The sequence below is a fragment of the Pseudomonas cavernicola genome (assembly GCF_003596405.1).
Classification (GTDB): domain Bacteria; phylum Pseudomonadota; class Gammaproteobacteria; order Pseudomonadales; family Pseudomonadaceae; genus Aquipseudomonas; species Aquipseudomonas cavernicola.
In genome coordinates, this window is record NZ_QYUR01000002.1 from 1990864 (window position 1) to 2048534 (window position 57671).

Annotated in this window: 46 protein-coding genes and 1 pseudogene (2 of these 47 only partly in view); 23 read left to right on the forward strand and 24 right to left on the reverse strand. The window is 61.7% G+C overall.

The window, feature by feature from the left end:
- The 6 genes from D3879_RS27460 to D3879_RS09635 all read right to left on the reverse strand — a co-directional run.
- Window positions 1-2039, reverse strand: the 5' portion of a protein-coding gene (locus D3879_RS27460) for a calcium-binding protein (RefSeq protein WP_218567816.1). Its footprint begins 397 nt before the window's first position; only the first 2039 of its 2436 coding nucleotides appear in the window; it begins with the start codon at window positions 2037-2039; its stop codon lies off the left edge, out of view.
- Window positions 1991-5152: a calcium-binding protein gene (locus D3879_RS09615; protein WP_218567817.1), complete on the reverse strand. Its 3162-nt coding sequence runs from the start codon at window positions 5150-5152 to the stop codon at window positions 1991-1993. Before D3879_RS09615 ends, D3879_RS27460 begins: the two co-directional genes overlap by 49 nt.
- Before the next feature lie 22 nt (window positions 5153-5174).
- The gene (locus tag D3879_RS09620; protein WP_119954008.1) at window positions 5175-5567 is read right to left on the reverse strand and encodes a hypothetical protein; all 393 of its coding nucleotides are present in this window, start codon (window positions 5565-5567) and stop codon (window positions 5175-5177) included.
- 176 nt (window positions 5568-5743) lie between these two features.
- A complete protein-coding gene (locus D3879_RS09625; RefSeq protein WP_119954011.1) occupies window positions 5744-6241 on the reverse strand; it encodes a hypothetical protein in 498 nt (165 codons plus the stop codon).
- 122 nt (window positions 6242-6363) lie between these two features.
- Entirely contained in the window at window positions 6364-7779 is a 1416-nt protein-coding gene (locus D3879_RS09630; protein WP_119954013.1) for an HlyD family type I secretion periplasmic adaptor subunit, read from the reverse strand.
- Between the two features lie 223 nt (window positions 7780-8002).
- Window positions 8003-10153: a type I secretion system permease/ATPase gene (locus D3879_RS09635; RefSeq protein WP_119954016.1), complete on the reverse strand. Its 2151-nt coding sequence runs from the start codon at window positions 10151-10153 to the stop codon at window positions 8003-8005.
- Window positions 10154-10721: 568 nt separating this feature from the next.
- Between D3879_RS09635 and D3879_RS09640 the strand changes: the two genes are divergently transcribed.
- Window positions 10722-11093 (forward strand): glutathione S-transferase N-terminal domain-containing protein, encoded by a 372-nt coding sequence (locus D3879_RS09640; protein WP_119954019.1) that lies wholly within the window; start codon window positions 10722-10724, stop codon window positions 11091-11093.
- 250 nt (window positions 11094-11343) lie between these two features.
- On the opposite strand, the gene D3879_RS09645 is transcribed toward D3879_RS09640, so the two are convergent.
- The 3 genes from D3879_RS09645 to D3879_RS09655 form a co-directional block, all read right to left on the reverse strand.
- On the reverse strand, window positions 11344-11688 hold the full coding sequence (locus D3879_RS09645) for a GFA family protein (protein WP_119954021.1): 345 nt from the start codon (window positions 11686-11688) through the stop codon (window positions 11344-11346).
- A 286-nt stretch (window positions 11689-11974) separates the two neighbouring features.
- Window positions 11975-12577, reverse strand: a complete 603-nt coding sequence (locus D3879_RS09650; protein WP_119954024.1) for a glutathione S-transferase family protein — start codon at window positions 12575-12577, stop codon at window positions 11975-11977.
- Between the two features lie 12 nt (window positions 12578-12589).
- Window positions 12590-13756 (reverse strand): aminotransferase-like domain-containing protein, encoded by a 1167-nt coding sequence (locus D3879_RS09655; RefSeq protein WP_119954026.1) that lies wholly within the window; start codon window positions 13754-13756, stop codon window positions 12590-12592.
- An 82-nt stretch (window positions 13757-13838) separates the two neighbouring features.
- On the opposite strand from D3879_RS09655, the gene D3879_RS09660 reads away from it, so the two are divergent.
- The 3 genes from D3879_RS09660 (at window position 13839) to D3879_RS09670 (ending at window position 16371) form a co-directional block, all read left to right on the forward strand.
- Window positions 13839-14294, forward strand: coding sequence for a MarR family winged helix-turn-helix transcriptional regulator (locus tag D3879_RS09660; RefSeq protein WP_119954028.1), 456 nt, complete (start codon window positions 13839-13841; stop codon window positions 14292-14294).
- A 241-nt stretch (window positions 14295-14535) separates the two neighbouring features.
- Window positions 14536-15138, forward strand: coding sequence for a LysE family translocator (locus tag D3879_RS09665; RefSeq protein WP_119954031.1), 603 nt, complete (start codon window positions 14536-14538; stop codon window positions 15136-15138).
- A gap of 27 nt (window positions 15139-15165) precedes the next feature.
- On the forward strand, window positions 15166-16371 hold the full coding sequence (locus D3879_RS09670; RefSeq protein WP_119954034.1) for a benzoate/H(+) symporter BenE family transporter: 1206 nt from the start codon (window positions 15166-15168) through the stop codon (window positions 16369-16371).
- A gap of 116 nt (window positions 16372-16487) precedes the next feature.
- Here D3879_RS09670 and D3879_RS27815 read toward each other — a convergent pair whose 3' ends face one another.
- From D3879_RS27815 to D3879_RS09685, 4 genes and pseudogenes are all read right to left on the reverse strand, one after another.
- Complete coding sequence (locus D3879_RS27815; protein ID WP_420800923.1) at window positions 16488-17369, reverse strand: methyl-accepting chemotaxis protein; 882 nt, start codon at window positions 17367-17369, stop codon at window positions 16488-16490.
- 24 nt (window positions 17370-17393) lie between these two features.
- Window positions 17394-18458, reverse strand: a pseudogene (locus tag D3879_RS27820) (methyl-accepting chemotaxis protein); the annotation flags it as partial.
- A 267-nt stretch (window positions 18459-18725) separates the two neighbouring features.
- Window positions 18726-19610, reverse strand: coding sequence for a bile acid:sodium symporter family protein (locus D3879_RS09680; protein ID WP_119954038.1), 885 nt, complete (start codon window positions 19608-19610; stop codon window positions 18726-18728).
- 172 nt (window positions 19611-19782) lie between these two features.
- Complete coding sequence (locus tag D3879_RS09685) at window positions 19783-20544, reverse strand: SDR family oxidoreductase (protein WP_119954041.1); 762 nt, start codon at window positions 20542-20544, stop codon at window positions 19783-19785.
- A gap of 231 nt (window positions 20545-20775) precedes the next feature.
- Between D3879_RS09685 and D3879_RS09690 the strand changes: the two genes are divergently transcribed.
- The gene (locus D3879_RS09690; RefSeq protein WP_119954043.1) at window positions 20776-21783 is read left to right on the forward strand and encodes an NADP-dependent oxidoreductase; all 1008 of its coding nucleotides are present in this window, start codon (window positions 20776-20778) and stop codon (window positions 21781-21783) included.
- 74 nt (window positions 21784-21857) lie between these two features.
- Here D3879_RS09690 and D3879_RS09695 read toward each other — a convergent pair whose 3' ends face one another.
- A complete protein-coding gene (locus D3879_RS09695) occupies window positions 21858-22445 on the reverse strand; it encodes a hypothetical protein (protein WP_119954046.1) in 588 nt (195 codons plus the stop codon).
- Window positions 22446-22571: 126 nt separating this feature from the next.
- On the reverse strand, window positions 22572-23270 hold the full coding sequence (gene pyrF / locus D3879_RS09700; RefSeq protein ID WP_177412392.1) for an orotidine-5'-phosphate decarboxylase: 699 nt from the start codon (window positions 23268-23270) through the stop codon (window positions 22572-22574).
- A 372-nt stretch (window positions 23271-23642) separates the two neighbouring features.
- Between pyrF and D3879_RS09705 the strand changes: the two genes are divergently transcribed.
- The gene (locus tag D3879_RS09705; RefSeq protein ID WP_119954048.1) at window positions 23643-25178 is read left to right on the forward strand and encodes a sigma-54-dependent transcriptional regulator; all 1536 of its coding nucleotides are present in this window, start codon (window positions 23643-23645) and stop codon (window positions 25176-25178) included.
- A gap of 348 nt (window positions 25179-25526) precedes the next feature.
- Here the strand turns inward: D3879_RS09705 and betA are convergent, their stop codons facing one another.
- From betA to speB, 5 genes are all read right to left on the reverse strand, one after another.
- Window positions 25527-27212, reverse strand: coding sequence for a choline dehydrogenase (gene betA, locus D3879_RS09710; RefSeq protein ID WP_119954049.1), 1686 nt, complete (start codon window positions 27210-27212; stop codon window positions 25527-25529).
- On the reverse strand, window positions 27205-28686 hold the full coding sequence (locus tag D3879_RS09715; RefSeq protein WP_119954050.1) for a purine-cytosine permease family protein: 1482 nt from the start codon (window positions 28684-28686) through the stop codon (window positions 27205-27207). The genes betA and D3879_RS09715 overlap by 8 nt, the downstream gene beginning before the upstream one ends.
- 3 nt (window positions 28687-28689) lie before the next feature.
- Complete coding sequence (locus D3879_RS26675; protein ID WP_177412393.1) at window positions 28690-28863, reverse strand: hypothetical protein; 174 nt, start codon at window positions 28861-28863, stop codon at window positions 28690-28692.
- A 97-nt stretch (window positions 28864-28960) separates the two neighbouring features.
- Complete coding sequence (locus tag D3879_RS09720; protein WP_119954051.1) at window positions 28961-30469, reverse strand: aldehyde dehydrogenase family protein; 1509 nt, start codon at window positions 30467-30469, stop codon at window positions 28961-28963.
- A 97-nt stretch (window positions 30470-30566) separates the two neighbouring features.
- Window positions 30567-31538 (reverse strand): agmatinase, encoded by a 972-nt coding sequence (speB, locus tag D3879_RS09725; protein WP_119954052.1) that lies wholly within the window; start codon window positions 31536-31538, stop codon window positions 30567-30569.
- 155 nt (window positions 31539-31693) lie between these two features.
- Here speB and D3879_RS09730 point away from each other — a divergent pair, with 155 nt between their 5' ends.
- The 7 genes from D3879_RS09730 to gcvT all read left to right on the forward strand — a co-directional run bounded on the left by D3879_RS09730 (window position 31694) and on the right by gcvT (window position 41930).
- Complete coding sequence (locus D3879_RS09730; protein WP_119954053.1) at window positions 31694-32608, forward strand: LysR family transcriptional regulator; 915 nt, start codon at window positions 31694-31696, stop codon at window positions 32606-32608.
- Window positions 32609-32700: 92 nt separating this feature from the next.
- The gene (locus D3879_RS09735; RefSeq protein WP_119954054.1) at window positions 32701-34221 is read left to right on the forward strand and encodes a sigma-54-dependent transcriptional regulator; all 1521 of its coding nucleotides are present in this window, start codon (window positions 32701-32703) and stop codon (window positions 34219-34221) included.
- A 382-nt stretch (window positions 34222-34603) separates the two neighbouring features.
- Window positions 34604-34981: a glycine cleavage system protein GcvH gene (gcvH, locus tag D3879_RS09740; protein ID WP_119954055.1), complete on the forward strand. Its 378-nt coding sequence runs from the start codon at window positions 34604-34606 to the stop codon at window positions 34979-34981.
- Between the two features lie 9 nt (window positions 34982-34990).
- A complete protein-coding gene (gene gcvP / locus D3879_RS09745; RefSeq protein WP_119954056.1) occupies window positions 34991-37855 on the forward strand; it encodes an aminomethyl-transferring glycine dehydrogenase in 2865 nt (954 codons plus the stop codon).
- A gap of 69 nt (window positions 37856-37924) precedes the next feature.
- Window positions 37925-39181 carry a serine hydroxymethyltransferase gene (gene glyA / locus D3879_RS09750; RefSeq protein WP_119954057.1) on the forward strand — a complete coding sequence of 419 codons (1257 nt, stop codon included), beginning with the start codon at window positions 37925-37927 and terminating at the stop codon, window positions 39179-39181.
- Window positions 39182-39279: 98 nt separating this feature from the next.
- Window positions 39280-40656, forward strand: a complete 1377-nt coding sequence (locus tag D3879_RS09755) for an L-serine ammonia-lyase (RefSeq protein ID WP_119954058.1) — start codon at window positions 39280-39282, stop codon at window positions 40654-40656.
- Window positions 40657-40811: 155 nt separating this feature from the next.
- On the forward strand, window positions 40812-41930 hold the full coding sequence (gcvT, locus tag D3879_RS09760; RefSeq protein WP_119954059.1) for a glycine cleavage system aminomethyltransferase GcvT: 1119 nt from the start codon (window positions 40812-40814) through the stop codon (window positions 41928-41930).
- A gap of 114 nt (window positions 41931-42044) precedes the next feature.
- On the opposite strand, the gene D3879_RS09765 is transcribed toward gcvT, so the two are convergent.
- Together D3879_RS09765 and D3879_RS09770 are read right to left on the reverse strand one after the other, a co-directional pair.
- The gene (locus D3879_RS09765) at window positions 42045-42959 is read right to left on the reverse strand and encodes a response regulator (RefSeq protein ID WP_119954060.1); all 915 of its coding nucleotides are present in this window, start codon (window positions 42957-42959) and stop codon (window positions 42045-42047) included.
- A gap of 1 nt (window position 42960) precedes the next feature.
- A complete protein-coding gene (locus D3879_RS09770) occupies window positions 42961-44265 on the reverse strand; it encodes an ATP-binding protein (protein ID WP_119954061.1) in 1305 nt (434 codons plus the stop codon).
- A gap of 385 nt (window positions 44266-44650) precedes the next feature.
- On the opposite strand from D3879_RS09770, the gene D3879_RS09775 reads away from it, so the two are divergent.
- The 3 genes from D3879_RS09775 to D3879_RS09785 all read left to right on the forward strand — a co-directional run bounded on the left by D3879_RS09775 (window position 44651) and on the right by D3879_RS09785 (window position 47048).
- On the forward strand, window positions 44651-44818 hold the full coding sequence (locus D3879_RS09775; protein WP_119954062.1) for a DUF2897 family protein: 168 nt from the start codon (window positions 44651-44653) through the stop codon (window positions 44816-44818).
- Window positions 44772-46190, forward strand: a complete 1419-nt coding sequence (locus D3879_RS09780; protein WP_147411120.1) for a hypothetical protein — start codon at window positions 44772-44774, stop codon at window positions 46188-46190. Before D3879_RS09775 ends, D3879_RS09780 begins: the two co-directional genes overlap by 47 nt.
- Window positions 46191-46289: 99 nt before the next feature.
- Window positions 46290-47048: a CPBP family intramembrane glutamic endopeptidase gene (locus D3879_RS09785; RefSeq protein ID WP_119954064.1), complete on the forward strand. Its 759-nt coding sequence runs from the start codon at window positions 46290-46292 to the stop codon at window positions 47046-47048.
- On the opposite strand, the gene D3879_RS09790 is transcribed toward D3879_RS09785, so the two are convergent.
- Together D3879_RS09790 and D3879_RS09795 are read right to left on the reverse strand one after the other, a co-directional pair.
- On the reverse strand, window positions 46999-47820 hold the full coding sequence (locus D3879_RS09790) for a substrate-binding periplasmic protein (RefSeq protein ID WP_238474242.1): 822 nt from the start codon (window positions 47818-47820) through the stop codon (window positions 46999-47001). The two genes, D3879_RS09785 and D3879_RS09790, sit on opposite strands and share 50 nt — an antisense overlap.
- A 73-nt stretch (window positions 47821-47893) precedes the next feature.
- Complete coding sequence (locus tag D3879_RS09795; protein WP_119954066.1) at window positions 47894-48517, reverse strand: TetR/AcrR family transcriptional regulator; 624 nt, start codon at window positions 48515-48517, stop codon at window positions 47894-47896.
- Window positions 48518-48756: 239 nt separating this feature from the next.
- On the opposite strand from D3879_RS09795, the gene D3879_RS09800 reads away from it, so the two are divergent.
- The 7 genes from D3879_RS09800 to D3879_RS09830 all read left to right on the forward strand — a co-directional run.
- Window positions 48757-50559, forward strand: coding sequence for an acyclic terpene utilization AtuA family protein (locus D3879_RS09800; protein WP_119954067.1), 1803 nt, complete (start codon window positions 48757-48759; stop codon window positions 50557-50559).
- A 157-nt stretch (window positions 50560-50716) separates the two neighbouring features.
- Window positions 50717-51586 carry an SDR family oxidoreductase gene (locus tag D3879_RS09805; RefSeq protein WP_119954068.1) on the forward strand — a complete coding sequence of 290 codons (870 nt, stop codon included), beginning with the start codon at window positions 50717-50719 and terminating at the stop codon, window positions 51584-51586.
- Window positions 51587-51590: 4 nt separating this feature from the next.
- Window positions 51591-53207: a geranyl-CoA carboxylase subunit beta gene (gene atuC / locus D3879_RS09810; RefSeq protein ID WP_119954069.1), complete on the forward strand. Its 1617-nt coding sequence runs from the start codon at window positions 51591-51593 to the stop codon at window positions 53205-53207.
- Between the two features lie 71 nt (window positions 53208-53278).
- The gene (gene atuD, locus D3879_RS09815; RefSeq protein ID WP_119954070.1) at window positions 53279-54439 is read left to right on the forward strand and encodes a citronellyl-CoA dehydrogenase; all 1161 of its coding nucleotides are present in this window, start codon (window positions 53279-53281) and stop codon (window positions 54437-54439) included.
- A 10-nt stretch (window positions 54440-54449) separates the two neighbouring features.
- On the forward strand, window positions 54450-55259 hold the full coding sequence (locus D3879_RS09820) for an enoyl-CoA hydratase/isomerase family protein (RefSeq protein WP_119954071.1): 810 nt from the start codon (window positions 54450-54452) through the stop codon (window positions 55257-55259).
- Window positions 55260-55323: 64 nt separating this feature from the next.
- Complete coding sequence (gene atuF / locus D3879_RS09825; protein ID WP_119954072.1) at window positions 55324-57312, forward strand: geranyl-CoA carboxylase subunit apha; 1989 nt, start codon at window positions 55324-55326, stop codon at window positions 57310-57312.
- 186 nt (window positions 57313-57498) lie between these two features.
- On the forward strand, window positions 57499-57671 hold the 5' portion of the coding sequence (locus D3879_RS09830; RefSeq protein ID WP_119954073.1) for an SDR family oxidoreductase. The gene runs 673 nt beyond the window's last position; 173 of the gene's 846 nt are visible here — the first part of the coding sequence; the start codon lies at window positions 57499-57501; its stop codon lies beyond the right edge, outside the window.

The following is a 57671-nucleotide window of genomic DNA, read 5'->3' on the forward strand; positions in this document are numbered from 1 at the left end:
ACCAGAGCATCAGTGCCACCCTGACCATCCAAGGTATCGTCACCCGAACCACCAACGATCGTGTTGGCGAGCGCGTTACCGGTGCCCGAGAAGTTGCCGCTAGCGCCGTAATACAGGCCTTCGACGTTGGCACCCAGCGTATAGCTCGCGAGCGAGGTCCAGACTGAATCCGTGCCTGCGGCGGCGAGCTCAATCACAACGTCCCCGAGCTCGGTGACTTCATAGACATCGTCGCCGGTACCGCCGACCATCGTGTCGGCACCTCCGCCACCGATGATGACATCGTTACCAGCGTCACCGTTGAGTGTGTCATTGCCGCCCAATCCCTTCAGCACATCGTTGGTGTCCCCTCCCATGAGGGTGTCGTTACTGTCGCTGCCTGTAACTTCCCATACCGCCCAGGCTGAAAGCTGATCACGGCTCCACTGGGTGCCATCGGCAAACTCTACGCGGCTCAACCGGTGGTAGTTGGTGTAGCCATAAGAGGCGGTGAACCAGTTGCCGATACTGATCTGATCCTGGCCGTTGCGGTGTTGAAGCACCAGGCTGCTGCCATCTCGGCGGACCTCGATGTCGGCAGCCGAAATACCTGCCCCGAACTTCAGGACATCGGTGTTCCACATGGCTTCGACATCGACAATGGTGTCTCGCCCGTCGCCCAGATTGAACAAGTAAATATCGCTGCCGGTGTGACCATAGAGGGTGTCGATGCCTGCCCCTCCGGTGATGGTGTCATTGCCCAGTCCACCATCGAGGATGTCGTTGCCCTGCCCGCCATCCAGACCATCATCGCCCGCTCCACCCGATAGATTGTCATCGCCATTGCCACCGAAGAGGGTGTCGTTGCCAGCCAGACCGTTGAGGCTGTCGTTGCCGCCCAACCCCTTCAGCACATCATTGGTGTCACCCCCGACGAGGGTGTCGTTGCCATTACTGGCTGAAAGATGATCGCGGCTCCACTGGGTGCCATCGGCAAACTCTACGCGGCTCAACCGGTGGTAGTTGGTGTAGCCATAAGAGGCGGTGAACCAGTTGCCGATACTGATCTGATCCTGGCCGTTGCGATGTTGAAGCACCAGGCTGCTGCCATCTCGGCTGACCTGGATGTCGGCAGCCGAAATACCTGCCCCGAACTTCAGGACATCGGTGTTCCACATGGCTTCGACATCGACAATGGTGTCTCGCCCGTCGCCCAGATTGAACAAGTAAGTATCGCTGCCGGTGTGACCGTATAGGGTGTCATTACCTGCCCCACCGATGAGGGTGTCGTTCCCGTCGGCGCCGCTGAGCACGTTATCGCCCCGATTACCGATGAGCACATTGTCGAGGCCGTTACCCTGACCGTTGATGTCCTCGCCCCACAGCTTCAATGGCTCGATCGTATAGATCGCATAGCCACTGGCGACGTTGGCTACTTGGCGGAACTTGTCGAGGCTCACGTAGCGGGTCATGTCGCTGACCTTCTGCCGCCCCGAGTCGGCAATATAGAAGCCCATCAGCTCACCGACAGCCTCACTGTAGGCCGCCCCCGTTACTGTGACGACATGGTTCACGGCGCCGCCGCCCACGTAGGCCGGGTCGTCCCACAGCGTCCCTGCATTGACCGCGAGGATGACGCCGCGCCCGCTGCGAATCAGGTTAGCCACACCTTGCTCGTTGTAACCGGACAGCAATTCGTTGCGAATTCCATAGCTGTCCAGGATCGCCCGTTGCTGGACGAAGTTCGAGCCGCCTCGCTCATACGCCGGCTTGTCCGGGCTCGTCACGGCCCAATTGTTGTCGATTGCCACCTGCACCACCTCTGCTTCGGTGGTAGGTCGGTCAGCCTGGGTGAGCAGGTTGGCAATCGCCGTCAACGCGCAGGTGCCTTGGAACTCTGGAATGGCATCGCCCTGCATGTAGTCCAGTTCGTTCATCTTCGGATAGCCGTAGACGAGGATGGCCTCCCCATCCACCAAGCCTCTTTCGGCTTTGGAAAAGTCCAGCAGTATTAGATTTTCCACGTTGTCGGCAAGCGTATGGCTGATGCTGCTTTGCACTGTGTCGACCCCTTCGCCAGTCCGCTCGATGGTCTGGTCGCCCAGGTTGTCAACATAATAAGTGTCGTCACCAGCCCCCCGATCATGGTGTCCTTGCCGGTCACGCCGTCGAGGATATTGTTGCGGCTGTTGCCAATCAGCTTGTTATCCTGGGCATTGCCGGTGGCATGGATATCAAGCCCTTCGACCAAGCGAAGCTCTTCAATATTGGCATTCAGAAGATAGTTGGAGCTACTGACAACGGTGTCGTAGCCAGCGCCAGTGTGCTCAAGAATGCTGTCATTCACGCTGTTGACGATGTAAATATCGTCCCCAGTGCCGCCCTCCATAAGATCTGCACCCGCGCCACCGTCAAGATAGTCATTCCCGACGCCCCCCAGCAGGGTGTCGTTGCCCGCCCCACCATACAACCAGTCGTTGTCGCTTTCGCCGACAGCGAGACTTTGCTTGCTCTCGTTGGTGGCGGTGAACCCCACCAGAATGTCATTGCCTTCGCCGCCGTAGAGTACGTCGTCGCCGACCTGCCCAAAGAGCTTGTCGTCGCCTTCCCCGCCAAACAACAGGTCGGCGCCCGAGCCACCTTGCAATTCATCGGCACCCGTTTCCCCAAATACAGTGTCGTCGCCCAGCCCACCCAGCAACAGGTCATTCCCCACACCGCCGTACAAGCTGTCGTTGTCGCTTTCTCCGTAGGCGAGGCTTTGCTTGGCCTCATTTTCTGCGGTGAATCCTACTAGGATATCGTCACCGCCTCCCCCCCACAGGGTGTCGTTGCCAGTCTGGCCGAACAGCCGATCGTTGCCACTTTCGCCTAGCAGCAGGTCGTTGCCGTCGTTACCCTGAATCTCGTCGTTTCCAGCGCCGCCGAACAGTGTGTCGCTGCCTTCGTTACCGACGAGCACGTCATTGTCATCGCCGCCGTCGAGTAAGTCGTCACCAAGACCACCGTACAGGTTGTCGTTACCGGCACCTGCGAAAAGCCTGTCATTGTCGCTTTCACCGGCGAAGAGGGTTTGCTTGGCCTCGTTGGAAGCGGTGAATCCCATCAACTGGTCATTGCCGGCACCGCCCCATAAGATGTCGTTGCCGGTTTGGCCGAAGAGCTTGTCGTCGCCCGCCTCGCCCAAGAGCACATCGTTGCCATCACCACCTTGGAGTTCGTCGACTCCATTGCCGCCGAAGAGCGTATCGTTACCGGCCTCACCCAGCAGCAAATCACCGTCGTCGCCACCATCCAGGTAATCGTTGCCCACCCCGCCAACGATAGTGTCGGCGCCACTGCCACCGCAAAGGCTGTCATCGTCACCCTGGCCGCTGAGCGCATCGGCACCATCCGCGCCGTTGATCACGTCGCTGCCTGCCCCACCGAACAGCCTATCGTTGCCCACGCCGCCATCTAGATAGTCGGCACCGTCATGCCCTTGTAGTTCGTCGTCGCCTTCTTCGCCGTAGAGCTTGTCGTTACCGGCATACCCCAATAGCAGGTCGTTGCCGGTGCCACCCCAGATACGGTCGTCGCGCACGCTGCCACCGACCGTATCGTCGCCACCCCCACCAAGGAAGTTGACCAGCAGAGAGCTGTTGAAATAGTTGTAACTGGCGTAGTAGTTGGAATCGAAGGCGTCGTTCCCGTCAGTACCGGTTAGGTAGGTTTGGTTCTTGTAGTTGATCTTGACCTGCGTAGGTGCCCAAGGAATGACACCGCCATTGACAAGCTCAAAAAATATGTCGGTATCGCGCAGGGTTCGATAGTTGCTGGCCGGGACGGCTTCAGTCCGGTCAGTGCGAACCGGCTGGCCGGTGCTTTCGCCTGGCTTGACGGGAGCGGTCACCGGGGTAGCGGCAACTCGGCTGTTACCGCGGGTATAAAAGTCGTAGTCAGTGGAATTGATTTGCGTGAGGCCTGCTTGAGCAAGGCCCTGGAGTTCACCGGCATCCATGAGGCCGTTTTCGTTGAGATCAGCCCAAGCGCTGATGTTACCCAGTTCGCTGCCACTCAGTTTGCCGTCATGGTCGGCATCGAGCCCGCCCAAAGCCGGCGTCGTCAAGCTGTGCTGAGCGCCGTCGAGCAGGACGAGGGTTTTGCTGGCGATGGACAAGGCGGCATCGGCCGCCGGGGTGCGGGTTTCGTAGAAAGCGCCAATGGGAGTGTAGCGCAGGCCTTCAACGTTAAGACCGAAGTTGAAAGAACTGGAGCCGGACGTTTGGGAGTTATTAAAGTTGTTAAGCAGCGTGCCGGAAGCCCACTTGGTGAAATCGTTGTATAAGCCCTGGCCTATCCGGCCTTGGCTGTAGAGATCTCTGATTTGATGATCGCCGCTCAGGATGCTTTGCAAGGTTGAATCGTAGCTCAGCTTAAAAAAGTCCCTTGCCCCATCTGGACTAGGACTTACAATACCAAGTATTTGTTTTATTTTAATTACATTATCCAAGTAAACCAGCCCACCACTATCACCGCCACCTGACCCAGGAAAATACTGGGGGAAACCCTCTAAAAATGTATCAATTTTTTCAGCCGAGTTCGCACGACCATTATTGTAATAGGTAATAAGAATCGCATCTTTTGTGTCTTGGCCGTAAGTACTCCAGGCCAGCGCTGTTTTATCCCTATAAAATTCGCTCCCCTCCTTCAGCATTAGCCCAGAAAATTTCAACGACACGTCGCTGTTTTTATTAGCGAGATCCCTGACCAATCTTCCGTAGTCGGAAGCATAGCTTTTTAATTGTAATGGATCACCCACAAAATCATTAACGTAACTACTCAGCAGCTTAATCGCGGTGTGGATCTTGATATTTCCAGGGCCAACGTCGTTTAACACGACATTTTGCGCCTTTATAACTAGCTTCCCTATCAATGACGCCGAAACAACATCCTTAAGTATCTGCGGATTTGCCTCAACCTCATTAAAGTTTTCGAGTATTGTTACGTGATCAAGTAGTGAGATAATGTCCCCTTGAAGCTCATCAGCGGGGCCGGTTGCCTCATATTCCTCTCCTATTGCTCCGAGAATGCCTTGCGCAGTTACATCACGCAGACCAAGAGCATTGGCAACTGCAACTGCCTTATCAGATATTGAGCCTAAATAATTGAACGTCTCTTTACTGAAAGCCATGTCAATCTCCTTACTTATAGATTCACTTTCCCGACCATCCAAAAACTATCAACAGCATGAACAACACATGTAAGGTCAGCGAAGCTACCGATATCCAAAATCCGACTGACCTCAAATACGTACCAGGCCAGAGCTTCCCAGCAAGGTCACAGGCGCAACCAACCCACCCTAATTGCGCCAAAGCAGAAAGAGCAATCACCACGACCATTAGATTGATCGACCCCGATACAGCTCCACCGGCCATAAGCAATACAAAACAAAGCAACGCAATCGGAAGATTCAGACACCAAATAACAATCGTTTTCCAAGCTAACAGCCTAAGACTCACATTCATGGTCAAGGCAACTAAGAACAGAGCCAATATTGGTAAATAAGCATATTCGCCATACTCCAGAATTGCTTTATATAGACTCATTTCAACCCCATTAGAACTTCCATTGCTCATCATCAAAGATAGTTCACAGGGCGGGTGAAACCCGCCAAATAAAAACAACACAACAGTCTCAGCCAGCCATTAGTTTTTTACCGCCCATACCCAAACTAGAAACTTACCCCCACCCACATCAACAACTTAACAACCGAATAAGCAACCTAAAGAAAGACTTCACTCCCTACCTGCTCAATCGTATATTTCTTCACATACCCCATAGCTTCATATGCGCCATTCAGACTAAATCTGACGACCTTGAACAAACCTGAATCCATTGGCATTGCAAAACCGACAAGCCCTTCTTGCTTCAACACTTCATGAATTTTGCTTTGATCATCTAGCACTAGCTCATGACTTCCCGCACTATTTCTACATGATGTCTGAATAGTGATAGCAGACACACTAGAACCAACCAACATCGGATAGCTCATGCCGACCTCACACGTAAAATCTACCGACAATACATGCACGCACTTCCGTTCCCCGACAAAACAACGAAGACCGATATAATTTCCGTCATTATTACGAGTTAACGCGACAAGATCAGAACCCTCTGCTGCGCGTATCACAGCCCAATCTCCAAAAACCTTGATCGGCTCCACTGCAAACGCCAGTGAAGAAAACGCTAAAAATACAACAGCAGCAATCAACCTATTCATGACTCGATCCTTAGACACTAAAACAAAACAACCTCATCACTCAAACAACCAACTTCAAAATCATTAATTATTACAAAATCCCACCACCCAAAATGGTCTCTATTTTTTCTAATAAATATTAATCAACGCTCTCTAATGCTCTCACTTGTATATGTCTTAAGCGGGCTCAAGAAGTAATCAATGACCTTGCGCTTATCGGTCTTCACTTCCGCCCTTACCGCCATCCCCGGCGACAGTGCGATTTGTTTGTCGCCCACGCGAATAGTGTTTTCCTTTAGCTGGATGCGAGTGCTGTACAGCAATCCGCGCTTTTCGTCCTCGATGGCGTCGTTGGAGATGCTGATGACCGTGCCATCTACCACGCCGTATTTGGTGAAGGTGAAGGTCTCGACCTTGATCTCGACTGCCTGGCCGGAGCGAACGAAGCCGATGTCCTTGTTCTCCAGCATGGCTTCCACTTCCACCGGCTGATCGGTGGGCACTATGACCATCAGGGGCTGAGCTTCGGTGACCACGCCGCCGTCGGTGTGAATGGCCAGTTGCTGCACGGTGCCGTCCACCGGGGTGGTGAGGCGCGTCAGGCGGTTGCGCTGTTCGGCCTTCTTCAGCTCCTGTACCAGAGCGGCGGCACGCTGATCGGACTCATGCTGTAGATCGAGCATGGCGCGGCGGGCCTGGGCGAGGATGCTGTTTTGCCGGCGCTCGGCTTCTTTTTTCGCGGCCAGCAGCTCCAGCACGCGGGCTTGCTGCACCAGCAGTTCGCGCTCTTGGTTCATGCGCGCCTGTTCCTTTTCCAGCCAGGAATGCTTGCCGACGATGGCCTTGTCTAGCAGCCGCTTGTAGTCAGCCGATAACTGCCGGGCGATAGGCAGACTGTCTTTCAGCGAGGCCACCGTGGCTCTGGCGGCCTGAATCTCTGCGGCCTGCTGTTCGATCTCGGCATCGACCTGATCCAGGCTGCTGCGCAGTTCCAGGTATTGGCCCTGCACCCAGCGCTGCGCGGCGTGCTGCTGCTCGGGGCTGGCTTGCGGGATCGAGCTGGCGAGTGAGGCCGGTTCGCCGCTGTTCTGGATCGCCTCGAGCAAGGCGTTGGCCCGGGCGCTATCGACCTGCGCCGCCAGCAGGTCGCTGTTCAGACGCTCGACATCGGCGCCGGTGATCTGCGCATCCAGCTCCACCAACAGCTCGCCGGCTTTGACCTGTTGCCCGTCATAGACGTGGATGGCCTTGACCACCGCCACTTCGCTGGGCTGGATGATCTTGGTCTTGCCACTGGGGACGATCTTGCCACTGGCGGTGGCGACCACATCGATCTCGCCGACGCCGGCCCAGAGCAGCGCCAGGGCCGAGAAGGCCATGATGGTCCAGAGGATGTAGCGCGGCGCCGGGTGCACCGGCTGCTCTTGCAGCGCCAAGGCCGCGGGGAGGAATTGCACCTCATGAACCAAGCGCGGTGGCGGATCCATCGCTTTACGTTGCGACCAGGAATTGCGCCAGGCGCTGCGGTAGCGGGTAAGCAGGTCGCGCTTGGCGCTCATGTCGGGCTACCTGGTGAAATTTGCGCTGCCCCGGAGCCCCCTCTCCCGGAGGGAGAGGGGGCGGAATTGTTTTGGCTGATCACTCGGTGTTGGCCTGGTCGATCGTTGTTCGCGAGCAAGCTCGCTCTTACGGGACGGGGGAGGCCGGGCAGATGGAGCTTCGTTTCCCTCACCCCGGCCCTCTCTCGGAGGGAGAGGGCGTTGTTTTGCGTTGTTAGCTGGCTCATGCGGCACCCCCTTGTTGCAGGCGGTGCAGCCGCGAGTAGTGCCCGGCTTGGTGGGCGAGCAGTTCGGCATGGGTGCCTTGCTCGACGATCTGCCCGCGGTCCATCACCACGATGCGGTTGGCATCGCGCACAGCGGACAGGCGGTGGGCAATGATGATCACGGTGCGGCCTTGGCAGATGGTCTGCATGTTGTGCTGGATGATCCGTTCGGACTCGTAGTCCAGCGCACTGGTGGCTTCGTCGAAGATCAGGATGCGCGGGTTGCCGATCAGCGCGCGGGCGATGGCCACCCGCTGGCGTTGCCCGCCCGACAACGAGGCGCCGTGCTCACCAACCAGGGTGTCGTAGCCTTCTGGCAATTCGAGGATGAACTCATGGGCGCCGGCCATCTTGGCCGCCTGGATCACCGCCTCGATCGGCGCGCCCGGATCGGTCAGTGCGATGTTTTCCCGGATGCTGCGGTGGAACAGCATGTTGTCCTGCAGCACCACGCCGATCTGCCGGCGCAACGAAGACACATCGGCCAGGGCCAGGTCCATGCCGTCCACCAGCACCCGGCCCCGCTCGGGGGTATAGAGGCGTTGCAGCAGGCGGGTCAGGGTGCTTTTGCCGGAGCCGGAACGACCAACAATGCCAATCACTTCACCGGCCTGAATGGTCAGGCTGATCGCGCGTAGCACCTCGGAGCCATCCGGGCCGTAGCGAAACTGCACCTGATCGAACTCGATCTGGCCCTTGAGCGGCGGCAAGGCGCTGCGAGTGGCTTGCGACAGCTCGGTACGGGTGTTGAGGATGTCGCCCAGGCGCTGCACCGATACGCCGGTTTGCTGGAAGTTGCTCCACAGCTGGGCCAACCGCATGATCGGCTGCGACACCCGGCCGGCGAGCATGTTGAAGGCGATCAACTGGCCGACCGACAGTTGCCCGTCCATCACCAGCCGCGCCCCCAGCCAGAGGGTGGCCACCGTGACCAGCTTGCCGACCAGCGAGACCGCTTCGTTGGTGATGGAAGACAGGTTCTGCGTCTTGAAACCGGCGGCGACGTAGCCGGCCAGTTGGTTGTCCCACTTGCGGGTGATCTGCGGTTCCACCGCCATGGCCTTGAGGGTGTCGATGCCGTTGACCGTTTCGACCAGGAAGGCCTGGTTCTCCGCGCCACGGCTGAAGCTTTCATTCAGGCGCGCACGCAGCGCCGGGGTGACCAGCAGCGAGATGAGGAAATATAGCGGTAGGGATAAAACCACCACCAGCGTCAGCCAGCCGCTGTAGACGAACATCACGACAATGAACACCACCGAGAACAGCACATCCAACAACAGGGTGATGGCGTTGCCGGTGAGGAAGCTGCGGATGTGTTCCAGCTCGCGCACCCGCGCCACCGAGTCACCGACCCGGCGTGCCTGGAAGTAGGCCAGCGGCAAGGTCACCAGATGGCGGAACAAGCGTGAGCCCAGTTCCACATCGATGCGGCTGGCGGTGTGGGCAAACACATAGGTGCGCAGGCCACTGAGGGCACTTTCAAACAGCATGATGCCGAGCAGGCCGACGGCGATCACGTCCAGGGTGGTGAGGCCGCGATGGACCAGCACCTTGTCCATCACCACCTGGAAGAACAGTGGCGTCAGCAGCGCAAAGATCTGCAGCACGAAGGACACCAGCAACACTTCGCCAAGTAGCTTGCGGTATTTGACGATGGCCGGGATGAACCAGGTGAAGTCGAATCGGCTCAGTTCACCAGCGAGGCTGGCTTCGGAGCGGATCAGGATCAGCTCACCGGCCCAGCGCGCTTGCAGCTCGTCGAAGCTTAATATCTCTGGTCGCTGGGCCAGTGGGTCGTGGATCAGGGCTTTGCCATCATCCAGGCGGGCGATGATGAAGAAGCTCCCGTCTGGGCTGGCCGCGATGGCTGGCAATGGGGTGTCGATCAGGCGCTCAACCTTGCTGCGCACGAACTTGGCTTTTAACCCGAGCTGCTTCGACGCGAGCAGCAACTCGGCTTTGGCAAACTGCCGACCGTCTGCGACATATTCGTGCGCGAGCTGCTCAGGCGAGGCGGCCACATTGTGAAAGCGCGCAAGCATGACCAAACAGGCAAGGCCGGTGTCGACCTCAGCTTGAACAGCCGGTCCTTGGTGTTCGTCTGACATCTGCATTCCTTGGCAGAGACTCAACCCACGCTGGGAGGGCTCCCGCTTAAACCGCGCGGCAACGGATAACGCTCATTCAAGATCGCAAAACTAGGCGATGGGTAGGCAAATCATGCCTCGCCCATCGAGGCCACTCGATTCTGGACGCAAAGCTAGAGACTTTTTCGGGATGGCGGCAAAATCGGATGTTTCCTACAAAAGCTTGCCGCTAGCCTCGAATGATCGATGTATCACATAGCAAGCAAAGTAGGCGGTCAGATCGAATGCAATTGACTGGTCAAGTTGAATGCAAGCGGGTGGTCAGGTGCAGGACAAAAGAGTAGTCAAACCGACTAAATTGCGGAATCAATTATTATTCAGGCTGAAAGTTCACTGAGAATGGCAGCGCTTTCCCGGAGTTCGCCGAGCATCGCCAAAGTAACCATCAAAGTGTTTTCTGCTTCTCCATGCCGCGTTTCATGCCGGTGACCTGCTGAATGGCTTCAGCGGTTCGTCCCATGGTTCGGGCTAGCCTCGACACATTCAGGTAAGCTGCCACCCTCAAATCGTCACCGAAGGGCACGCTGCAGTGTTTATCAAGGCATTAAGAGTTGGCTTGGGCCAGCTGATCGTTTTCATCGACTTCATCACCCGTCCACGTAAGATGCGCCGCCCCGCCGAAGTACAGGCCCAGGTTAATAAGGCCGCCGCGGGTCTATCGCTCTATCAATTTCACGCTTGCCCCTTTTGTGTGCGTACCCGTCGCACCATTCATCGCCTGAACCTGCCAATCGCTATGCGCGATGCGAAGAACAGCCCACGAGATCGGCAAACCCTGCTGGCCGAGGGCGGTGCGATCAAGGTGCCGTGCCTGCGCATCGAAGAAAACGGCCAGACCACGTGGATGTACGAATCCAAAGTCATCATGCAATACCTGCAAGATCGCTTTGCAGCGTATTGAAGCCCTCCCTGTGGAAACATCCGTAGGCTGGAGTAGAGCGAAGCGACAAAACGGCAGCAAAGCCGTTTTGCACAGTTTTAGTTGCCCGCAGGGCGAGGCGCATGGATGCACCTCATGAAACCCAGCGCTCTCAATCCAGGCGCGGTCTTGTCGGTTGGGCGTAGGTTGGGCTGAGCTCCGCGAAGCCCAACACCCGAATCTTTGGGACCGCTAGGCGCTCAGAGTTGGGCTTCGCAGGCTCAGCACCAACCTACCGGCTGCGCCCATCGACCTTCGCTACCTTCAGCGTCTCCAACTCCACCCCATCCAAGCAACGCACATTCACCGCGGCCATTGCCACGCCCTTATTGCTGGCTTCGCCGAACGGCGCACAGCCACGAGTCGGACAGAAGTGATGCTGGATTTTCTTGGTGTTGAACAGATAAGTCGCCAGATTGCTCTCAGGTGTACTGAGGCGTAACTGTTCGCGCGGAACGAACCAGAGCAGATAGCCGCGCTTGCTGCACAGCGAGCAATTGCACTCCATTACCTGAGTCAGTTCACCCTCGACTTCGAAAGCGATTTTTCCGCAATGACATCCACCTTGATAAAGCATGACCGCACCCCCGAGGCACGCCTGTTGGCAGGCTGAAGCCCACAACACTAATCCAGCCCGAACACCTCGCCATTTCTGTCGGCAGAAAAAAGGCTATGCCTGGGTTAGCTATTGCAAGGCGCGCATTGGAAAAGCGCAAAACCTGTAGGAGCGGGCCATGCCCGCGAAAAGCCACAACGCAAGAGCACCGCGGGCATGGCCCGCTCCGACCAAGAGCAGCAGTTCAACATGTAATGGGCGAAAAAAACCGGCCAATGGCCGGTTTTTGTCTTACTCCGCATGACACTCAGTCGAGCATACCGACATGCCTTGGGTGACTGGCGACGCGCTGCAACCAGCCCTGAATCGCCGGGTATCCGCTCAAATCAAAGCCGCCCTCGCCTGCCACATGGGTGTAGGCATAGAGCGCGATATCGGCAATCGAGTAGTTCTCCCCGACCAGATAAGACGTGCGCTTTAGCTGCTGTTCCATCACCTTCAACGCCTTGTGGCCACGCACCTGGCAGGTCTCGTACTCCTCCAGCCGCTCGGCCGGCATGCCCTGGTACAGCTGGATGAAGCGCGCGACGGCGATATACGGCTCATGGCTGTATTGCTCGAAGAACTGCCACTGCAGCACTTGGGTGCGCAGGCGCGGCTCGCTCGGCAGGAACTCGCTGCCGTCGGCGAGAAAATTCAGGATGGCATTCGATTCCCACAAGCAGCTGCCGTCTTCCAGTTGCAGCACCGGAATCTTGCCGTTGGGGTTCATCTCGAGAAACGCAGGGGTCTGGGTCTCACCTTTAAGGATATCGACCGGCACCCACTTCGACTCTTTACCGAGCAGATGCAACATCAGCTTGATCTTGTAGCAGTTGCCCGAGCGGTAATCACCGTAAACCTTGTACATCGCAACCTCCTGTTAAGCCGCCTCGGCGGCTTGTGCTTGGCGAATCACCTTGGCCAGTCGTTGGAGTCCTTCGCTCAAACGCTCCGGCGCGATATGGCTGAAGTTCAGCCGCAGATAACCCGGGTTCTGCTCTGGATGGGTGAAGAACGGCTCCCCCGGCATAAAGGCCACGTTCTGCTCCAGCGCCGGCTTGAGCAGCGTGCGGGTATCCAGCGGCTGCTTCAGGGTCAGCCAGAAAAACAGCCCACCCTGGGGAATGTTCCAGCTAGCCAGCTCGCCGAAATGCTCTTCCAGGGCGACCTGCATGGCATCGCGGCGCACCCGGTAGAAATCCCGCAGCTCGGCCAGATGCTCACGATAATGCCGGGTGCCAATCCATTGCAGCGCCTGCCACTGGCCGATGCGGTTGGTGTGCAGATCCGCCGACTGTTTGAGCCGCAGCAGGTGCGGGAACAAGTCCGGCGTGGCGATCAGGAAGCCCACCCGCAGGCCCGGCAACAAGGTTTTCGAGACGGTGCCGGTGTAGATCCAGCTGGCCTTTTTCAGGCGGCTGACGATAGGTGTGGCACTACCGGCGTCGAACACCAACTCGCGGTAAGGCTCGTCTTCGATCAGGGTCACTCCGAACTCGTCCAGCAGCGCCGCCACGGCATCACGCTTGGCTTCGCTGTAACGCACACCGGACGGATTCTGGAAAGTCGGGATCAGGTAGGCGAACGCTGGCTTGTGCTGCTCCAAACGCTGGCGCAGCGCGAGCAGTTCCGGGCCATCGGCTTCCTGTGGCACGGTGATGCAGTCGGCGCCGAACAGTTGGAAGGCTTGCAGCGCGGCCAGGTAAGTCGGTGCCTCGAGCAGCACTTCGGTGCCCGGATCGATAAACAGCTTGGCGGCGAGATCCAGCGTCTGCTGCGAGCCGCTGACGATCAACACCTGGCTGGCGTCGCAGGGTACGCCCAACTCACGCGCCTCGGCGGCGATGGCTTCGCGCAGCTCCGGCTCGCCCTCGCTCATGCCGTATTGGCCCATGCCCGCAGGCATGTCCGCCCACTCCACGCGCGGCAACATCGGCTCGGCCGGCAGGCCACCGGCAAACGACATCACCTCCGGACGCTGCGCCGCAGCCAGGATTTCGCGGATCAAAGAGCTTTTTAGGCGGGAGATACGTTCGGAGAAGGCCATTCAAGTCACCGGTAGCGAAGGCAAGGAAAAATAAGTCAAACTGGTTGACCGAAGCTACGATGACCCGAGTAGATACGTCAATATGCTTGACCTGAAAAACTCAACCACTCAGCAGGCCGCCATGGAGGCATTCTTCTTCGGCTACCAGGCGTTCACCGCCAAAGCCGATGAAATGCTGGCACGTCGCGGACTGAGCCGGGTACACCATCGCATACTGTTTTTCATCGCCCGCCATCCAGGCTTGAGCATGAAGGAGTTGCTGGCCGCGCTCGGGGTCAGCAAGCAAGCACTGAACATCCCGCTACGGCAACTGATGGAAATGCATCTGGTGCAGAGTGTGGCCGCCGAGGATGACAAGCGTAAGCGCCTGCTCGGGTTTACCGCCGAGGGCGCCAAGCTGGAATTGGCCCTGCGCCGCGAGCAAGCCAAACTGCTGCAACGGGTATTTGCCGAGGCCGGCGAAGCCGCAGTCAACGGTTGGCTGGAGGTTAACCAGGCGCTCGGCAGAACCCGACAGCCCGGCAGTGCTGAAGACTAATCGCAACACCACCTCGCCACACTCTCGATAAGCCGAGCCAGCCCCGGCAGAGCTCCCATGCTCACCCCCGCGGGCAATCCCAGCCGGTCAGCCCCTCGGCAAAATCGAGCGCACCAAGCTCCAACAGTTAACCGACTAGAGCCGATCCCGAGCGACTGTATGGCTAATTGCGCTAACCGCTGTATCGGGACGCCCTCCACCACCGCGCTTAGGCTGAGCGCTGACGCTGGAGAGAGCCAAAATGAGCCCGGAACTGTTGATCGCCTTTATCGCCTTTGCCTTCGTCACCTCGGTGACGCCCGGCCCGAACAATATGATGTTGCTCGCCTCCGGCGTGAACTTCGGCCTGCGCCGCAGCCTGCCGCATATGCTTGGGATCAGCCTGGGCTTTATGTTGCTGGTGATGGCCGTCGGCTTTGGCCTCGGCCAGCTGTTCGAGCAAGTGCCGCTGCTCTACACCGTGCTGCGCTACGCAGGCGCCGCGTACCTGCTGTACCTCGCCTGGAAAATCTCCCGCTCCGGTGCGCCGGACACCAGCGGCACAGATAGTGGCAAACCCTTCACCTTTCTCCAGGCCGCGGCCTTTCAGTGGGTCAATCCCAAGGCCTGGGTAATGGCGATCGGTGCGATCACCACCTATACGCCGCAGGAAAACTTCCTGGTTAACGTGCTGCTGGTCGCCGCGTTGTTTGCCTTGGTCAATTGCCCCAGCGTCGGCTTGTGGACTGTCGCCGGCAGCCTGCTGCGTAACTGGCTGAGCAACCCACGGGTGCTGCGTTGCTTCAATGTCGGCATGGCGCTGCTGCTGGTCGTCTCGCTCTATCCTATTCTCGGAGATTTCTAATTGAGCGATGCCAGCAGGAGCCCAGCAATGACCGAAGCCTCTGAATCCCGGGCAAATCCTGCGCCGCTGCGCCCGCTGGCCGACTCCTCGCCTTCCGCCGTGGTGGCGGGCTTTATTGCGATGATGACCGGCTATACCAGTTCGCTGGTGCTGATGTTCCAGGCCGGCCAAGCCGCCGGGCTGACCAGCGGGCAAATCTCTTCATGGATCTGGGCGCTGTCGATTGGCATGGCGATCTGCAGCATTGGCCTGTCGCTGCGTTATCGCACGCCGGTCACGGTGGCCTGGTCGACCCCCGGCGCGGCACTGCTGATCACCAGCCTCTCCGGCGTGACGTATGGCGAGGCGATTGGCGCCTACATCACCTGCGCGGTGCTGGTGACCATCTGCGGCCTGACCGGTAGTTTCGAGCGTCTGGTAAAACGCCTGCCCGCCTCATTGGCCGCCGCTTTGCTGGCTGGCATCCTATTCAAGATCGGCAGCGAGATTTTCGTTGCCGCGCAGCATCGCACCGGCCTGGTGCTCGGCATGTTCTTTACCTACCTGCTGATCAAACGGCTACAGCCGCGCTACGCCGTACTCGCCGCCTTGCTGGTCGGCACCGCGTTGTCCGGTGCACAGGGCCTGCTGGATTTCAGCGGCTTCAGCCTGGAAATGGCCACCCCGGTCTGGACCACCCCCTCGTTCTCCCTGGCGGCCACCATCAGCATCGGCATTCCGCTGTTCGTGGTGGCGATGACCTCGCAGAACATGCCCGGCATCGCCGTGCTGCGTGCCGACGGCTATTGGCTGCCCGCCTCGCCGCTGATCACGGTGACCGGTATCGCCTCGCTGCTGCTGGCGCCGTTCGGCTCCCACGGGATAAACCTGGCCGCGATCAGTGCCGCGATCTGCACCGGCCCACACGCCCATGAAGATCGCAGCAAGCGCTATACCGCCGCAGTCTGGTGTGGAGTCTTCTACGGCATCGCCGGAATCTTCGGCGCCACCCTGGCGGCGCTCTTTGCGGCGTTACCCAAGGAACTGGTGCTGTCGATTGCGGCGCTAGCGCTGTTCGGCTCGATCATCAACGGCCTGACCAATGCCATGAGCGAAGCGAAGGAGCGCGAAGCCGCGCTGATCACCTTTATGGTCACCGCCTCGGGCTTCAGCTTGTTCTCGATTGGTTCGGCGTTCTGGGGCATCGTCGCCGGCGTGCTGACGCTGCTGATTCTGAATTGGGGCAAAGACTGAGGGATCGAAGCGCGAGCCAGGGCACGAGGGAGTCGCGGGGCAACTCCTTGTTGGGCATCGCTGTGCTCAGCGCCAACCTACGAGGCCGTCTTTGCTCTTGAGTGAGCGGGTTCAGCTCACAAGCGGAAGTGCCCGACCATACCCTGCAACTCGTTGCTCAAGCTGGCCAGTTCAATGCTGGACGCCGCGGTGCCTTCCATCGCCAATGACGACTGATCGGCGCTACTGCGAATATTGGTCACGCTACGGTTGATCTCTTCCGCCACTGAGCTTTGCTGCTCGGCCGCCGCGGCAATCTGCTGGTTCATCTGATGGATCACCGACACCGCTGCGGCGATGCTGCCCAGCGCACTTTCGGTCTGCAATGCATCACTCACGGTCAGCTCAACCAAGGCGCTGCTGCTCTGAATCTGCGTGACGGAGCTCTGCGCACCCTGTTGCAAGGCCGCCACCAAGCGCTCTATTTCCGCGGTGGATTGCTGCGTGCGCTTGGCCAGCGCTCTCACCTCATCGGCCACCACAGCAAAACCACGGCCCTGCTCGCCTGCACGGGCGGCTTCGATTGCGGCGTTGAGCGCTAGCAAGTTGGTCTGTTCGGCGACACTTTTGATCACCCCCAGCACGGAACCGATGTTCTGAATTTCCTGGCTGAGGTTCTGGATGCTCTGGCTGGCCGAGCCGGAAGACACCGACAGCTGTTCGATGCGCGCCATGGTCTGGCGCACCACGTGCTGCCCATTGGCGACCTTGGCGTCCGCCGTCTCCGCGGCTCCTGCGGCCTCCTCGGCATTACGCGCGACATCGTGCACGGTCGCCGTCATCTGGTTCATCGCGGTGGCCACCTGCTCGGTTTCTTCCTTCTGGTTGGCGACCTCGGCATTGGTCTGCTCGGTAACTGTCGACAGCGAGCGCGCCGATGAGGCGATCTGGTTGATCCCCGCCTGCAGGCCACTGACCATGCTGCTGAGACTGGCGGACATCTGCTGCATAGCACTCATCAGCTGGCCGATTTCATCGCGGCCGCGCACTTCGATCTTCGCACTCAGGTCGCCCTCGGCAATCTGCTTAGCCACGCTGATCACGCTGTGCAACGGCCCGACTATGACCCGAGTAATCAACAAGGAAGCCGCCAGCCCGACCAGCAAGGCCAAGGCCGAAGAGCCGAGAATCAATACGGAGTTAGCCTTCAGCTCACGTTGCATGGCGGCGTCCTGCTCGGCATAGGCCTGATCGACCTGCTGCACCACTTGCTCGGCGCGCTCATGCATTTGTGCATAGACCTGCTGCTCTTTGCTTAGCAGGTCGGTGTATTCGCTCAACTTGCCGCCGAAATTGGTGATATGGCCGCTGACCTCGTTGAGCACGGTCAGGTAACCCGAGTCTTTCACCGCCGCTTTGAGCTGCTCGGCCAACGCCAGCGCTTCATCGGCCTGGGCGATCTTGCTTGCAGTGACTTCCTCACCGGCACTGGCCTTGCGACTCTGCGCCAAGCGCGCGTGCGCCTCGTTCAGCGCCTGCAGCATCAGCCGGGAAACCTGGCTGACCTGATTGGCTTGCGCGATAAACTCCGCGCCCCTCTGCCCTTGCGAGTCTTTCAGCTCATAAGCGCCATCATCGGCCAGCCCGGCTTGCAGCAGGTCGAGGTTGTTCGCCACGCTGGTCACCGACCAACTGGCCATCTCCAGCGCCAGATCCTTGGCCAGCGCCAGTTCAACAAACTGGTCGAAAGATGCGCGGTACGCGCCGACCGCCTGCTCCACCGCCTCCATCGCCGGGCGGCTGGCGGGGGACTGGCTCTTCAGCTCGGCACTCAAGGCCAGAATCGACTCGACGCCTTTACGCAGCGCCTCCACCGACTTCGGGTCGCCGCTCAAGGAGAACGCCTGCTCCTCCAGGCGCACACGCAGCACCGCGCTGTTGATCGCCGACATCTGCTTGAGGCCGTCGAAGCGCTGACTGATGGCTTGCAGCGAGGCCAGGCCAATCGCCGCCACCACGCCGGTGAGCAGCAAAACCAGGCCGAAACCGGTGCCGAGCTTCTTCGCCATTCCGAGATTGGCAAAACTGCGTTGCAAGGCGGAAATCATTGCGCTCAGTCCTCTATCGAATGCTAAACGGCATTACCGAACAGCTCTGCCATTCAAGATCCGTGCAGATTTGGGTGAGACGCCTTTAAGCACAAGCCTATTCGCCTGGGTGGATGGCAAATAGCTATGCCAGCGTCGTTTTCAGAACAGAGCCCAACCCGTCGTACCAAGCTCGTGGCGGGCTCAAGCTTGAGACTGAGGTAAGCAAGGCGCCCTAAGGCGCCTCGTTATGCAGACTTTTGTGCGCTCATTTGTGCACGAAAGGGCTCACGCCTCGGCCGCCAGTTCCTGGCCGTGCAGCTGATTCACCCACCAGCCGAACGCGGCAGCGGTGAAGAACATGATGATGCTGTAGACCGCCGCCGGGATGGCCATGGTCGAGTTGTTCAGCAGCATCGGGCTCAGCGCCAGGGCGATGGCCAGGGTGCCATTGTGGATGCCGATCTCCATGCCGATGGCAATCGCCTGACGCTGCGACAACTTGAGCAGACGCGGTACGTAGTAACCCACCGCCAGGCTGATCAGATTGAAACTGAGTGCCGCGAGACCGACCAAGGGTGCGTACTCGATAAAGGTCTGCCAGTCCTTGGCCAGCGCCAGCAAGATGATCAGCGCGAGGAACAGCGCCGAGACGATTTTGACCGGCGTCTGCATCCGCTCGGCAAACGCCGGGAACCGACTGCGCACTCCCATGCCGATAGCCACCGGCCCGAGCACGATGGCGAACACCTGCAGCACCTTGGCAAATTGCAGCGGAATGGCCTGATCGCCCTGCATAAAATGCAGCAGCGCGAAATTGACGATCAGCGGCATGGTCAGGATGGCAATCACCGAGTTCACCGCCGTCAGGGTGATATTCAGCGCCACATCGCCATGGGCCAGGTGGCTATAGAGGTTTGCCGTGGTGCCACCGGGTGAGGCCGCCAGCAGCATCAGCCCCACGGCCAGAGCCGGTTCCAGGCCGAAACCCTTGGCAATGCAGAAGCACACCAGCGGCAGTAGCAGAATCTGGCAACCCAGGCCGACCAGCACCGGCTTGGGGAATTTGGCCACGCGGGTGAAGTCGGCCAAGGTCAACGAGAGCCCAAGGCCAAGCATGATGATGCCGAGCGCCATGGGCATGAATAAAGTCAGCAAAGGATTGGCGGTCATTCTTATTCTTCTCTGTATGAACAGCCGGGGAGGATAGATCAGCTTGGATTCTGCGCAACCTGGCGGGCTAACGACAGTGGCTTTGCGCGCCAGAATATTGAATGGCGGCAACGGCAGGCAAAATAAAGGCGCCCACAGGCGCCTTTATTTTGCACGATAGTCCGAACGCCACTCAGATCGCCGTAGCCCCGCCATCCACTGCCAGCGCATGACCGGTGGTGAAGGCTGCGCCATCGCAGCACAGATACAGCACCGCCGCGGCGATTTCCTCGACCTTGCCGATGCGCCCAACCGGGTGCATGGCCGCCGCAAACTCGGCCTTCTTCGGATCAGCCTCATACGCGCGGCGGAACATGTCGGTGTCGATCACCGCCGGACATACCGCGTTGACGCGGATTTTCTTCTTCGCGTACTCGATGGCGGCGGATTTGGTCAGGCCGATCACCGCATGCTTGGAGGCGCTGTAGATGCTCATCTTCGGTGCCGCACCGAGGCCAGCGACCGACGCAGTGTTGACGATGGCACCGCCACCCTGAGCCAACAGCAGTGGCAGCTGGTGCTTCATGCACAGCCACACGCCTTTGACGTTGACGCCCATGATCGCGTCGAACTCCGCCTCACTACCTTCCGCCAGCCTGCCCTTTTCGATCTCGATGCCAGCGTTGTTGAAGGCATAGTCCAGGCGACCGTACGCCGCGACTACGCCGTCCATCAACGCCTTGACCTCCGCGTCCCTGGTCACGTCACAGCGGATGAACGTTGCGTCGCCACCGGCTGCGCGGATCAATGCAGCCGTGCCTTCACCGCCCGCTGCATCGACATCGGAAATCACTACCTTGAGGCCTTCGGCAGCGAAAGCTTGTGCGGTCGCGCGGCCAATACCGGCGGCACCGCCAGTTACCAAGGCAACCTGGCCGGAGAAGGTCATGCTCATCTATCTGTCCTCTGAAGCAATGGGGGTCGATTCGCGCTCAGTCTAGTCACGACGAAGAATGACGTGGCAGCACTATTACAAGCCGCGCTATGGGCTTATCCAAAAAAATGATAAAGCCCCAGGCTGCTCCATCATCCAGATGGATAAAGCCCCATTCCGCGATTCGCCAAGCCTTGCTCGATTGTGCACAGAGGTTTATCACAGAAACTTTCCCGCCATTGAGTGCCTGCCATGCCTGCCCAACTCAACCGTCAGTTCCTCCTCGCACAGCGCCCGGTCGGCTTGCCGAGCCGCGAAACCTTCAGCTACGTGGAAAACCCGCTGGGCGAACCTGGCCCCGGGCAAATTCTGGTCAAGAATGAATACCTGTCCCTCGATCCAGCCATGCGCGGCTGGATGAACGATGCCAAATCTTATATTCCGCCAGTCGCCATCGGCGAAGTGATGCGCGCGCTGGGCGTCGGCAAAGTCATCGCCTCGCAGAACCCGAACTTCGCCGTCGGCGATTACGTCAACGGCGCCCTGGGCGTGCAGGACTACTTCCTCGGCGAGCCAAAAGGCTTCTATACCGTCGACCCCAATCGCGCCCCGCTGCCGCTGTATCTCTCGGCCCTGGGCATGACCGGCATGACCGCCTACTTCGCCCTGCTTGACGTCGGCCAGCCGAAAGCCGGTGACACCGTGGTGATTTCCGGCGCCGCCGGCGCGGTCGGCAGCGTGGTCGGGCAGATTGCCAAGATCAAAGGCTGCCGCGTGATCGGAATCGCTGGCGGAGCGGTGAAATGCAAACTACTGATCGACGAATTCGGCTTCGACGGCGTCATCGACTACAAGAACGAAGACGTCTACGCCGGTCTCAAGCGCGAGTGCCCGAAAGGTGTCGATGTGTATTTCGATAACGTCGGCGGCGACATTCTCGACGCCGTACTGACCCGCATCGCTCCCAAGGCCCGCATCGTGATCTGCGGCGCAATCAGCCAGTACAACAACAAGGAAGCGGTGAAAGGCCCAGCCAACTATCTCTCGCTGCTGGTAAACCGTGCGCGAATGGAAGGCTTCGTGGTGATGGACTATGCCGCACAATTCGCTGATGCCGCGAAAGAAATGGGCGGCTGGATGGCCAGCGGCCAACTGAAGAGCAAGGAAGACATCGTCGAAGGCCTGCAAACCTTCCCGGAAACCTTGTTGAAACTGTTCAGTGGGGAAAACTTCGGCAAGCTGGTGTTGAAAGTCAGCTAAACCTGCGTGACAAACAAAAAGGGCAGTCTTCAAAAGACTGACCTTTTTTATTCAACCAGAGCGTTAAAGCCCGATCACTTATATTTAGCGTTAAACGCCTGGATCGCCTTTTCAGGCTTCTTCTCTTCTTTGGCCAGGACGTAAACGACACGTTCACCTTTGGGGCCACCGCCGACATCTACATAGCTAAAGGTTGGCTCGCCAATCTTGGCCATATCGACCATGTCGCCGTAACGGCTGAACACATAAATCACCTGTTCTTCGCGAATCTCGCCATAGAACGGGTAAGCCGGGGCGATGCTGACATTCCACAGGCGACTGGCGGCAATGGCATTCAAGTCTTTGCTTTGATCTTCAGCAGCCAAAGCTAAAACGATGTTACGGTCGAAATTGTCTTTCTTGCCTAGCGGCTTGGTGTAAGGCGCTTTGCCGGTTTGCAGGAACTGGTTGAACACCGCGTAACTATCAAACAGGTACAGCTCGCTTTCCGTACGAACCTGATACCAATCAGTATTATCGAGCGCCACGTCGACTGCTTTGCTACTTGCCGGCTTGCTAGTAGTAGTTGCAGGTGTGGGCGTATTCGTACTGCACGCGGCCATTGCGGCGGCGAGCAAAGCGATAGATATGGGTTTGGCAAAACGCGGTTTGATGAAAAACATAGCAACTCCTGCTCAAGAAAACACTGGCTTGCAAAACTGCCCGAGTTCCGTGACGGAGGAATTAAATCTTTATGTATGAATGATGACAGCCGTGGCTCCCGCCTGCGTGGAAGCCCAGCGCCAGGCTTACGCCAGTTCCGCGACCACTGCCGCCAAGGCCTGCGCCGGGTTGGCTGCTTGGCTGATGGGGCGACCGATCACCAGATAGTCGGAGCCGGCTTCCAGCGCCTGACGAGGCGTGAGGATGCGGCGCTGATCGTCCTGCGCACTGCCGGCGGGACGAATCCCCGGCGTGACCAATTGCAGCCCCGGGTACGCAGCTTTCAGCGCCTGCGCTTCCTGGGCCGAACACACCAGGCCGTCCATCCCGGCTTTTGCCGCCAAACCAGCCAAGCGCAGCACCTGCTCCTGCGGCTCGATATCCAAGCCGATGCCGGCCAGATCCTCGCGCTCCATGCTGGTCAGCACAGTGACACCGATCAGCAACGGCTTCGGTCCATTGAACTTATCGAGGGTTTCGCGGCACGCGGCCATCATGCGCAAACCACCGGAGCAGTGCACGTTGACCATCCACACGCCCATCTCGGCCGCCGCTTTCACCGCCATTGCCGTGGTGTTCGGGATGTCGTGAAATTTCAGGTCAAGGAATACGTCGAAACCCTTGTCGCGCAAGGTCGTGACGATGTCCGACGCGCAACTGGTGAACAACTCCTTGCCGACCTTGACCCGGCACAGCCGCGGATCCAGCTGATCAGCCAGCTTCAACGCGGCTTCGCGAGTGGGGAAATCCAGGGCGACGATGATAGGAGTCTGGCAGGCGGACATGGTCGGGCTCTCAGGCAAGTCGAAATCGGCGCGCATTGTAGCGCAAGCGCCCGCGTCGCTGCTTATCCGGCGATCAGAGATAGTAGGCCAACCCAACGACCAAGTAGACGCAACATGCTGCCGCGCGCCTCGCTAAGCCAAATGATGCAAAGCAAAGGCAGTCATAAAACCCGCCAGGGTGATCAAACCGGTCAATGCATGGGGGCTCTCGAATGCCTGAGGGATGCGCGTATCGACCAACATGCACAACACCGCCCCCGCTTGGGAGGCGAGCTATCGGCTCGACTGAGTACACCGGTTTGGCCAAGCGTGGGTCAGAGCGGGCATACTGACCCACGTTTCCGCCTACTACTTACTGTTCAGTTTCCCTGCATGCGCATTCACGTCACCTTTATCGACCGCGTTGGTATCACCCAGGAAGTGCTCGCCCTGCTCGGCGGGCGCAACCTCAATCTGGACGCGGTGGAGATGATCCCACCCAACGTCTATATCGACGCCCCGACCCTCAGCCCGAGCGTGCTGGAAGAACTGCGCGACGCCTTGTTCCGTCTGCATGGGGTGCAGGAAGTGGATGTGGTGGACATCCTTCCCGGCCAACGTCGACGCCTGCAACTCGACGCCCTGCTGGCCGCCATGGCCGACCCGGTGTTGGCGGTGGATGGCTCCGGCCACGTGCTGCTGGCCAATCCGGCGTTGATCGCCCTGTGTGGCCGCGAACCCGCCGGTGGACCGCTGGCGGCGCTGTTCGACGATCCAGCCCTGCAACGCACGCTGATCGAGCACGGTTTTCGCCTGCCAATGCGCGAGGTCTCGCTCAACGGCCGAGCTCTGCTACTCGATGCCATGCCGATTACCGATGGGGGCGCAGAAAATCAACAGCAACTGGCCGGCGGCCTGCTGACCCTCTATGTACCGAACCGCATCGGCGAACGTCTGGCGGCTCTGCACCATGATCACGCCGAAGGCTTCGACTCGTTACTCGGCGAATCACCGCCGGTGCGCACGTTGAAAGCCCGCGCCCAGCGCATTGCCACCCTCGACGCGCCGCTACTGATCCAGGGTGAAACCGGCACCGGCAAGGAGCTGGTGGCCCGCGCCTGTCATGCCCTCAGTCCACGCCACAATGCACCGTTCCTGGCCTTGAACTGCGCGGCACTGCCGGAGAACCTCGCCGAGAGCGAACTGTTCGGCTACGCTCCCGGCGCCTTCACCGGCGCCCAGCGGGGTGGCAAACCCGGTCTGCTCGAGCTGGCCGACCAGGGCACGGTGTCCCTCGACGAGATCGGCGAGATGTCGCCCTACTTGCAAGCCAAGCTGCTGCGGTTTCTCAGCGATGGCAGCTTCCGTCGAGTCGGTGGCGACCGCGAAATGAAGGTCAACGTGCGCATCCTCAGCGCTACCCACCGCAACCTGGAAAAGATGGTCAGCGAAGGCAGCTTCCGTGAGGACCTGTTCTACCGCCTGAATGTGCTCAACCTGGAAGTGCCACCGCTGCGCGAGCGCGGCCATGACATCCTGCTGCTGGCCCGGCACTTCATGCAGCAGGCCTGCGCGCAGATTCAGCGGCCAACCTGTCGACTGACACCTGGAACCTACCCTGCACTGCTGAGCAATCGCTGGCCGGGCAATGTGCGGCAGCTACAGAACGTGATCTTCCGCGCGGCGGCCATTTGCGAAAGCCCGCTGGTGGATATTGGCGACCTGGATATTGCCGGCACTTCCGTGGCGCGCCAGTCCGATGGCGAAGTGAGCAGCCTGGAAGACGCTGTCGAGGGTTTCGAAAAAGGTCTGCTGGAGAAGCTCTACGCCAGCTACCCCTCCAGCCGGCAACTCGCCGCACGCCTGCAAACCTCGCACAGCGCCATCGCCAACCGGCTGCGCAAATACGGTATTCCCGGCAAGGGCTGAACCCTGCCAATTGACCAGTCGACCCGCCAAACGCGCGTCCCTGTTGGGACGGTGGATTCATTCGCCTATTTCAAGTCCGCGAGCGAATTCATTGGCTATTTACCCGTTAGTTAAATGTTGAACAGGGCTGCCGATCTTCGTAGGAGCGAGCTTACTCGCGAAGCCCTTCAAGCAAAAGCGTCGCGAGCAAGCTCGCTCCTACAGGGTTTGCGCTACCCGTAAGAGCGGGCCATGCTCGCGAAAGCCTCTCAAGCAAAAACTCGCGGGCATGGCCCGCCACTACAATGCGACCACCCTCCTGCCGCCGTCAGCCAGTACCCCATGCAAGTGACGAAAAGCTCCGCTGGATCAAACGCGGACATTCCGTGCCGGCGAATTTGTTCGTTGGCGAGTTTCCCAGTTGGCCGCCAGGCCGACCGGTGCCTCCGACGGGGGCAGTTGCCTGCGCCCGCGCACCAGGTCGGAGGCGCGCTCGGCCAGCATGATGGTGGGCGCATTGAGGTTGCCGTTTGGCTCGGTGGGGAACACCGACGAGTCGATCACCCGCAAACCCTCGATGCCCCGCACGCGTAGCTCGGAATCGACCACCGCCATGTCGTCCTCGCCCATGCGGCACGAGCCGCAAGGATGGTAGGTGCTCTCCAGGTTCTCACGGACGAAGGCGTCGATCTCTGCATCGCTGTTCACCTGCGGCCCGGGCGCGATCTCGCCGTCGCGGAAGCGGTCCATCGCCGGCTGGCCGATGATTTCCCGGGTCAGGCGCACGCAGCGGCGGAAGCCCTCGCGGTCCTCTTCGCGTTGCAGGTAGTTGAAGCGGATCTCTGGATGCTCGTAGGGGTCCGCCGAGCGGACCCGCACATGGCCGCGGCTCTTGGGTTTGTTCGGCCCAGTGAGAACCATGAAACCGTGGCCCTTGATCGGTTTCTTGCCGTCGTAGCGCATCGCCGCGGGCAGGAAGTGGAACTGGATATCCGGCCAGCGCAGCCCCTGCTCGGAGCGGATGAAGCCACCGGCCTCGAAGTGGTTGGTCGCCCCCAGTCCGTCCTTGAACAGTAGCCAGCGCAGACCGATCAGCAGCTTGCTTAGCGGGTCCATCTTGCTGTTCAGCGTCACTGGTTCCTTGCAGCCGAACTGAATATAGATCTCCGCGTGATCCTGCAGGTTTTCCCCCACGCCGGGGAGCTCGTGCCTGACCTCGACCCCGGCTTTCCTGAGCACCTCGAGCGGTCCGATGCCGGAGCGTTGCAGCAAGTGCGGTGAACCGATGGGCCCGGCCGACACCAGGATTTCGCGGTTGCAGTAAACCTTCTGGGTTTCGCCTTCACAGTCGTATTCGATGCCCACCGCGCGTTTGCCTTCGAGGATGATCCGGCGCGTCATCGCCTTGGTTACCACCGTCAGGTTAGGGCGCCCCATGGCCGGCCGCAGGTAGGCATTGGCGGTGGAGCAGCGCACACCATCCTTGACCGTCATGTGCATGGCGCCGAAGCCTTCCTGCATGAAGCCGTTGGTATCGTCGGTCTTGATGTAGCCGGCCTCGGCCCCCGCCTCGACCCAGGCCCCGTACAGCGGGTTCTGCATGTTGTTGCCGTTGTTGGTGTGCAGCGGGCCGGCATCGCCGCGATACTGGTCGCCCCCGGCACTGAAGCTCTCGGCACGCTTGAAGTACGGCAGGCAGTTGCGATAGCCCCAGTCGCGGGCGCCGAGTTCCTCCCACTCGTCGAAGTCGTAGGCGTGCCCGCGGATGTAAACCAGGCCGTTGATCGACGACGAGCCGCCCAGGACCTTGCCTCTCGGGCAATGGATCCGCCGCCCGTCGAGGTAGGTCTCTGGCTCGGTCTCGTAACGCCAGTTGTATTTCTTGGTGTTCATCGGGATAGAAAAAGCACTCGGCATCTGGATCACCACACTGCGATCGCTGCCGCCGAATTCCAGAACCAGGACCGAAGTGCCTGCATCTTCGCTCAGACGGTTGGCCAGCACGCAGCCGGCAGAACCCGCACCGATGATGATGTAGTCGTAATGCTCATTCATTGCTGTAGCCCCTTGCTTTGAGGTCGAGCACCTCGGTCTTGCCGTCATGGCGCTTTGGGTAGGCACCCCAGCCCATCCGCTCAGCCAGCACCCGGGTCAACACGTAGTGGACGACGCCGGCGAGCAGGCAGGACGGCAACGAGGCGGTAACGAAGGTGAACAGCGTGGTATTGGCCAGCGTCTGCGGGTTGAACACCAGCACATAGATGCCGAAGCCGACCGCCAGCGCCACCAGGGCGATGGGGTTGAAGCCCTTCCAGTAGCGGTACGGCGACTGCTGCTCGGGGGCGTACAGGTGGCGCAGGTTCATGCGCTGGCGGCGCAGGAAGAAGTAGTCGGCGATGCCGATGCCGGCCAGCGCACTGTTCAGGGCCGAGGTCCACACCAGGAAGATGAAGAAGCCATCGTAGATGCCCGGCGCGAAGCAGACGATCAGCGCCGGCACCACGCAGAACAGCAGCACCAGCAGTTCCCAGTTCATCTCCCGGAGCTTCTTCCCGGCGAGCTGGCGCAGGCCGACGATCGAGGTGTAGAGGATATTGATCATACTGGTCACGTTGGCAAAGGCCACGAACCCCAGGGCGATGACACCGAAAGCGATGCCACCGATATGGGTCATCCACACGGTCGGGTCACTGTTGCCGAGCGCGGCGGCGGCCAGCAGGCCTACTACCTCACCCAGTGAAGCGGCGCCGAAGATGCCGATGATGTTCGGCCAGAACGCGGTCCTTTCGTTCTTGCTCAGCCTGGCCAGGTTGCCGACGTAGGGCCACCAGGAAAAGCCGGCCGCCATGTTCACTTCCACTGCGATCATGAAGTTAACGCGCTTATCCGCGAAGGGCGCATCCAGGGCCGGCATCGCCATCAGCTCGGCGAAGGAGTGCTTGCTGAGGATCATGTAGAGCATTACGCCCATGATGATGACCAGCGCCGGGGCGACTATGGTGTTGAACACCTTGATCGAGGTGGGGCCCTTGGCGACCACGAAGCCGGTCAGCAGAATGGCGACGAAGCCCGAGGCCAGGACCAGCCAACCATTCGGGTCGGTCTGATGCTCCGCGACCAGACCAGCCAGGCCGTCGATCGAGCGCCCGAACATCAGCCCCAGCACGGCCAGCCAACCCATGGTCAGGAACACCACCGCGAGCACATAGACCAGTCGGCTGCCATTGCTGCCGAACATGCTGCGCAGGAAGGTGAACTGCTCGGTGCCATACTTGCCACACGGCACGCAGGTCGAGAAGGTCGCCAACAGCACACCGAGAATGTTGCCGATGACGATGGCGGCGATGCCCTCCATGGGACCGACGAACAGCGCCGTGGCGCCACCGATCAGGAAGGCCCAGGTGGCGATGGCCAGGGCCGAGTTGGCGTAGGTGAACTCCCAGAAACCCCACATCCGCTCCGAGGGCAACAGCGGGGTATCGCCGCGCTCCGCCTCGAGGCTATGGTCGACTTGCTCATGCTTGGCCATGGCTCAATACCCCCAGAGGTAGAAGCCGGCGACCAGCACCAGCGTCATCAGGGTGATTGCGGTGTAGTCGGTGGCATTCAGCGCCCCCGGCCATTCGTTGTTGCTCTCCATCTCCTCATAGACGCGGATACGTCTTTCCAACTCTTGCGCTCTTGCGATGTCCGCTTGGCTGTTCATCTGGCATAACCTCATATGGTTCTTGTTGTGAGCTACGCGATGCATCCCGGCATATCGACGTTCTGTCGTGCTGCAGGTAAATGGACTGCCCCGTCTCTCAGGGCAGCGTTATCCAGACCGCCTTGGTCTCCAGCAGGTAATCGAGCTGTTCGGGACCGAGATCCTTGCCGAACCCGGACTGCTTGAAACCACCAAACGGCATCGACGGGTCGATGGTGCTGTGGGCATTGACGTACACCGAGCCCGCTCGCAGCCGCGGGATCAGGCCGTGCACGCGGTTGAGGTCGTTGGAATAGAGTGCGGCGGCCAGCCCGTAGGGCGAGTCGTTGGCCAGGGCCAGCGCCTCTTCGTCATTGTCGAAGGGCGCGGTAACCAGCACCGGGCCGAAGATCTCCTCCTGGACGATGCGCATATCATTGCGGCAATGGGCGAAGATGGTCGGCTCGACGAAGTAGCCGGGGCCCTCGACGGGCTGGCCGCCGTAATAGACTTCGGCGCCCTCGCGCTTGCCGATTTCGATGTAGTCCAGCACCCGCTCCTGCTGCTGCTTCGACACCAGCGGGCTGATGAAACAGTCGGGATCGAGGCCTGGCGCCATCTTCAGCGTCCGCGTGTAGGCGACCAGCTCGCGCAGGAACTCGTCGTAGATGCTGCGGTGGATGTAGGCGCGGGTGCCGGCATCACAGACCTGCCCGGAGTTGAAGAACACCCCGTTGGCCACGGCCTGGGCGGCGGCCGGCAGGTCGGCATCGGCGAGCACGATAACCGGGGACTTGCCGCCGAGCTCGAGGGTCAACCGTTTCATCTCGTCCACCGCTGCGCGGCCGACGGTGCGGCCGACCGGCGTCGAACCGGTGAAGGTGAGCTTGTCGATGCCGGGGTGCGTCGCCATCGCCGCACCGACCACAGTGCCGCGCCCGGTGACGATGTTGACCACCCCGTCCGGGATGCCCGCTTCCTGCACTAGTTCGGCGAAACGCAGGGCCGACAACGAGGTCAGCTCGGCCGGCTTGACCACCACGGTGCAGCCGGTGGCCAGTGCGGCGCCGAGCTTCCAGGCCATGGTCTGCAGCGGGAAGTTCCACGGCACGATGGCACCGACCACGCCCACCGGCTCCTTGCGCGTATAGGCCAGGTAGTTACCCGGCAGCGACGGCTCGACGGTGCGCCCGTGGAGCTTGGTGGCCCAGCCGGCGAAATAACGGAAGGTATCGACCGTGCCCTGGATATCGACGTCGCGCGCATGGGCCACCGATTTGCCCATGTCGATCGACTCGATCTCGGCCAACTCGGCGGCGTGGCTCTCGATCAAGTCGGCCAGGCGCTGCAGCAGACGCTCGCGCTCCAGCGGCTTCAGCAGGCGCCAGGTACCACCGTCAAACTGTGCACGGGCGGCTTGCACGGCGTGATCGAGATCGGCCGTAGTGCCCATGGGGATACGGGTGATCAGACCCTCGGTCGACGGCTCGATCACATCGGCGGTGCCGCCGTCGCTGGCCTCCACCCAGGCGCCACCGATGAACATCTTCTGGGCTTTGGAGAGGAACCGCTGGGTGGCCTCGGATACCCCGAATGTCTGCAGATACTCTTTGACGTTGCTGTCCACTGTCATTCCCTCTGGCCGGCGGTTGCGGTCACGCCGAGCCAACTGTTGTTCGATGATCGGCCCGCGCTCGCACCGAGCACGGCGCTGGTGTCGACGGTTAACGGGCGCAGGCGCGCTCGTGGAAGATGAAACCGATGCTGTTCAGCAGCAGTTGTGCGGCGAGAATCGAGGTGACCCCGGCCGGGTCATAGACGGGCGCGACCTCGACCAGATCCATGCCGACGATGTTGCCTTGGCTGCGCTTGGCCAGGGCCTGGATGATTTCCAGCACCTCGTAATAGAGGAATCCGCCATGGCTGGGAGTGCCGGTGCCAGGCGCGATGGAGGGGTCGAAGCCATCGATGTCGATGGTGATGTAGTAGTTGACGCCTTGCGGGATCAGCTCCAACACGCCCTCGGTACCGAGGCGACGGACATCCCGTACCGAAAGGATCTTCGAGCCGGCGGCATGGGCGGCTTCATAGTCATCGCGATTGGAAGAAGACACGTTGCGGATGCCCATCTGGGTCATGCCGACGATATGGTTCATTTCCGAAGCGCGGCGCAGCGGATTGCCATGGCCATAGCGAACGCCATGGCGCTCGTCGACGAAGTCCAGGTGCGCATCGAAGTGGATGATATGGATCGGGCCGCGCCCCTCGAAAGCCTTGATCACCGGCGCGTGAATCGAGTGATCGCCACCGAGCACCACCGGCATGGTGCCGGCCTCAAGAATCTTGCGGACGGCGAACTCGGTGTTCGCGTTGCTCGTGGCCATGTCGGTATGCACGATATCGGCGTCACCGACGTCCACCATACGCACGTCCGACGCGGTCAGGTACATGACGTCATCTTCGTGGTCATAAGCTCCGGCGTGGCCGAAGGAGAACAGCGTCGATGCCTCGCGAATCCCGCGTGGCCCAAAACGTGCGCCGGAACGCCACTGGGTACCCATGTCGTTGGGCGCTCCAAGGATGGCCACGTCTGCATCGAGCGCATCCCAATCGGTGCACACAGGGGATTTGGCAAAGGTGCAGTGACCTACGAACGGCAGGTTCAAGCGACCTGATTCATAACCGTGCTTCGACATGCTCATGCATCTCCACTTCTTGTTATCGGCGAGGGGCGGAGCTAATAAGCGACCGCCGTTGGAGTGACTATGGGCGCAGGTTTTCGTGGAAAAAATGCTAAACATCAGATACTCATATCGGCATTACCGATGCATCAACAGGCGGGAGGTTCGGGGTGATTCAACTGCACGATGTCGACCTGAAACTGCTCAGGGTGTTTGCCACCATCGTCAAATGCGGCGGTTTTTCCGCCGCGCAGGCGGCCTTGAATGCCGGCCAGTCGACCATCAGCGAACAGATGACCCATCTGGAGACCCGGCTCGGGGTCAAGCTCTGCCAGCGCGGCCGCAGTGGCTTTCGTCTGACCGAGCAAGGCGTAGCGATCCATGAAGCCACCCAGCGCCTGCTATCGGCAGTGGATAACTTCTGCATGGATGCCGATGTGCTCAAGCAGTACATCACCGGCAAGCTCAACCTCGGCATCATCGACTCCACCATCAGCGACCCGGACTCGCCCCTGCCGAAGACCACCCAGCGCTTCGTCTCCAGGGGGCACGACGTGCATCTCAACGTCTATGTCGGCGCCCCCGCGGAACTGGAGGAGCGCGTGCTCGACGGCCGCCTGCACCTGGCCATCGGGCACTTCCCTATCCACGTTCCCGGCCTGTCGTACTTGCCGCTTTATCAGGAGGCGCTGGGTCTGTATTGCGGTCGGCGCCACCCGCTGTTCGGCAGCCAGGCCGAGAGTTCCGAGCTGCTCGAGGAGATCGCCGAGAGCCGTATCGTCGCCAGGGGTTATATGCAGCAATACGACCTGGAGCATCTAGGCGTCAGCAAGGCGGCGGCCACGGTGGACAACATCGAGGCCCTGGCCATCCTGATCATCTCCGGGGCCTACATCGGCTTCCTGCCCGTGCACTTCGCCGCCCAGTGGGTGAGGACCGGCGACATGCAGCAATTGGGGCCGGAGAGCCTGCAACTGATGTCGCCATTCGATGTGATCACTCGTCGCGGCGTGGCCCCACCGCCGATTCTCCGGGCCTTCCTCGAGGACCTGGCGACCTGTTCGCGCAACCCGGTCCGCGCCTAGCACACCCGCGCCGGCTTGCTCGCCACAAGCGCAGCTGGCCCGGCATACTCCTTCGCCTCGATGGACCGTTCGCCACCCTTGCAGGTTTCCCCATGCGCATCCACGTCACCTTCCTCGACCGCGTCGGCATCACCCAGGAGGTCCTCGCCCTTCTCGGCGGCCGCAGCCTGAATCTGGACGCGGTGGAGATGGCGCCGCCGAACGTCTACATCGACGCGCCGACCCTCAGCCCCGAGGTGCTCGACGAACTGCGCGAGGCCCTGCACAAGGTCGCAGGCGTGCAGGCCGTGACCATCGTCGACATCCTCCCCGGCCAGCGCCGTCACCTGCAGCTCGACGCCCTGCTGGCCGCCATGAGCGACCCGGTGCTGACGGTGGATCGCGACGGTCTGGTGCTGCTGGCCAACCCGGCCCTGAGCGCCCTTTGCGGCCATGATCCGGCCGGGCAGCCCCTGGCCGAGCTCTTCGTCGACCCGGCCCTGCCAAAGGCGCTGATCGAGCATGGCTTCCGTCTGCCGCTGCGCGAAGTCACCCTCAACGGCGAGGCGCTGCTGCTGGATGCCGTGCCGATCAACGAGGGCGAGCACTTGACCGGCGCTCTCCTCACCCTCTACCCGCCCAATCGCATCGGCGGGCGCCTGGCCGCCCTGCATCACGACCATGCCGAAGGTTTCGATGCCCTGCTCGGCGATTCGCAGCCGATCCGCACCCTCAAGGCCCGCGCCCAGCGCATCGCCGGCCTCGATGCGCCGCTGCTGATCCATGGCGAAACCGGCACCGGCAAGGAACTGGTGGCCCGTGCCTGCCACGCCATCAGCGCCAGGCGCGACGCACCGTTCCTCGCCCTCAACTGCGCGGCCCTGCCGGAGAGCCTGGCCGAGAGCGAACTGTTCGGCTACGCCCCCGGCGCCTTCACCGGCGCCCAGCGCGGCGGCAAGCCCGGCCTGCTGGAGCTGGCCAACCAGGGCACGGTGTTCCTCGACGAGATCGGCGAGATGTCGCCCTACCTGCAGGCCAAGCTGCTGCGTTTTCTCAGCGACGGCTGCTTCCGCCGGGTCGGCGGCGACCGCGAAGTGAAGGTCGATGTGCGCATCCTCAGCGCCACCCACCGCGACCTGGAGAGGATGGTCGGCGCAGGCAGCTTCCGCGAAGACCTGTTCTACCGCCTCAACGTGCTCAACCTGGAAGTGCCGCCGCTGCGCGAACGTGGCCAGGACATCCTGCTGCTGGCGCACTTCTTCATGCAGCAGGCCTGCACCCAGATCCAGCGCCCGCCCTGCCACCTGGCTCCCGGCACCTACCCGGCGCTGCTCGGCAACCACTGGCCGGGCAACGTCCGCCAGTTGCAGAACGTGATCTTCCGCGCCGCCGCCATCTGCGAGAACCCGCAGGTGGCGCTCGACGACCTGGATATCGCCAGCACCGCCATGGCCCGGCAGGGCGACGGCGAGGTCGGCAGCCTGGAAGAGGCCATGCAAGGTTTCGAGAAGGAGCTGCTGGCCAAGCTCTACCGCAGTTACCCCTCTAGCCGGCAACTGGCCGCCCGCCTGCGCACCTCGCACAGCGCCATCGCCAACCGCCTGCGCAAATACGGCATTCCCGGCAAGGCCTGAGCCACGCCCCCTGTAGGAGCGAGCTCTGCTCGCGAAGCCCTTTAAGCAAAAGCATCGCGAGCAGAGCTCGCTCCTACTCCAAATCACCCGTATCGAAATCGCGACAGCGTATCGAATTCAAAACAACCCCTCGTAACCCGCACCATTCGGAGCCTTGCCAGCCCCACGCCCTCAGTTAGCCAAGGCGCTGTATTGAACTCATTACGCAAGCGCATTCATAACCCACTCAAAAACAAGCCAACCAGCTGATTCTTAAGCAATAAACATGATTGGCACCCGGCTTGCTAAAGAACTCCCCCAGCAACGCTCGCTGCCCGGCACGAGCACCGGAATCATCGTCTGGCACAAGAACCGGGCGAGTCATACCCGTTGAGGAGTTCACATGACCGAATTGCGTTTTACCGTCAATCACGAATGGCTGCGTCTGGAAGCCGATGGTCTGCTCACTGTTGGCATCACCCCCTTCGCCCAGGAAGCGCTGGGCGACGTGGTCTTCGTTCAGCTGCCGGAACTCGGTGCATACAGCGCCGGCGCGGAAGTCGCGGTACTGGAATCGGTGAAAGCCGCCAGCAACATCGCCATGCCGCTGGACGGCGAAGTGGTCGAAGTGAACCAGACCCTGGAAGATTCCCCCGATCTGGTCAACGAGGACGCTCTTGGCTCCGGCTGGTTCTTCCGCATGCGCCCGGCCGACACCAGCCAGCTGGCCGACCTGCTCGACCAGGCCGGCTATGAAGCACTCGTCAAAGCCAACGGCTGAGGACCGACCATGCCCATCAAGACCCCTTTCCTCGGCACCGCCAACGAATTCATCGCGCGCCATATCGGCCCGCGTGACGCCGATGTACAGGCCATGCTCGACCTGCTCGGCTTCGCCGACCTCGAAGCCCTGAGCGCCAGCGTCATCCCCGACAGCATCAAGGGCACCAGCGTGCTCGAGATGGGCGCCGGCCAGAGCGAGGCCGACGCCCTCGCCGCGATCAAGGCTATCGCCAGCAAGAACCAGCTGTGCAAGAACTACATCGGCCAGGGCTACTACGGCACCCATACGCCCTCGCCGATCCTCCGTAATCTGCTGGAAAACCCCGCCTGGTACACCGCCTATACCCCTTACCAGCCGGAAATCTCCCAGGGGCGCCTGGAAGCCCTGCTGAACTTCCAGACCCTGATCAGCGACCTCACCGGCCTACCGATCTCCAACGCCTCGCTACTCGACGAAGGCACCGCCGCCGCCGAGGCCATGACCTTCTGCAAGCGCCTGTCGAAGAACAAGGCCAGCAACGCCTTCTTCGCCTCGCGCCACTGCCACCCGCAGACCCTCGACGTGCTGCGCACCCGCGCAGAACCCCTGGGCATCGAGGTAGTGGTTGGCGACGAAGCCGAGATCACCGACGCCAGCGCCTACTTCGGCGCCCTGCTGCAATACCCGGCGAGCAATGGCGATGTCTTCGACTACCGCGAACTGGTCGCGCGCTTCCACGCCGCCAATGCCCTGGTGGCGGTGGCGGCCGACCTGTTGGCCCTGACCCTGCTCACCCCACCCGGCGAATTCGGTGCCGACGTGGCCATCGGCAGCGCCCAGCGCTTCGGTGTGCCGCTCGGTTTCGGTGGCCCGCACGCCGCCTACTTCGCCACCCGCGACGCCTTCAAGCGCGACATGCCGGGCCGCCTGGTCGGCGTCTCCATCGACCGCCACGGCAAGCCGGCCCTGCGCCTGGCCATGCAGACCCGCGAGCAGCACATCCGTCGCGAGAAGGCCACCAGCAACATCTGCACCGCGCAGGTGCTGCTGGCCAACATCGCCAGCATGTACGCCGTCTACCACGGCCCGCAGGGGCTGACCCGCATAGCCCGGCGCGTGCACCAGCTTACCGCGATCCTCGCCCAGGGCCTGGCCAAGCTCGGCCATGCCGTGGAGCAGCAAAGCTTCTTCGACACCCTGACCGTCGCCAGCGGCAGCCAGACCGCCGAGCTGCACGCCAAGGCCCGCGCCGCGCAAATCAACCTGCGTGAAGTGGATGGCGGCCGCCTCGGCCTGTCTCTCGACGAAACCAGCAGCCAGGCCGACATCGAGCAGCTCTGGGCGCTGTTCACCGAGGGCCAGGCGCTGCCGGACTTCGCCGCCCTGGCCGCGAGCATCCCCAGCCGCCTGCCGACCGCGCTGCTGCGCCAGTCGGCGATCCTCAGCCACCCGGTATTCAACCGCTACCACTCGGAAACCGAGCTGATGCGCTACCTGCGCAAGCTGGCCGACAAGGACCTGGCGCTGGACCGCAGCATGATCCCGCTGGGCTCCTGCACCATGAAGCTGAACGCCGCCAGCGAGATGATCCCGGTGACCTGGGCCGAGTTCGGCAACCTGCACCCCTTCGCCCCGGCCGAGCAGAGCCAGGGCTACCAGCAGCTGACCGACGAGTTGGAAGCCATGCTCTGCGCCGCCACCGGCTACGACGCCGTGTCGCTGCAACCCAACGCCGGTTCCCAGGGCGAATACGCCGGCCTGCTGGCGATTCGCGCCTACCACCACAGCCGCGGCGATGATCAGCGCGACATCTGCTTGATTCCCTCCTCCGCCCACGGCACCAACCCGGCCACCGCCAACATGGCCGGCATGCGCGTGGTGGTCACCGCCTGCGACGCCCGCGGCAACGTCGATATCGCCGACCTGCGCGCCAAGGCCGGGGAGCACAAGGACCGTCTCGCCGCGCTGATGATCACCTACCCGTCCACCCACGGAGTGTTCGAGGAAGGCATCCGCGAGATCTGCGCGATCATCCACGACAACGGCGGCCAGGTGTATATCGACGGCGCCAACATGAACGCCATGGTCGGCCTCTGCGCACCGGGCAAGTTCGGCGGCGACGTCTCGCACCTGAACCTGCACAAGACCTTCTGCATTCCCCACGGTGGTGGCGGCCCGGGCGTCGGCCCGATCGGCGTCAAGGCGCACCTGGCGCCCTTCCTCCCCGGTCACGCACAGATGGAGCGCAAGATCGGGGCGGTGAGTGCCGCGCCGTTCGGCAGCGCCAGCATCCTGCCGATCACCTGGATGTACATCCGCATGATGGGCGGCGCCGGCCTGCGCCGTGCCTCGCAGCTGGCGATCCTCAACGCCAACTACATCGCCCGTCGCCTCGAGGAGCACTACCCGGTGCTCTACAGCGGCAGCAACGGCCTGGTGGCCCACGAATGCATCCTCGATCTGCGCCCGCTGAAGGACAGCAGCGGCATCAGCGTCGACGACGTGGCCAAGCGCCTGATCGACTTCGGCTTCCACGCGCCGACCATGTCCTTCCCGGTGGCCGGCACGCTGATGATCGAGCCGACCGAGAGCGAAGCCAAGGAAGAGCTGGACCGTTTCTGCGACGCGATGATCCGCATCCGCGAGGAAATCCGTGCCGTTGAAAGTGGCGAGCTGGACCGCGAGGACAACCCGCTGAAGAACGCGCCGCACACCGCCGCCGAACTGGTGGGCGAGTGGACCCACCCGTACGGCCGCGAGCTGGCCGTGTACCCGGTCGCCAGCCTGGTGGAAGCCAAGTACTGGCCGCCGGTCGGTCGCGTCGACAACGTCTTCGGCGACCGCAACCTGGTCTGCGCCTGCCCGTCCATCGAGGCCTACCAGGAGGCCTGACCTCCCGCACAGCGCCCCGCGCCCGTGAAGGGCAAAGGGCGCCCGACAAGAACAACAGAGGATTGCGCAATGTTCAGCAAGCACGACCAGATCAAAGGCTACGACGACGAACTGCTGGCGGCGATGAATGCCGAGGAAGCGCGGCAGGAGCACCACATCGAGCTGATCGCCTCGGAGAACTACACCAGTCAGCGGGTGATGGAAGCGCAAGGCAGCGGGCTGACCAACAAGTACGCCGAAGGCTATCCGGGCAAGCGCTACTACGGCGGCTGCGAGCACGTCGATGTGGTCGAGCAACTGGCCATCGACCGCGCCAAACAGCTGTTCGGCGCCGATTATGCCAACGTCCAGCCGCACTCCGGCAGCCAGGCCAACGCCGCGGTCTATCTGGCCCTGCTGCAAGCCGGCGACACCGTGCTGGGCATGAGCCTGGCCCACGGCGGTCACCTGACCCACGGTGCCAAAGTCAGTTTCTCCGGCAAGCTGTATAACGCCGTGCAGTACGGCATCGACACCGCTACCGGGCTGATCGATTACGACGAAGTCGAGCGTCTGGCCGTCGAGCACCAGCCGAAGATGATCATCGCCGGCTTCTCCGCCTACTCGAAGACCCTGGATTTCCCGCGCTTTCGCGCCATCGCCGACAAGGTTGGCGCCTACCTGTTCGTCGACATGGCCCACGTCGCCGGGCTGGTGGCTGCCGGTCTGTACCCGAACCCGATTCCCTTCGCCGATGTGGTCACCACCACCACCCACAAGACCCTGCGCGGCCCGCGCGGCGGCCTGATCCTGGCCAAGGCCAACCCGGAGTTGGAGAAGAAGCTCAACGCCGCAGTATTCCCCGGCGGCCAGGGTGGCCCGCTGATGCACGTGATCGCCGCCAAGGCCGTGTGCTTCAAGGAAGCGCTGGAACCGGGCTTCAAGAGCTATCAGGCACAAGTGATCCAGAACGCCCAGGCGATGGCTAAGGTCTTTATCGAGCGTGGCTACGACGTGGTCTCCGGCGGTACCGACAACCACCTGTTCCTGGTCAGCCTGATCCGTCAGGGCCTGACCGGCAAAGACGCCGACGCCGCCTTGGGCCGTGCCGGGATCACCGTGAACAAGAACGCCGTACCGAACGACCCGCAGTCGCCGTTCGTTACCTCCGGGCTGCGGATCGGTACGCCGGCGATCACCAGTCGTGGTTTCAAGGAAGCCCAGAGCATCGAACTGGCCGGCTGGATCTGCGACATCCTCGATCACCTCGGCGATGCCGATGTCGAGGCGCAAGTCGCCAGGCAGGCCGCCGCGTTGTGCGCCGACTTCCCGGTCTATGCTGATTAAGAGCTTCTGCTCGGCGCTACCGCTTGCGCGCGCATTTCCCTCTCCCTCCAGAAGAGAAGCCGCAGGTGGGGAAGCCCGACGAAGCATCGGAGATAACCATGTCACTCAGCGTTTTTGACCTGTTCAAGATCGGTATCGGCCCGTCCAGTTCGCACACCGTTGGCCCCATGCGCGCGGCCGCGCGCTTTGCCGAAGGCCTGCGCCGCGACGATCTGCTGAACGCCACGATAACGGTAAAAGTGGAGTTGTACGGTTCCCTCGGTGCCACCGGCAAAGGTCACGGCAGCGACAAGGCGGTGCTGCTCGGCCTGGAAGGTGAACACCCGGACACGGTGGACACCACCACCATCAACACGCGGCTGGAGGCTATCCGCAGTGCCGGCCAGCTAAATCTGCTGGGCGAGCGGCCGATTCACTTCGTCGAAAAAGAACACCTGGCAATGATCCGCAAACCGCTGGCCTTCCACCCCAACGGCATGATCTTTCGCGCCTTCGATGCGGCCGGCATACAGATCCGTAGCCGCGAGTACTACTCGGTCGGTGGCGGTTTCGTGGTCGACTCGGACGCCGCCGGCGCCGACCGCATCGTCGAAGACCGCACGCCCCTGACCTACCCGTTCAAGAGCGGCCAGGAACTGCTGGCCCACTGTGTCGAACAGGGCATCTCCTTCAGCCAGTTGATGCTCACCAACGAGTCCGCCTGGCGCCCGGAAGCGGAAACCCGCGCCGGCCTGCTGCGGATCTGGCAGGTGATGCAGGACTGCGTCGAGGCCGGCTGCCGCAACGAGGGCATCATGCCCGGCGGGCTCAAGGTCAAACGGCGTGCCGCGGCCATGTATCGGCAACTCTGCCAACACCCGGAAGCTGCGCTGCGTGACTCCCTGAGCGTGCTCGACTGGGTCAACCTCTACGCCCTCGCGGTCAATGAGGAAAACGCCAGCGGCGGCCGGGTCGTCACCGCGCCGACCAATGGTGCCGCGGGAATAGTCCCGGCGGTACTGCACTACTACACGCGTTTCATCCCCGGGGCGAACGACGACGGCGTGGTGCGTTTCCTGCTCACCGCTGCGGCGATCGGCATTCTCTACAAGGAAAACGCCTCGATCTCCGGCGCCGAAGTCGGCTGCCAGGGCGAAGTCGGCGTGGCCTGTTCGATGGCGGCCGGGGCACTCTGCGAAGTGCTCGGCGGCACCCCGCAGCAGGTGGAGAACGCCGCGGAAATCGGCATGGAACACAACCTCGGGCTGACCTGCGACCCAATCGGCGGGCTGGTACAAGTGCCCTGTATCGAACGCAACGCCATGGGCTCGGTGAAGGCGATCAACGCCGCACGCCTGGCCCTGCGCGGCGACGGCCAGCACTACGTCTCGCTCGACAAGGTGATCCGCACCATGCGCCAGACCGGTGCCGACATGAGCAGCAAATACAAGGAAACCGCCCGCGGCGGCCTGGCGGTCAACATCATCGAATGCTGACGCAACCCTCTCCCCCGACCCCTCTCCCATGAATGGGAGAGGGGAGTGACACCGCGCCGGACAACCCCCTCTCCCGTTTACGGGAGAGGGTTGGGGAGAGGGCAACCCTTTACACCTCCTCTCTCAAGAGCAGGAAAAACCTATCGGAGCTTTGCATGACCATCGAAACCCTGGCGAAAACGCCTCTACACGCCCTGCACCTGGAACTCGGCGCGCGCATGGTGCCCTTCGCCGGTTATGACATGCCGGTGCAATACCCGCTCGGCGTACTCAAAGAGCACCAGCACACTCGCGACCAGGCCGGCCTGTTCGATGTCTCGCACATGGGCCAGATCATCCTGCGTGGCGAAGGCGCCGCCCAGGCGCTGGAACGCCTGGTGCCGGTCGACATCGTCGACCTGCCGGTGGGCACGCAGCGCTATGCCATGTTCACCAACGAGGAAGGCGGCATCCTCGACGACTTGATGGTGGCCAATGCCTACGACCACCTGTTCCTGGTGGTCAACGCAGCCTGCAAACACGAAGACCTGGCGCACCTGCAACGCAACCTGGCCGGCCAGTGCGAAGTTGAACCGCTCTTCGACCGCGCCCTGCTCGCCCTCCAAGGCCCGGCCGCGGTCAAGGTACTGGCGCGCCTGGCGCCGGAAGTCGCGCAGATGACCTTCATGCAGTTCGCCCGCGTGCGCCTGCTTGATGTCGACTGCTTCGTCAGCCGTTCCGGCTACACCGGCGAAGATGGCTTTGAAATCTCCGTCCCGGCCGAGCACGCCGAAGCGCTGGCGCGCAGCCTGCTGGCTGAGCCGCAAGTGCAGCCTATCGGCCTCGGTGCGCGTGACTCGCTGCGCCTGGAAGCCGGCCTGTGCCTGTACGGCCATGACATGAGCAGCACCACCACGCCGATAGAAGCGGGCCTGGCCTGGGCCATCTCGAAAGCTCGCCGCGCTGGCGGCGCGCGTGCCGGCGGCTTCCCCGGCGCCGAACGCATCCTCGCGCAACAGCAAAACGGCGTACCGCGCAAACGTGTCGGCCTGCTGCCGCAAGAGCGCACGCCGGTGCGTGAAGGCAGCGAAATCGTCGATGCCGACAGCACGGTGATTGGCCAGGTCTGCAGCGGCGGCTTCGGCCCGACCTTGGGCGCGCCGCTGGCCATGGGTTATCTGGACAGCGCCCACAGCGCCCTCGACAGCGAAGTGTGGGCCGTGGTGCGTGGTAAACGCGTGCCGATGAAGGTCGCCAAGACTCCCTTCGTGCCGCAGCGTTACTACCGCGGCTAAATCGCTGGGAGGAGACAGCCCGTCGGTTGGTGCGTAGGTTGGTGCTGAGCACGGGAGTCGCGGGGCGACTCCTTGTTGGGCATCACTGCGTTCAGCACCAACCTACGCGCCAACCTACGCCGTCAACCGCTCGCGCAAACGCCCCAGCATGCCCAGCAAACTTCCCACCTTCTCCCTCTCGCGCTCATCCTTGGGGGCTGCAGCCGCACGACTCACCACCTGCGCAGGCTCTGCCCGCCAGATCAGCGCCTGCTCAGCCGCCGCTTTCAGGCCCTTTTCGAACAAGCCGCGACGGATCGGTTTGGGCAGGTAACGAAAGATCTGCGCCTCGTTGATCAACTTCAACAGCGCCTGGGTATCACAGAACGGCGTGACCACCAGGCTAAGCAAACGTGGATGGGCCTGGGCCAGGCTTTTCAGCAAGGGAGCAGTGTCTTCGCCGGCCAGTTTAAGATCGCTGACCAACAGGTGTACCGGTTCCAGGTTCAGCAGCGCCAAGGCCTCGGCCACATTGCGCGCGCGCAGCAGACGGTGGCCGCCTGCGCTGCAGAAGTCGCCGACGCAGGCCTGCGTGTCGGCATCCTCATCCAACAGCAGCACATTCAATGGCGCAGACAATTCGCTGGTCGCGGCCGTCACCGGCGCTTGCGCCTGGCGTGCGGCAATTTCGGCGGCTTGGCGCAGGGTGAAGGCCATTTCCTGCTGATCCCAGGGTTTGGTCAGGTAACGGAAAATACCGCCGCTGTTCAGCGCTTCGACGGCCGCATCCAGATCCGAGTAGCCGGTGAGCAGAATGCGCAGGGTTTCCGGCGCGATCTCACGGGCCTGCGCCAGCAGTTGCGCGCCACTCATCTGCGGCATGCGCTGGTCGCTGACGATGATATGCACCGGCTCGCTTTTCAGCCGTTCCAGGGCGCGGCGCGGATCGCTTTCGGTCAACACCTCGTATTGGCGCCGGAACTGCAGGGCGAGGCTACGCAGAATGCGCTCCTCGTCGTCGATAAAGAGGATGCGGATCGGCAGGCTCATCTCAGGCACTCCATTTCAGTTCGGCGGCTTGTGCGCGCGGCAGACGGAGCAAAAACCGCGTACCACGCCCCGGTTCAGAGGCGACGCGGATCAGGCCGCCGTGGTCTTGGATGATCTTGAAGCTGATCGACAGGCCCAGGCCGGTGCCCTGCCCGACCGGTTTGGTGGTGAAGAACGGATCGAAGATCCGCGCCAGCACCTCCGGCGGCATGCCGCGGCCGTTGTCCTGTACCGAGACGAACACCGCCGCCTCGTCGGCCCAGGTTTTCAGCTGAATCTGGCCGAAACCGTCGATCGCCTGGGCGGCATTGGTGAGCAGGTTGAGCAGCACCTGGTTGATCTGCGAAGGCGCGCAGGCAATGCGCGGTAGCTCGCCGAGTTGCGAGACGACTTCGGCCTTGTCCTTGATGCTGTTGCGGGCGATCACCAGCGCGCTGCGGATACAGTCATTCAGATCGACTTCTTCGCTCATGGCGCGATCCAGGCGAGCGAAATCCTTGAGGCCGACGACCAATTCGGCGATCTGCCCCAGGCCATACAGGGTGTCGCTGAACAACTGGCTCAAGTCCTCCACCAGCAACTCTGGCGCGGCCTGTTCGCGAGCACTGGCGGCCTGTTCCAGCGCCTGAGCCAAGTCCGTTTCGGAGCAGGCCGGGTCGTTCAGGCAATCGGCCAGCGTGGCCTGCGTCTCGGCCAACAGAAACAGCGGCGCACTCAACTCACGCAGCAATTCGACGTTGTTTTTCACGTAACCCAGTGGGGTGTTCAACTCGTGGGCGACGCCGGCGACCATCTGCCCGAGGGAAGCCATTTTTTCCGACTGCACCAGTTGGGTCTGCGACTCCTTGAGATCGACCAAGGCCTTGCGCAGCACCGCGTTGCGCTGGGCGATACGCGCTTCCATGGCCTTGAGCAGGTCGAGCACCGTGCCGATACCTCGGTAGCGACCCGCTGCATCGACCAGGATGAAGTCTTCGGTGATCGGATATTGCAGCTGGCCGGTGATCTGCTTGGCCGCGTTGTCCAGGCTGGTGTCCAGGCTGACCACCAGCGGCGCCGGATTCATCACCTCATGGATCGGGTGGCGGCCGCGCAAGTCGCGACCGAAGCGCTGCATGAAGATGTCCTGCAGCTTGGAGCGGCTGACCAGGCCAACCGGGCGCTCCGCAGCGTCGACCACCGGCAGGGAGAGAAAGGCCTTGTGTTCGGGCGTCAGCAAACGGTCGGCCACATCGCTGATACTCATAGTGGGCAACAGCGGCGCGACAGGTTTGAGCAGGCGACTTAGAGCACTGGCGGCGATCATTGGCGAACACTTCCCAGAGTGAGGAGTCGGCCATTCAAACAGTGCCAAGTTGCCAGCATGTGACAGCTGTCACACCTGCCCAGCGCTTTGCTGAGTGTAGGAGCGAATTTATTCGCGAACAAAAGCGACTCGGTGCTGCCCCGTCGCGAATAAATTCGCTCCTACATGGACGCCGGCGGATTGCCTCTCCGGTGTTAACCCCTCACGCCTCCCGGTAATCGGTGAATAGCCTTTTCTCTGACAGCGCCGGGGGCCTGAGCGTATGGTGAAAACACGCAAAGATTTCAGTAACACTCGAAACGCTGGATGATCGAAACTGTGTAGTGACGCGAACGGTCTGCTGTTGACCGCGACTTGTTGTTAATCGCAAATCAGGGAGAACGCTATGCCTTGGTACGCTTGGCTGATTATGGTTCTTGCCATCGGCTCAATCGTCGGTGGTTTGCTCATGTTGCGGGACACCGCAAAGAAGTTACCGCTGACCGACGAACAACTGAAACGCATCCATGAACGCAACGCCGAGATGGACGCCAAGGACGAGCGCGACCGTTAGCCTCGCCATACTTCTGCTGCTGGCCGGCTGCACCCGTCTCCCCCCTGCCCCAAGCGACGACTGCGCCGCGCTGTTCGCTGCGCGCGATCGCATCAGCGCGGTCAGCCACGACGCCCAATATCAGCCATTAGCCGGTTTTTATGGGCTGCGCAGCGACCGCGTGCTGGCCGCTCTTGGCCCGACCGCGCAGAGCCCCGAGCAGCGCCGCCTGTGGTTGCAACGCCTGGCCGAACGCGACGTGGAGGCCAGCACCATTGAACTGGGCAATCTACCGCCGCGGACACAACAGGACTGGAACAGCCCCGCGCGACAAAGCCAGCTGCAAAACTGCCGCTCGGCGCAGCAAGAGCGTTTGCTGCACAACCAGCATGGCTTTAACAACGCCGTCGCTGCGGCACAGATGCCTGACGATTACCGCGATTGGGCACGCACGCTGGGCCTCTATCCGCTGTTCAAACCGCTCTATCAACGCCTCATCGCGGCTTGGCAGGCCGAGGCGGCCAAGGCACAAGAGCCGGTGGATCGCGCAAACTGGCTGGCGTATCAGCCACTGCCTAACACAGCGGCGTTCAGCACTCCGCTGCATGAGGATGCCTTGGGCTTGCCGCAGCCTGACCCGCAGCAGCGCGCCGCCCTGTTCGCCCGCCATGCGCCATGGCTGCGGATCGCCCAACGCAGCCACGCCGACCGCCTAGGCAGCCCATTTTTCCTGCCCGATGGCCAACGCGACTTCGATCAGCTGGCGCCGCAGCTGTTTCAACAACTCGGCTGGAGCAAGCTCGACGGGCACTGGCATCTGCAGTTGATCTATCAGTTCTGGTTCAGCCAGAGACCCAAACCACAGCCCTTGGATATCTACGGCGGCGAGCTGGATGGTCTGATCTGGCGCGTCACCCTGGGCGAGCATGGGCAAGCGCTGCTGTACGACAGCATCCACCCGTGCGGCTGCTGGCATAGCTTCTTCCTTCCGGCAGATTCGCCATTTAAGTTTCGCCAACCGACGGAACTGGAAGCACGCACGGCGCAGCGTATCGAAACCCCCGGCGACCAAGCGCCGACACTCTGGCTGAGCGCGGGCGAACACAGTGTGTTGTGGGTCGACGGGCGCCGCCCGCAGTACCCCGCCATCGGCTATCAACAGCGCGAACTCAGCAGCCTGCGCCAGCTGCGTCATCCGCAAGGCCAGCGCAGCCTGTATGCCAGCGATGGCCTGGTGTCTGGCAGCGAGCGCCTGGAACGTTGGCTGCTGTGGCCTTCCGGGGTCGTTTCACCTGGCGCCATGCGCCAATGGGGCCGGCACGCCACAGCCTTCTACGGCCGCGCGCAGTTCGATGATCCAGCGCTGTTAGACCGGTATTTCTCCGCGCCCTGAGCACGAGCACGCCCCACGGGTGGCATACCGATATTGAGCTCAGCCGCGCCCACTCCTTCACACTCATCTGTAGACTCTGGCAGCGCAAAAGGAGCTGCCATGCCGCTGCATCTACGTCTACTCCTGCCAACCCTGGGTCTGGCACTAGGTTTCGCCCTCGGTTTTATCCAACCGGTGGGCCTGGCCTGCGGCGGCCTGTTTGCCGGCTTTCTGTTGTTCGCGCAGGGGCATCTGCCAAAAAAGCTTTGGTGGACACTGAGCTTTCTTGCCAGCATCGCCCTCGCCGCCCATCTGCTGCCCGGTTTCCAACCCTGGCAACTCTGGCCGCCGCGCCAGCTCAGCGCCGATGCCGCGCCTTACGCCCTACGTCTGTCGTGGGACAAGTTGCTGGTCGGCCTGACATTGTTCGCCTGGTGGCTCGGCCAAAAAACTACGTCCGCGTTTCAACCCCAGCGGGTCGGCTGGGTCGTGCTGATAACCTTGCTGGCAGTGCCGTTGCTGGCCCTGGTTCTAGGTTTGGTCGACTGGCAGCCGAAATGGCCAGCAGGCTTGATGCTCTGGCTGCTGGTGAATCTCGGGGTGGCTGTGCTGGCGGAGGAGCTGTTATTTCGCACTTGGCTGCAACCGGCGTTAGTGGCCCGCCTGGGCACTTGGCCGGGGATCGTGCTGACGGCCAGCCTATTCGGCGCCGTGCATGTCCCCTTTAGTCCGTTGTTCGCCCTGGTCGCCGGTGTGGCTGGGCTGGGTTACGGGCTGGCCTTCCACTACAGCGGTCGCTTGAGCGTGGCCATGGCTCTGCATGGCGCGGTCAATCTGCTCCACCTGTTGCTACTGAGCTATCCGCTGCGACTGGCATAACAGCGATCTGATGGCGGCCGAAGATATCCGCCAATTGCCCGCTACTGCGCAGCGTCTGTAACAGCGCGCTCAACGCCTGGGCGCTGATCGGCGCTTGCGGGCGCAACAGGGCGTAGTGGTGATAGGTTTGATCAGTGCGCGTAGAAACCAAGTACTGGCTGGCGGTTTCGCGATGACGCGCCAGGAAATCGCTCAGATACGAGCGGGTCACCAGAGCGATCTCCGCCCGCCCGCGCAACAGCATCGACAGGTTGCTGTCGTGGGAATAGGTCAGCTTGGCGTTGAAGTTCTGGGCAAGAAACCTGGGCTCGGCATTAAAGCCGGCAAAGGCATAGTGATAGCCGCTGTAGAGTGCTAAACGCTTGCCTTGCAGCGTGGTGAAATAGCTCTGATCGCGACCTGTCTCGGCCCGAGCCACGAATACCTCGGCATCCTCCAGGCCCATGTCGACTGCGGTGTGGGCAACCTTCTGCCAACCCCATTGCGGATTTTCGAAGATCGCCATGTCGATCCGGCCCTGCTCGAAGTCGCGGTAACGTCGGGGCAGCGAGGTCGGCACCGCTACAAAGCGATACTCGTTTTGTGCCTGATTGAGCGCATCGAGCAGCTGGGGCAACAAGCCCCTGTCCACCTTGCCCTGCTCTTGCTTGAGTACATAAGGCGGGAAATACACCGACCCAACCCGCACCAACTGCTCAGCCCCGGCGGGCAAGCAAAGGCTTGAGCAGAGCACCAGCAAAACACCTTCCAAGGCCCGCCGCAGAGTTAACATCATCAACCCCCAATATCCTTATTAGAGCGCTCAAAAACCGATGTACAGGACGTTTCAGTTTGCCTTGATGACTTCAGCTTGCCTTGATGACTAAGGACAACGCTTCTTCAGCCAACTGATCCAGAGTCATCGGCCCTTCCGGGCGGAACCAGGTGGTGGTCCAGGACAATGCCCCGGTGAGAAAACGCCGCTGAATGAACGGATCGCCGTTGAAGTAACCGGCACTCTTGGCCTCGCCCAGTACCTTGAGCCAGATCTGTTCGTAGGTATCGCGCAGATCGAGGATGTAGGCCTGGCCCTCATCGGACAATGAACGCCACTCGTAGACCAGCACTGCCATTGCCTCGCCAGTGCCACCCATGATCGATTGCAGCTCGCAACGAATCAGCGCCAGCACCCGCTCGCGGACGTTGTCCGCCTCGGCCAAGGCCGCATTCATCAACGCCGTGTTGTAGCGGATGGTTTCCTCCATGACCGAACGGAGGATTTCATCCTTGCTCTTGAAGTGATGAAAGATGCTGCCGGACTGAATGCCCACAGCGCCAGCCAGATCGCGCACCGTAGTGCGCTCGTAACCCTTGCTGCGAAACAGGTGCGCGGCGGTCTGCAGCAGCTTGCCGCGCGCGCTGTCCGGGTCAGTGAGCTGGCCGCTGGCTACCAAGTCACGCATCACCGCCTGGGCTTGTTGATCATCCACGCTTGTCTCTCTCCCGCCTGTCTTATCGCTTGCGCAACCTGCAAACCCGGCAAAGCGCGCCGAGGGTTCACGAGATGCCGGCAAGTGCTTGTCGTTATTGGTGAAATTTATGCTTGAAGGGCCGACCAAGCAAGCGCTTGGCCATTCTTTAGGTTAGAAAGCTCACTCGCAGGGCTTTTCAACCAAGCGCTTGCTTGGTAGTGTTTATCGCACCACTTCAGATGTTGCGGATAACTCCAATGACCAAGACCGTACGCATCGGTTGCGCCTCTGCTTTCTGGGGCGACACCTCCACCGCCGCCGCTCAGTTGGTCCGTGGCAGCGACCTCGATTATTTGGTGTTCGACTATCTGGCCGAGATCACCATGTCGCTGATGGCCGGCGCGCGGATGAAAAATCCCGAGCAAGGCTATGCCGGCGACTTCATCGAAGTGCTTGCGCCGCTGCTACAAGAGATCGCCGCCAAGAACATCCGGGTGATCAGCAACGCTGGCGGGGTCAACCCGCAAGCCTGCGCCAGCGCTCTGGCCGCTGCCTGCGAAAAGGCCGGCGTGCAGTTGAAGATCGCCGTGCTGCACGGCGACAACCTGCAGCCAAAGCTCGCCGAGCTGAGCAAAGCTGGCATCAGCGAGATGTTCACCGGCGCCGCGCTGCCGCCGCTGTGCGTATCGGTCAACGCCTACCTCGGCGCCCCGGGAATTGTCGAAGCGCTCAAGCAAGGCGCCGACATCGTCATCACTGGCCGCGTGGTCGACAGCGCGGTGGTCAGCGCCGCGCTGGTGCATGAGTTCGGCTGGAGCTGGAGCGATTACGACAAGCTCGCCCAGGCCGCACTGGCCGGGCACATCATCGAATGCGGCGCGCAGTGCACCGGCGGTAATTTCACCGACTGGGAGTCGGTGCCGGATTACGAACATATCGGCTTCCCGGTGATCGAGGTGGAAGCCGATGGCCGTTTTGTCGTGACTAAACCGGATGGTTCCGGCGGTTTGGTCACGCCTTTCTCCGTTGGCGAGCAGATGCTCTATGAGATTGGCGACCCGCGCGCCTATTTATTACCGGATGTGGTCTGTGACTTCAGCCAGGTCAGCCTCACCCAGGTCGGCGTCAACCGCGTGCAACTGCAAGGCGCCAAGGGTCTGCCAGCCACCGCGCAGTACAAGGTGTCGGCCACCCATCCAGACGGCTTCCGTTGCACCGCCAGTTGCCTGATCGCCGGGATCGATGCGGTGAAAAAGGCCGAACGGGTGAGTCAGGCGATCATCCGAAAAACCGAGGAAATTTTTGCCGAACGCGGCTGGGGGCCTTATCGGGAAGTCAGCGTCGAGTTGCTCGGCAGCGAAGCGACGTACGGCCCCCACGGCCGACGCAAAGACACCCGCGAAGTGGTGATCAAGCTGGCCGTGCGCCACAGCAAGAAAGAAGCGCTGGTGCTGTTCTCCCGCGAGATCGCCCAGGCCGCCACTGGTATGGCGCCAGGGCTGACCGGCATCGTCGGCGGCCGCCCGACGGTGTACCCGGTGATCCGCCTGTTCTCCTTCCTGGTCGATAAGAGTGCCTGCCAACTTGAGGTCGAGCTTAACGGCGAACGCCACGCGGTAGCCCTGCCACAACTCGCCACCTACGACCCAGCCTTCCTGCCTGACACCAGCGAACCCGAACAGCCGCACCCAGTTGCAAATGGAGTTGCCGATGCCAGCGTACCCCTGATCAAACTGGCGGTGGCGCGCTCCGGCGACAAGGGCAACCACAGCAATATCGGGGTCATGGCGCGCAAGCCTGAGTACCTGCCCTGGATCGCCGAGGCACTTAGCGTCGAAGCACTCGCCGACTGGATGAACCATGTGCTCGACCCGCAGACCGGGCGCATCAGCCGCTGGTACTTGCCGGGCTGCCATGGCCTGAACTTCCTGTTGGAGAACGCCTTGGGCGGCGGCGGTGTCGCCAGCCTGCGCATCGACCCACAAGGCAAGGCCTTCGCCCAGCAACTCCTGGAATTCCCGGTGCCGGTGCCCAAAGCACTGGCGGATGAAGTGAACTGACTTTGTAGAACGTAGGGTGGGTTAGCCGCAGGCGTGACCCACCAACCGGCTCACCGAGCCGGCCACTCAGTGTCAGGCGGTACCTGACGGTACCGATGGTGGGTTACGGCCAGAAGCCTAACCCACCCTACGAGAGACGAATAGGGAAACGATCGACATGGCATACGACTCAGTCTTCAAATCCGGCCTGTTCAGCGGCCAGACCATCCTGGTCACTGGTGGCGGTAGCGGCATTGGCCGGTGCACCGCGCATGAACTGGCGGCCCTCGGCGCCCATGTGGTACTGGTCGGGCGCAAGTTGGACAAGCTGGAAAATACTGCCGGCGAAATCGTCGAGGACGGCGGCAGCGTCAGCTGGCAAGTCTGCGATATTCGTGAAGAAGACTCGGTCAAGGCCATGGTCGCCGCGGTGCTTGCCGAACGCGGGCCGATCCACCATCTGGTCAATAACGCCGGCGGCCAGTACCCCGCCCCGCTCGCCTCGATCAACCAGAAAGGCTTCGAGACCGTGGTGCGTACCAATCTGGTCGGCGGCTTCCTGGTCGCCCGTGAAGTGTTCAACCAGTCCATGAGCAAGCACGGCGGCAGCATCGTCAACATGCTCGCCGACATGTGGGGCGGCATGCCCGGCATGGGCCACTCCGGCGCCGCCCGCGCGGGCATGGAGAACTTCACCAAGACTGCGGCGTTCGAGTGGGGTTACGCCGGGGTGCGGGTGAATGCCGTGGCGCCGGGCTGGATCGCCTCCAGTGGCATGGACACCTACGAAGGCGCGTTCAAGGCGGTGATTCCCACCCTCCGCGAGCACGTGCCGTTGAAGCGCATCGGCACAGAGTCGGAAGTCTCGGCGGCCATCGTCTTCCTGCTGTCGCCGGGTGCAGCCTTTATCAGCGGCAACACCATTCGCATCGACGGCGCCGCCACCCAGGGCAGCCGCGCCTGGCCGCTGCACAAGGCGCAAAACAGCACGTCCTACAACGGTTTCCACCGGGCTTTCCTGCCCGATGTATTGAAGGACCAGGAGTAACGCGATGGCGGTTATTCAGTCTGAAGTAGACGCCCACAGCGAAGGCTTCGCGCAGAACCGCGAGGCCATGCTGGCGACCATTGCCAGCTTTCGCGAGATCGAACAGAAGGTGCTGGATAAGGCCTTTGAAGCCAAAGCCAAGTTCGACAAGCGCGGCCAACTGCTGCCCCGCGAGCGCTTGAACCTGCTGCTCGACCCCGGCGCGCCGTTCCTCGAACTGGCCTCGCTGGCCGGCTATAAATTGCATGACGACAAGGATGGCACCCAGGCCGGCGGCGGGATCATCTCTGGCATCGGTTATATCGCCGGCGTGCGCTGCCTGATCAATGCCAGCAACAGCGCGATCAAGGGCGGCACCATCTCGCCCAGCGGCCTGAAGAAAACCCTGCGCCTGCAACAGATCGCCTTCGAGAACAAACTGCCGGTGGTGACCCTGGCGGAAAGCGGCGGCGCCAACCTCAATTACGCGGCGGATATTTTCGTCGAAGGCGCACGCGGCTTCGCCAATCAGGCCCGGATGTCGGCCATGGGGCTGCCGCAAATCACCGTGGTGCATGGCTCCAGCACCGCCGGCGGGGCTTACCAGCCAGGCTTGTCGGATTACGTGGTGGTGGTCCGTGGCAAGGCCAAGATGTTCCTCGCCGGCCCGCCGCTGCTGAAAGCCGCCACCGGTGAAGTAGCGAGCGATGAAGAACTCGGCGGCGCCGAGATGCACGCCCAGATCGCCGGCACCGCCGAGTACCTGGCCGAGAACGACGCCGATGCCGTGCGCATCGCGCGGGAAATCGTCGGCATGCTGCCGTGGAACGCGCAGCTGCCGCAGCGCCAACAAAAAGCCTTCAAGGAACCGCTGTATCCGGTCGAGGAACTGCTCGGCATTGTCCCCGCCGATCCGAAGAAGCCCTACGACGTGCGCGAGATCATCGCCCGTATCGCCGACGGTTCGGAGTATCTCGACTTCAAGCCGGAGTTCGATAACCAGACCATCTGCGGCCACCTGCAGATCGAAGGCCAGCCCTGCGGCTTTATCGGCAACAACGGGCCGATCACGCCGAAGGGCGCGGTCAAAGCCGCGCAGTTCATCCAACTCTGTGACCAGAGCAATACGCCGATCCTGTTCTTTCACAACACCACCGGCTTTATGGTCGGCACCGAGTCCGAGCAGCATGGTGTGATCAAGCACGGCTCCAAGCTGATCCAGGCGGTGGCCAACGCCCGCGTACCGAAGCTGACCATCGTCGTCGGCGGCTCCTACGGCGCCGGCAACTACGCCATGTGCGGCCGCGGTCTCGACCCACGTTTCATCTTCGCCTGGCCAAACAGCCGCACGGCAGTGATGGGCGGCGCCCAGGCCGGCAAGGTGCTGCGCATCGTCACCGAGGATAAACACCGCAAGGAAGGCAAAGACGCCGACCCGAAGATGCTCGACATGCTGGAAAGCGTCACCGCGCAAAAACTCGACAGCCAGTCCAGCGCGCTGTACGGCACCGCCAGCCTGTGGGACGACGGCCTGATCGACCCGCGCGATACGCGTAAATTGCTTGGTTACCTGCTCGATATCTGCGCGGAGGCCGAAGCGCGTCCGTTGAAACAAAACACGTTCGGAGTTGCACGCTTTTAATCCCCTCTCCCCCCTTCTTTGAAAGAGAAAGGGAAAGGGAGAGGGAGAACCGTACATAGGAGAACAAGAAGATGATCTTTACCCAGGAACACGAAGAACTACGCCGCACCGTCCGTAATTTCGTCGACAAGGAAATCAACCCGCACGTCGACGAATGGGAAAAGGCCGGCACCTTTCCCATCCACGAGATTTTCAAGAAGGCCGGCGACCTAGGTCTGCTGGGCATCTCCAAGCCGGAAAAATTCGGCGGCATGGGGCTCGACTACAGCTACTCGATCGTCGCCGCGGAAGAGTTCGGCACCATCCATTGCGGCGGCATCCCGATGGCCATCGGCGTGCAAACCGACATGTGCACCCCGGCCCTGGCCCGCTTCGGCTCCGATGAGTTGCGCGAAGAGTTCCTGCGCCCGGCGATCAGCGGTGAGATGGTCGGCTGTATCGGCGTCTCCGAAGTCGGCGCCGGCTCCGACGTCGCTGGGCTGAAGACCACCGCCCGTAAAGACGGCGACGACTATGTCATCAACGGCAGCAAGATGTGGATCACCAACTCGCCGTCCGCCGACTTCATGTGCCTGCTGGCCAATACCTCGGACGACAAACCCCACGTCAACAAATCGCTGATCGTGGTGCCGATGAACACCCCAGGCATCAGCCTCAGCCCGCACTTGGACAAGCTCGGCATGCGCAGCTCGGAGACCGCCCAGGTGTTCTTCGACAACGTTCGCGTCCCGCAGCGCAACCGCATCGGCCACGAAGGCGCCGGCTTCATGATGCAGATGTTGCAGTTCCAGGAAGAACGCCTGTTCGGCGCCGCCAACATGATCAAGGGCCTGGAGTACTGCGTCGACAGCACCATCGAGTACTGCAAGGAGCGCAAAACCTTCGGCAATGCGCTGATCGACAACCAGGTCATCCACTTCCGCCTGGCGGAGCTTTCGACCGAAATCGAATGCCTGCGCGCCATCGTCTACCAGGCCACCGAGATGTATGTGCGCGGCCAGGATGTCACCAAGCTGGCCTCGATGGCCAAACTCAAGGCCGGCCGCCTCGGCCGTGAAGTCAGCGACAGCTGCCTGCAGTACTGGGGCGGCATGGGTTTCATGTGGGACAACCCGGTGTCGCGCGCCTACCGCGACGTGCGCCTGGTTTCCATCGGCGGCGGCGCCGACGAAATCATGCTCGGCATCATCTGCAAGCTGATGGGCATTCTGCCTGGCAAGAAGAAAGGTTGAGGCCACACCCATGAGCCAATTGCCAAGCTGCGAAACCCTGCTGCTGGAAAGCCAGGGCGGCGTGTTGCACGTCACCCTGAACCGCCCCGAGAGCCGCAACGCCATGAGCCTGGGGATGGTCGAAGAACTCCGCGCGGTGTTCAAGGCCGTACGCGATGACCGCGACGTACGCGCCCTGGTGCTCTGCGGTGCGGGCGGGCATTTCTGTGCCGGCGGCGACATCAAGGATATGGCCGGTGCCCGCGCACGCGCTCAAGCCGAAGGCGCCGATGCTTACCGCGACCTGAACCGCGCGTTCGGCGCCCTGCTCGAGGAAGCGCAAAGCGCGCCGCAGGTGGTGATTGCGGTACTCGAAGGCGCGGTGCTCGGCGGTGGTTTTGGCCTGGCCTGCGTGTCCGATGTTGCCATCGCCCACATCAACGCCAAGTTCGGCTTACCGGAAACCAGCCTGGGGATTATTCCGGCGCAGATCGCGCCGTTCGTGGTCAAGCGCATCGGCCTGACCCAGACCCGCCGCCTGGCCCTGACCGCTGCCCGCTTCGATGGCCGTGAAGCCGAACGGCTGGGCCTGGTGCATTTTGCCGAGAGCGATGCGCAGGCGCTGGCCGAGCGCTTGAGCGACGTATTGGAGCAGGTTCGCCAGTGCGCCCCGGGCGCCAACGCTTTGACCAAAGCCTTGCTGCTGGCGACCGACAGCCAGCCCCTCAGCCCGCTGCTCGATCACGCTGCCGGGCTATTCGCCGCAGCGGTAGTCGGCGCCGAAGGGGTCGAAGGCACCATGGCCTTCGTGCAGAAACGCGCACCGCAATGGGCAGAGTGATTGCCGCCAACACCAAACAGCCCCCTCTCCCTTCAGGGAGAGGGTTGGGGAGAGGGAAATATCCATGCCCAGCTTCAACAAGATCCTGATCGCCAACCGCGGTGAAATCGCCTGCCGGGTCATGCGTACTGCCCAGGCTCTCGGTTACCGCACCGTCGCCGTGTACAGCGAGGCGGACGCCGATGCGCGCCATGTACAACTCGCCGATGAAGCCGTGTGCATTGGCCCCGCGCAGGTAAACCAGTCCTACCTGAAGATCGACAACATCATCACCGCTGCGAAGAAGACCGGTGCCGATGCGATACACCCCGGTTACGGCTTTCTCTCGGAAAACGCCGAGTTCGCCCAGGCCTGTGAAGCCGCGGGCATTGTGTTTATCGGCCCGACCATCGAAGCCATCCACCTGATGGGCAGCAAGCGTCTGTCGAAGATCGCCATGCTCGAAGCCCAGGTACCGTGTATCCCCGGCTACGAAGGCGCGGCGCAGGATGAGGCCGTCTTGGCCTTTGAAGCCGAGCGCATCGGCTACCCGCTAATGATCAAAGCCAGTGCTGGCGGCGGCGGGCGTGGCATGCGCCTGGTACATGAAGCCGGCGAGTTGCTCGCGCAGATCCGCACCGCCCGCTCGGAGGCACAACATGCGTTCGGCTCCGCCGAGCTGATTCTGGAGCGCGCGGTGATCCAGCCGCGCCACGTCGAGATTCAGGTCTTCGGCGACCAGCACGGCAATATCGTTTACCTCGGCGAGCGCGATTGCTCGGTGCAACGTCGCCATCAGAAAGTCGTCGAGGAAGCCCCCTCCCCGGTCATGACTGCCGAGCTGCGCCAAGCCATGGGCGAAGCAGCGGTGAAGGCCGCGGCTTCGGTCAATTATGTCGGTGCTGGCACGGTGGAGTTTCTGCTCGATCAGAGCGGCGAGTTCTTCTTTCTGGAAATGAACACCCGCCTGCAGGTGGAGCACCCGGTCACGGAGCTGATCACCGGGCAAGACCTGGTGGCCTGGCAGATCCGCGTAGCTGAGGGTCAGCCGCTGCCGCTTAAACAGGACGAGATCACCCTCAGCGGCCATGCCATGGAGGTGCGCCTGTACGCCGAAGACTCGGCCAACGACTTCCTCCCGCAAACCGGCGCAGTGCTGCGCTGGGAACCGGCGCTGCTGGAGGGCATTCGCATCGATCACGGCCTGGTCGAAGGTCAACCCGTCACGCCGTTCTACGACCCGATGCTGGCCAAGATCATCGCCTACGGCGCCAGCCGTGACGAAGCACGGCGCAAACTGATCCGTGCGGTCGAGGACTGCGTGCTGCTGGGCGTGAACGGCAATCAGCGTTTCCTCGCCAACCTGCTCAAGCATCCCGAGTTCGCTGCCGGAAACGCCACCACGGCCTTTATCGGCGAGCACTTTCAAGCTGACCCGAGCCTGAGCCCGCAAGCACCCTCGGCGGCCGAACTGGCGACCGCTGCGACCCTGCTCTACCAAGCCTCGGCGCAAGCCCGCGCGCATCAGTCCAGCCTGTCCGGCTGGCGTAACGCCGGCAACGCACCCTGGCGCTTCGTACTCAAACATGGCGAGCAGAAGCTGGCGGTGGAACTGGCGGTGATCGAGTCCGGCACTCAGCCACAACTGCATGCCCGGGTTGGTGAAACCGAGCTCAGTGTGCGCCTGCTCAAGGCTGACGGCCGCTGGGCCAGCTTGGAGCTGGACGGTGTACGCCAGCGCATGGCCTATCATCAATCAGGCGAAAATTTGTGGCTGTATGGCCGCAACGGCAATCTGGAACTGACCGACGTCACCCATGAGCCAGCCGGCGGGCAGAACGCCGCCAGCTCCGGCACGGTGAAAGCACCGATGGATGGCGCGATTGTCGAGGTGCTGGTGGCAGAAGGCGCCAAGGTCAGCAAAGGCCAGCTGCTAGTGGTGTTGGAAGCGATGAAGATGGAACACCCACTCAAGGCCGGGGTCGACGGGATTATCCGCCGCGTCCAGGTGAGCAAGGGCGATCAGGTCAAGAACCGCCAATTGCTGGTGGAGGTCGAGGCCGAAGAGGCATAAGGCTCCGTTACCCGTAGGGTGGGCTTCAGGTCGTAGGGTGGGCTTCAGCCCACGCGGAAGCTCACGACATGGCGGTGGGCTGATGCCCACCCTACGAGCTACGCTCTACCCGACCTACGGACATGACATCCCCCCTGGGAGCGGCCGGTTCGCTCCACGCACAGCCACAAGATCAGGAGAACACGCATGTCACTGCAAGGTAAAACCCTGTTCATCACCGGTGCCAGCCGCGGTATCGGCCGCGAGATCGCTCTGCGGGCGGCCAAAGACGGCGCCAATATCGTCATCGCCGCCAAAAGTGCCGAACCTCATCCCAAGCTCGCTGGCACCATCCATAGCGTTGCGGCTGAAGTCGAAGC

Bases quoted from the DNA above. Each gene is read 5' to 3' on its own strand.
- D3879_RS09615 (WP_218567817.1), bottom strand. From the start codon at position 5,152: ATGGCTTTCAGTAAAGAGACGTTCAATTATTTAGGCTCAATATCTGAT.
- D3879_RS09620 (WP_119954008.1), bottom strand. From the start codon at position 5,567: ATGAGTCTATATAAAGCAATTCTGGAGTATGGCGAATATGCTTATTTA.
- D3879_RS09625 (WP_119954011.1), bottom strand. From the start codon at position 6,241: ATGAATAGGTTGATTGCTGCTGTTGTATTTTTAGCGTTTTCTTCACTG.
- D3879_RS09630 (WP_119954013.1), bottom strand. From the start codon at position 7,779: ATGAGCGCCAAGCGCGACCTGCTTACCCGCTACCGCAGCGCCTGGCGC.
- D3879_RS09635 (WP_119954016.1), bottom strand. From the start codon at position 10,153: ATGTCAGACGAACACCAAGGACCGGCTGTTCAAGCTGAGGTCGACACC.
- D3879_RS09645 (WP_119954021.1), bottom strand. From the start codon at position 11,688: ATGCTTTATCAAGGTGGATGTCATTGCGGAAAAATCGCTTTCGAAGTC.
- D3879_RS09650 (WP_119954024.1), bottom strand. From the start codon at position 12,577: ATGTACAAGGTTTACGGTGATTACCGCTCGGGCAACTGCTACAAGATC.
- D3879_RS09655 (WP_119954026.1), bottom strand. From the start codon at position 13,756: ATGGCCTTCTCCGAACGTATCTCCCGCCTAAAAAGCTCTTTGATCCGC.
- D3879_RS09660 (WP_119954028.1), top strand. From the start codon at position 13,839: ATGCTTGACCTGAAAAACTCAACCACTCAGCAGGCCGCCATGGAGGCA.
- D3879_RS09665 (WP_119954031.1), top strand. From the start codon at position 14,536: ATGAGCCCGGAACTGTTGATCGCCTTTATCGCCTTTGCCTTCGTCACC.
- D3879_RS09670 (WP_119954034.1), top strand. From the start codon at position 15,166: ATGACCGAAGCCTCTGAATCCCGGGCAAATCCTGCGCCGCTGCGCCCG.
- D3879_RS27815 (WP_420800923.1), bottom strand. From the start codon at position 17,369: ATGAGTGCTATGCAGCAGATGTCCGCCAGTCTCAGCAGCATGGTCAGT.
- D3879_RS09680 (WP_119954038.1), bottom strand. From the start codon at position 19,610: ATGACCGCCAATCCTTTGCTGACTTTATTCATGCCCATGGCGCTCGGC.
- D3879_RS09685 (WP_119954041.1), bottom strand. From the start codon at position 20,544: ATGAGCATGACCTTCTCCGGCCAGGTTGCCTTGGTAACTGGCGGTGCC.
- D3879_RS09690 (WP_119954043.1), top strand. From the start codon at position 20,776: ATGCCTGCCCAACTCAACCGTCAGTTCCTCCTCGCACAGCGCCCGGTC.
- D3879_RS09695 (WP_119954046.1), bottom strand. From the start codon at position 22,445: ATGTTTTTCATCAAACCGCGTTTTGCCAAACCCATATCTATCGCTTTG.
- pyrF (WP_177412392.1), bottom strand. From the start codon at position 23,270: ATGTCCGCCTGCCAGACTCCTATCATCGTCGCCCTGGATTTCCCCACT.
- D3879_RS09705 (WP_119954048.1), top strand. From the start codon at position 23,643: ATGCGCATTCACGTCACCTTTATCGACCGCGTTGGTATCACCCAGGAA.
- betA (WP_119954049.1), bottom strand. From the start codon at position 27,212: ATGAATGAGCATTACGACTACATCATCATCGGTGCGGGTTCTGCCGGC.
- D3879_RS09715 (WP_119954050.1), bottom strand. From the start codon at position 28,686: ATGGCCAAGCATGAGCAAGTCGACCATAGCCTCGAGGCGGAGCGCGGC.
- D3879_RS26675 (WP_177412393.1), bottom strand. From the start codon at position 28,863: ATGAACAGCCAAGCGGACATCGCAAGAGCGCAAGAGTTGGAAAGACGT.
- speB (WP_119954052.1), bottom strand. From the start codon at position 31,538: ATGTCGAAGCACGGTTATGAATCAGGTCGCTTGAACCTGCCGTTCGTA.
- D3879_RS09735 (WP_119954054.1), top strand. From the start codon at position 32,701: ATGCGCATCCACGTCACCTTCCTCGACCGCGTCGGCATCACCCAGGAG.
- gcvH (WP_119954055.1), top strand. From the start codon at position 34,604: ATGACCGAATTGCGTTTTACCGTCAATCACGAATGGCTGCGTCTGGAA.
- gcvP (WP_119954056.1), top strand. From the start codon at position 34,991: ATGCCCATCAAGACCCCTTTCCTCGGCACCGCCAACGAATTCATCGCG.
- glyA (WP_119954057.1), top strand. From the start codon at position 37,925: ATGTTCAGCAAGCACGACCAGATCAAAGGCTACGACGACGAACTGCTG.
- D3879_RS09755 (WP_119954058.1), top strand. From the start codon at position 39,280: ATGTCACTCAGCGTTTTTGACCTGTTCAAGATCGGTATCGGCCCGTCC.
- gcvT (WP_119954059.1), top strand. From the start codon at position 40,812: ATGACCATCGAAACCCTGGCGAAAACGCCTCTACACGCCCTGCACCTG.
- D3879_RS09765 (WP_119954060.1), bottom strand. From the start codon at position 42,959: ATGAGCCTGCCGATCCGCATCCTCTTTATCGACGACGAGGAGCGCATT.
- D3879_RS09770 (WP_119954061.1), bottom strand. From the start codon at position 44,265: ATGATCGCCGCCAGTGCTCTAAGTCGCCTGCTCAAACCTGTCGCGCCG.
- D3879_RS09775 (WP_119954062.1), top strand. From the start codon at position 44,651: ATGCCTTGGTACGCTTGGCTGATTATGGTTCTTGCCATCGGCTCAATC.
- D3879_RS09780 (WP_147411120.1), top strand. From the start codon at position 44,772: ATGAACGCAACGCCGAGATGGACGCCAAGGACGAGCGCGACCGTTAGC.
- D3879_RS09785 (WP_119954064.1), top strand. From the start codon at position 46,290: ATGCCGCTGCATCTACGTCTACTCCTGCCAACCCTGGGTCTGGCACTA.
- D3879_RS09790 (WP_238474242.1), bottom strand. From the start codon at position 47,820: ATGTTAACTCTGCGGCGGGCCTTGGAAGGTGTTTTGCTGGTGCTCTGC.
- D3879_RS09800 (WP_119954067.1), top strand. From the start codon at position 48,757: ATGACCAAGACCGTACGCATCGGTTGCGCCTCTGCTTTCTGGGGCGAC.
- D3879_RS09805 (WP_119954068.1), top strand. From the start codon at position 50,717: ATGGCATACGACTCAGTCTTCAAATCCGGCCTGTTCAGCGGCCAGACC.
- atuC (WP_119954069.1), top strand. From the start codon at position 51,591: ATGGCGGTTATTCAGTCTGAAGTAGACGCCCACAGCGAAGGCTTCGCG.
- atuD (WP_119954070.1), top strand. From the start codon at position 53,279: ATGATCTTTACCCAGGAACACGAAGAACTACGCCGCACCGTCCGTAAT.
- D3879_RS09820 (WP_119954071.1), top strand. From the start codon at position 54,450: ATGAGCCAATTGCCAAGCTGCGAAACCCTGCTGCTGGAAAGCCAGGGC.
- atuF (WP_119954072.1), top strand. From the start codon at position 55,324: ATGCCCAGCTTCAACAAGATCCTGATCGCCAACCGCGGTGAAATCGCC.